The organism is Denitrificimonas halotolerans (genome assembly GCF_034259425.1).
Taxonomy (GTDB): domain Bacteria; phylum Pseudomonadota; class Gammaproteobacteria; order Pseudomonadales; family Pseudomonadaceae; genus Denitrificimonas; species Denitrificimonas halotolerans.
Map to the genome: position 1 here is coordinate 1 of NZ_JAXIVU010000005.1, position 57,671 is coordinate 57,671.

A 57,671-nucleotide genomic window follows, 5' to 3' on the forward strand; every position below is an offset into this window, starting at 1 on the left:
ACACAATGGCTTTGGACGTACAACAACGAACGCCCTCACACTGCTATCGGAGGAGTACCGCCAAGGCAGTTATTACAGGCAGCTTAAATTCTACAAATGAGCACTGTGGAAAATGGGGGGAGTACAGCTGCGGTGATTTGAATATATCATCAGGAGTTGTAATTTTAAGAGTAACCCCCATATCTGATACAGCGCCGGCATCAAGCATGGCTTGTTTTAGAGAATATGGAGTTAACCAAGAATGGCTGTTGAGACACAAAAAGAAACATTAGGTTTCCAGACAGAAGTTAAACAACTACTGCACTTGATGATCCACTCACTCTATTCAAATAAAGAGATTTTTCTACGTGAGTTGATTTCTAACGCATCCGATGCGGCTGACAAAATCCGCTTTGAGGCCTTATCTAATCCTGAGTTGTTAGAAGGTGATGCTGAATTAAAAATTCGCATTAGTTTCGATAAAGATGCCAACACTTTAACCATTGAAGATAATGCTATTGGTATGAGTCGTGATGAAGTGGTTAATCATCTCGGTACCATTGCTAAATCGGGTACGGCTGAATTTTTTAAAAATTTATCTGGTGATGCTAAAAAAGATTCTCAGCTCATTGGACAGTTTGGTGTGGGGTTCTATTCTGCGTTTATTGTTGCAGATCAGGTTGAGGTTTTCACTCGTCGTGCTGGCGCACCAGCTGCTGAAGGAGTGCTCTGGCGCTCAAAGGGGGAAGGTGAGTTTGAAATTTCTACCATTGAAAAGCCCGAGCGTGGTAGTCGAATTGTTCTGCATTTGAAGGAAGGTGAAAGCGAGTTTGCTGACGGCTTTCGTTTGCGTAATATTATTAAAAAATACTCAGACCATGTTGGTTTGCCGATCGAGTTACCTAAAGAAGGGGCTAGTGAGGAGGATGCTGCAGAAATTGAGTGGGAAGTGGTTAACCGAGCTAGCGCTTTGTGGACGCGTCCCCGTACAGAAGTTAAAGATGAGGAGTATCAAGAGTTTTATAAGCATGTTGCCCATGACTTTGAAGACGCTTTGACCTGGAGTCACAATAAAGTTGAAGGCCGCTTAGAGTACACCTCGCTGCTTTATGTCCCGACTCGTGCCCCTTTTGATTTATATCAGCGTGAAGCACCGCGCGGTTTAAAACTGTATGTGCAGCGCGTATTTATTATGGATCAGGCAGATGAGTTTTTGCCACTGTACCTACGTTTTGTAAAAGGTATTGTGGATTCTAATGATCTATCTCTCAACGTTTCCCGTGAGATTTTGCAAAAAGATCCAGTGATCGACAGCATGAAGTCGGCATTGACTAAGCGTGTGTTAGACATGCTAGAGAAAATGGCGAAAAATGAGCCAGAAAAATACCAGACTTTCTGGGAAGCTTTTGGGCAGGTGCTAAAAGAGGGGCCGGCAGAAGACTTCTCTAATAAGGAGAAAGTGGCGGGGCTGTTGCGTTTTGCTTCAACATTAGCCGGTAATGATAAGCAAATAGTAGGCTTAGCTGATTATATTGAGCGTATGAAGGATGGCCAGGACAAGATTTACTATCTGACCGGTGAAAGTTACGATCAGGTTAAGAATAGCCCGCACTTAGAAGTTTTCCGCAAGAAAGGCATTGAGGTGCTATTGTTAACTGATCGTATTGATGAGTGGCTGATGAGCTATTTAACTGAGTTTGATGGTAAAAACTTTGTTGATGTGGCTCGAGGGGATCTAGATTTAGGTGCGCTTGATAGCGAAGAAGATAAAAAGGCGCAAGATGAAGTTGCTAAGAGCAAAGAGGCTTTGGTTGAACGCCTGAAAACCGTATTAGGTGATCAGGTTGCTGATGTTCGTGTTTCGCACCGTTTAACAGATTCGCCTGCTATTTTGGCTATTGGTGAGCAGGATTTAGGTTTGCAAATGCGCCAAATTCTTGAAGCCAGTGGTCAGAAAGTGCCTGAGTCTAAACCTGTTTTTGAGATCAATCCTGAACATAGTTTGGTTGAAAAACTGGATGCGGAAAAGGATGAGCAGCGTTTTAAAGATTTGTCTATGATCTTGTTTGACCAAGCTGCTTTGGCTGCAGGTGATAGTCTGAAAGACCCAGCCGCTTATGTGCAGCGTTTGAATAAGCTATTGGTTGAGCTCAGCAGCTAAGAATAGCTGCAAAGTCTATAAAAGACCATACTTATGAACTAACCCCAAAAAGTTTGACTCACTTTTTGGGGTTTTTTATGTATTGGTTAACTTAAATAAATTAAGGGCAGGCTATTTATCCAGTACAGCCACAACCTTTGTTGAATTGATTAAGTTGTCGGCTACAGGGCAGCGTTTTTCAATTTTCTCTAAGAAGGCTTGTTTGTCGGCGTCATCTAAGTCAGCATCAATTTTTACTTTTAAACGTACTTCTTGGAAGCCTGCGCGTGCGGTGGTTTCGCGACCTAACAGGCAGTCTGGGTCGTAATCGGCTTCTACGTCAAAACTCATACCGCGCAAATCGATTTTTTCTTGAAAAGCGATGATGCGTCCTAAGCTTCCAACACAGCCGGCATAAGCCGCAAGAATCAATTCCGGTGGTGCAGGGCCACGGTCTGCACCGCCTGCATTTTTGGGTTGATCCATATACACCTTGTGCTCACCGCACATTATTTCAATGGTCATACCAGCGCCCATTTCGCCTGTGGCGCGTAAAGTTTTTATAGCCATGATTGTTACTTCCTTAAAAGTCAAATAGAGCAAACTGATAAAAAGAAAGTATACTATATTTATGTATATAAGCGTGGTGAAATGTGCTGACAGAGTGCGTAGTATTTAAGAGGCCTGCCTAGAAAGGCAGGCTGTGTTGTAAAGTGCTAGTTGCTACCCTGAACGGCTTTATTATTAACAGTGCCATTTTCAAGCATGATTTGATATTCTTTTCCATCCTTTTCAACTTGTTGCAAGCGAACTAATAAATAATCCCAGTCCTTGGCAAACCATAAAATAGTGATGCGCTTGCTTTGGGTTGGGTCACGAACACGCTCTACTTTTATGGCATCGACGCTTCCTACCATGGTTTCTACAGTTTCTTCACCTAGGACGCGGAAATCGTAAGTATCAAGTTCGTCACCATCTAGTACCTGATAAGACATGCTAGTTTTGCCGTCAGCTACATCGCGTTGTAAGGCCAGTTGGTATGAGGACTTGTCTTGCACTCCGGCCAATAAAGTAGCTTCAAGAGGCTTGCCGCGATCGTTACCAGTTACACGCTTAGTTTGCCAATCAAAATCTTGTTTGATTTTTTTAGACTTACCCATACCTTTACGTGAGTAACGGTATTTTTGTGGTTGAATGTCATTGTTCACAAGAGTCAGCCAACTAGTTTCATTCAAGCCAGCAACCAACATTGAGGCTGAAAAGTCCAGCTTCCAAGTGCCGTCCTCCTGCTGTTTTAAACTGCGCTCAGCCTTGCCGCTAAAAGGAAGTTGTTTCCAGTCCGCTGTATAGCTGGCGGAGAAAGGTTTTAGCTCAGTAGCCATAAGGCTTGCAGGTAATAGAACTGCAGCTAAAGTCAAAAGTATTGCGCGGCGCATGGTTGCTAAGTCTCCTAAGGTTGGAACTGATAACCACTATTGGCTAAAGGTTGTTGGTCAAGTAGAGCGCCTTGTTCGCTGAGTTGCAAGCGACCATCAGCAAACCAACGTACTGCCAGGGGGTATATTTGATGCTCTAGAGCATGCACGCGTTGTGCGAGTTGCTCTGCTGTATCATTGCTTTGAATGGGTAGCGCTGCTTGTATGACTACTGGGCCACCATCGAGTTCCTCTGTAACAAAGTGCACGCTGCAGCCATGTTGATGGTCACCGGCATCAATAGCACGTTGATGGGTATTGAGCCCTTTGTGTTTAGGAAGCAGTGAAGGGTGGATATTGAGCAGGCGGTGTGCGTAATGGCGGGTGAACTCAGGCGTTAATATACGCATAAACCCTGCAAGTACTACTAGGTCAGGTTGATGTTGGTCGATGACTTGCATTAAGGCTGTGTCGAAGGCTAAGCGATCTGCAAAGTCTTTGTGGTTTAACACATGTCGGGTAATGCCTGCTTTTTCAGCGCGAATTAGGCCGTAAGCATCAGCTCGATTGCTGACTACAGCACAAATATGTGCTTTAGGGTGGCCGGCTAAGTCATCGATAATGGCTTGTAGGTTGCTGCCTGATCCGGAGATCAGGACAACAATATTGCAAGTTTTTGAGTCTGTCATTAATGGTTTTTTAGGTTGTTAAGAATGATGCGTTCAGCACTTTCAGTAGCTGTTTGAATATGGCCGATTACCCAAGGCTGTTCACCGGATGCTTTCAGGTTGTCTAACACTTTATCTTGTTGCTCGGCTGCAACACAGATCACCATACCAACGCCGCAGTTTAGGACGCGGTGCATTTCAATTTCATTTACATTGCCTTGCTCTTGCAGCCAGTCAAACACAGCAGGGCGCGTCCAACTTGCTACATCAATCACTGCTTGTGAGTTGGCAGGCAAAACACGTGGTAGGTTTTCAATTAAGCCACCGCCGGTGATGTGTGACATAGCCTTAACGGCACCGGTTTCTTTAATCAGTTTCAGTAGAGGCTTAACGTAAACACGTGTTGGAGCCATTAGGAGGTCGCTTAGAGGTTTGTCGCCGAGTTGAGTGTTTTGAATGTCGATATCGGCAATTTCAATGATTTTACGAATTAGAGAATAACCATTAGAGTGTGGGCCTGAAGAGGGTAGGGCTATAAGCACATCGCCAGCTGCAACTTTAGAACCATCGATGATGTCGGATTTTTCCACGACCCCTACACAGAAACCTGCTAGGTCGTAATCTTCACCATTGTACATTCCTGGCATTTCGGCAGTTTCACCACCAACTAAAGCACAACCTGCCAGTTCACAACCTTCACCAATACCAGTTACAACCTGTGCAGCGATATCAACATTGAGCTTACCTGTGGCGTAATAATCCAAAAAGAACAGTGGCTCAGCTCCGCTTACGACTAAGTCGTTCACGCACATGGCAACTAAGTCGATACCAATTTTTTCATGCTTATTTAGATCAATCGCCAAGCGTAGTTTTGTGCCGACACCATCGGTGCCTGAAACCAGTACTGGTTGACGGTAACCTTCGGGGATCTCACATAAAGCACCAAAGCCACCAAGGCCGCCTAGCACTTCAGGGCGAGCGGTGCGTTTAGCAACGCCTTTAATGCGTTCAACGAGTGCTTCACCAGCGTCGATATCTACACCAGCGTCCTTGTAGCTTAAAGAGGTTTTGTTGTTGCTCATGAATTGGGCCTTTAGCGAAGTATGCGAAAAATACGTTTAATCTGGTGATTTTAACAGGCTTCACGGCAAGCGGCCATCATCGGATCAGTAAACTCAGCGATTAGCGGAAGAAAAGAGCACTTACTGTATTTGAGATGCAGTAAAGAGTGCTTTGAGAGGGCTATAAGTTGAGGTTAGAGTTCAACACGTGCAGGTTTGTAGCCTTGTTTGCGATAATTGACAAAGTTATGTCGGCTGATGTTCAGTTGCTCAGGATCTTGATTTACAATTTCAATGACTCGATTAAAACAGTCCAAGTGGGAAGAGATTTTGGGGTGTAAATTAATCAGTACACAAGGGGTGTGCTGTGGTCGCTCATCAATAGCCAGTATGACAGGGGCGTGGCAGTGATCGGAGTAGAGAGCGTGTGGAATGAAGCTTGGGCGACGAAAGGTCCAGAGCATTTCATCTAATTGCGCCTGTTGTTTTGTATCAGCACAACGAATAAAGGTAGTAAAACCTGCATGCCATGCTTTATGTGCCAAACGGCAGGCCGCATTTAAGCGGTCTGCCGTTTGGGTCGTAGGGAGAACGTAAAATTCTACTCTCACTGCACTTGGTCCAGTAGATATTGGCTCAATAGCGGAACTGGGCGACCTGTTGCGCCTTTTTCTTTACCACCGCTGATCCAAGCAGTACCTGCGATATCCAAGTGTGCCCAAGGATAAGCTTTAGTAAAGCGTGATAAGAAACAACCAGCAGTAATAGTTCCTGCCTTGGGGCCACCAATGTTTGCAATATCAGCAAAAGGGCTGTCTAGTTGTTCTTGGTAGTCATCAAATAGAGGTAGCTCCCAGGCTGCATCGCTAGCTTGCTTGCCGGCACTTAATAAGCGCTCAATCAATTCTGGGTTGTTACCCATAAGGCCGCTGGTATTGCTACCGAGCGCAACGATGCAGGCGCCGGTTAAAGTGGCTATGTTAATCACCGCTTGAGGGTTAAAGCGTTCTACATAAGTAAGAGCATCGCACAAAACTAAACGACCTTCAGCGTCAGTGTTAAGGATCTCTACTGTTTGTCCGCTCATGGTGGTGACAATGTCGCCTGGTCGTGTAGCTCCGCCGCTCGGCATATTTTCTGCGCAGGTTAAAACACCGATTACATTGATTGGTAGTTCGAGATCAAGTACTGTTTTCAATGTGCCGAGAACACTGGCAGCCCCCCCCATGTCGTATTTCATTTCATCCATACCAGCCCCCGGCTTCAGGCTGATACCACCGGAATCAAAAGTAATACCCTTGCCGACTAAAACATAAGGTTGTTCGTTATCTTGACCACCTTGGTAACTCATCACGATTAAGCGAGGAGGTTGATCGCTACCTTGAGCTACAGCAAGTAGGGCGCCGGCACCGAGTTCTTTAAGCTGCTCTTCCTCAAGTACTTCAACTGTGAGCTTGTTGTTGGCTGCCAGTTCTTTAGCTTGTTCAGCAAGGTAGCGAGGGTTGCAGATATTTGGCGGCATATTGCCTAAGTCGCGAGTAAAAGCCATGCCGGTGGCAATGGCTTTGCCTTCTTTGCAGGCTTTAGTGACGGCAGTTTCCTGGTCTGGGTTGCACATCAAAATGATTTGAGCAAGCTTGGGAGTTGGTGCTTTTTCGCTTTTAAATTGATCAAATACGTAAAGCCCATCGGCAAGGCATTCGGTGACTAAACGAGCACTGGCATAAGCGTCACGGTCTTGAAATTGCAGGTCTGTAAAAGCTAAAGCTGCATCTTTAATAGACAGTGCTTTGAAAATATTTAGAATGGCAGTGACTGTTTTACGCGCGTTGCGGTCAGAGAGTTTATCCTCTTTGCCAATACCGACCAGTAGAACGCGTTGAGCTTTGAGGTTAGCAAGGTTGTGTAACAGTAAAGTTTGACCGAGTTTACCTTGGATATCACCTGCTTTAAGGTGAGCACTGATTAGTCCGCCACATAGTTTATCGATGAGTTGGCCTTGGCTATCAAGTTGTAGTGCTTCGTTAACGGTTAATACTAGTACACTAGTTTCTAGTGTTTCTATAGAACTGGATTTGACTAAAAAGTCCATGCTCAATGATCCTCAAGACAAAAATGAATAGATGCAGGATAATACTGTTGGTTTACATCGGCGTGTAGGTACACTGCCACAATTTGTATGACTAGTGTGAGCCGCGTTGGGCGGTTTTGACAAGCTTGGAGCCTTTACTTGATAGTTTTTCGTTATCTTTCTCGCGAAGTTTTACTGACTTTTAGTGCGGTTAGTGCGGTTCTACTTGTGATTATTATGAGTGGACGCTTCATTAAATATTTAGCCCAAGCTGCGCAAGGTATCCTTGATCCTGGGGTTTTGCTCATGATTATGGGCTACCGTATTCCAGGGTTTTTACAGTTAATTTTACCTTTGGGGTTATTTTTAGGCATTTTGCTAGCATACGGGCGTTTGTACTTGGAAAGTGAAATGACAGTCCTGACGGCGACTGGTATGAGCGAACAACGGTTGTTATCTTACACCTTGGCACCTGCGTTGCTGATTGCAATTGTATGTGCGTGGCTCAGTTTTTTTCTAACCCCACAAGGTGTGCAAAGTGTTGCACAAATTCTTAATGAACAGGATGCCTTAACGGAGTTTGACACCTTGGTGCCGGGGCGTTTTCAGTCTTTACGAGATGGTTCACGGGTAACTTACTCGCAAGAGTTATCCAGTGGGCGTGATGAACTACGTAACGTGTTTATTTCTGAAAAACGTGATGCAGGGCACTCTCAAGTCAATACAAAGGATGAAGGAATCACTGTTTTGGTGGCTAAAACAGGCCGCCAACAAATACAAGAAGATGGCAGTCGTTATTTGATACTGCAAGACGGCTACCGTTACGATGGCACTCCTGGGGAGGCTGATTATCGGGTGGTTCATTATGACACCTACGGTGTTTTGTTACCCAAGCCATCTGTTGAAGTAAAAGTTGGTGACCGTGAAGGGTTGTCCACTGCTGAATTGATAGGACATGCTGATCCGAAAATGCAATCAGAGTTGCAGTGGCGCTTATCTATTCCGATTTTAGTCCTTATTGTTACTTTAATTGCGGTGCCTTTATCGAAAGTGAACCCGCGGCAAGGACGCTTTCTGAAGCTGCTTCCAGCAATTTTACTCTATATGACTTACTTGGCTTTGCTGGTGGCAGCGCGTAGCGCACTAGATAAGGGGCGAATTCCCGCTGGGTTGGGTTTGTGGCCTGTACATGCTGTGTTTTTGCTCATCGGCCTGCTGCTAGTGTATTGGCAGCCGGTACGTTTAAAACTAGCACAACGTCGGGCGAATAAGGAGGCACAACATGCGTAGGCTAGACCGTCATATTGGTAGCACGGTATTTTTAGCTATTGTTGCTGTGCTTGGTGTCATTAGTGCGCTGGCGCTTTTATTTGCATTCATTGATGAACTCAATGATGTCGAGGGTGCTTATACATTATGGGATGCGGCCAGTTATGTCGGCTTTACTGCACCGCAACGCATTTATGAGATGCTGCCTATGGCTGCATTGATTGGTTGCTTGGTGGGGTTAGGTGCTTTGGCCAGCAATAGTGAGCTTACAGTGATGCGCGCCGCGGGTGTTTCTATTCGGCGAATTGTCTGGGCAGTAATGAAACCTATGTTGGTACTGATGGTATTAGGTGTTTTAGTTGGAGAGTATCTAGCGCCTTGGGCATCCAGTGCTGGGGAGGCAAATCGATCACTGGTGCAGTCAGTAGGTAAAGCGCAAAGTTCTAAGCGCGGCTTATGGCATCGCCAAGGGAGTGAGTACATTCACGTTAATACGGTGCAGCCAGGCGGTAAATTGATCGGTGTAACTCGCTATGTGATTGACGATGAGCAGCGCCTACTGCAATCCAGCTTTGCTCGAGAAGGTCTTTATCAGAACGATCATTGGTTATTGGAAGATATTGTTTATACCGATTTACAGGCTCGTAGTAGTTCTGTTCGTCAGGCTCAGAGTGAACGTTGGGATGTGGAGATTACGCCAGATTTGCTCAATACGGTAGTGATGGATCCTGATACTTTGCCGATCAGTGGTTTATGGCAATATGCTAATTATTTAGGTGAGCAGGGGCTCAATGCGAGCCGTTATTGGCTAGCTTTTTGGGTGAAGGTATTGCAGCCGCTGGTTACCGCAGCGCTTGTACTGTTGGCGATTTCTTTTGTGTTTGGGCCGTTGCGTTCAGTCACTTTAGGGCAGCGAGTATTCACTGGTGTATTAGTAGGCTTTATTTTTCGCATTGCCCAAGATTTACTGGGGCCAGCGAGTGTTGTGTTTGGTTTTGCACCAATTCTAGCAGTGGTTTTGCCTGCTTTGATTTGTGCAGGATTAGGGTTTTGGCTATTACGCCGAGCGGGTTAATACTTTAAATATCGCTGAGAAGATTGCCAATTGTAGAGCGCATGGTTAAAGTGTTGCCCCGTTTTATTTGTCGGGTCGACAGTTATTATGACACCTCTTGAACGTTATCAGAAAGATTTACAGCGCCCGGATTTTTTCCGGGATGCCGCACAAGAAAATGCCGTACGCCATTTGCAGCGTCTTTATGATGATCTGACCAAGGAAGCGCCAAGTACAAATAGTAATGGCTTGTTGGGTCGTTTGCTGGGCAAGAAGACGCCGCAAAAGCCTATCAAAGGGTTGTACTTTTGGGGGGGCGTGGGTCGCGGTAAAACCTACTTGGTAGACACGTTTTTTGATGCTTTGCCCTTTGAGCAAAAAATGCGTACCCACTTCCACCGCTTTATGAAGCGAGTGCACGAAGAGCTTCGCAGTCTTGATGGTGAAAAAAATCCTCTTGTGATCGTTGCTGAACGATTTGCAAAAGAAGCACGAGTGATCTGTTTTGATGAGTTTTTTGTCACAGATATCACGGATGCCATGATTTTAGGAGGTCTTTTTGAAGAGCTCTTTAAAAATGGTGTTTGTTTAGTGGCTACCTCCAATATTGTTCCAGATGGTCTGTATAAGGATGGTTTGCAGCGTGCACGCTTCTTGCCGGCCATTGCGTTGCTTAAAGAGCACACAGAAGTAGTGAATGTTGATAGTGGTATTGACTATCGTTTGCGTGCTTTAGAACAAGCAGAACTTTATCATTACCCGCTCAGTACAGAAGTAGAGCAGGCGCTAGATAAAAGCTTCCATAGTCTTTTGTTGGAGAACTGTAAGGTACTCGAAAACGAAGAAATTTCAGTTGAGAACCGCACCATTGTTGCTCGTAAAATTGGTAACGATGTTGCTTGGTTTGATTTTCGTGCACTTTGTGACGGACCGCGCAGCCAAAATGACTACATTGAGTTGGGTAAAATTTACAGTACCGTGATTTTGTCAAATGTTGAGCAAATGGATGTGAGTAAGGAAGATGTTGCACGCCGTTTTGTAAACTTAGTGGATGAGTTTTATGACCGAAACGTTAAGTTGATTATATCTGCAGAGGTCCCGCTTAAAGACTTATATGTAGGTAATCGATTGCAGTTTGAGTTTCAGCGCACGTTAAGTCGCTTATTGGAAATGCAATCGCACGAATTTTTAGCACGACCACATAAGTCTTAATGAGCTGTATTTGCATCTGTTAAGTGATTAAGCAGGCATGAAGCGAGCGCTTCAGTTCGACTAGCTTGCGATAATCAGAAAAATGCTAACAATACGCATCGGTACTTAAGTTTACACAGTCAAATAAGGCGATATTTTACCTTAGTATGAGTGATGACGCGTAAGCTGTTTTGAAAGAGTCGTACAGTGCACCTGTTGAAGAATCGGTTGCTGTAATGACATCGGCTGTTTATGGTAAGCGACTTGCTCAGCTCAAACGTTCAGAGAGAATCAATATGCGATTTTTTACAGGTATTGTTGCCGTTTTAATATCTTGCATTGCGGCTACTGCTTATGCTAGCTCAGATGCGGCCTTGTACCAGGTACGTGAAGAGCTGGAAAGCCAGGAAAGTACAGTGCGTGATGCAGGTCTGCGAGCGTCTTTTACCACTTTGATGCAACGCTTAACAGGTAAGGCAGAAACAGCTCAAGCTGCGCAACTGGCACAATATGCGGCTAATCCCCAGCCGCTGATTACGCATTATGACTATGATGGCAATACTTTAATTGTAAATTACGATCCACCTACGGTGCGCTCGGTATTGCGAGAGACCGCTTTACCAGTATGGGCTACAAGTCGCATTGCTTCGCTAGTCTGGTGGCAGGTGGATGATGTGCAAGGCTTACGCTTGATCAGCGGTGCGCATGATGCAGCACATCAGTTGCAGAGTGCTGCTCAACATCATGGTGTACCTGTACGGTTTCCGCTTGGGGATTTAAATGAACAGCTTTTAATCAGTGCTGATGTATTAACAGATCATGCGGATGTGCGCGCTTTAGCAGAGCGTTACGGTACAGATGCATTGGTGATTGTTATGGCTCAGCAAGCTGGTGATCAGCTGCATGCGCAATGGCAACTGTGGCTGGGTAATAAACAGCAGCAAGGCGAGGTCAGTGCGGCAACGTCAGAGGAGTTGGCGCGTAGTGTATTTGCTCAAGTTAATCAGAATCTGGTGAAGCGTTTTGCCACTAAGCCTGGAGAGGGTGAGGAGTTTAGGGTGCGTGTAACTGGTCTTAATCTTGAGCGCTTTGCTTTAGTTGAACGTTTGCTCGAACCTTTTGCAGCCCAGTTGCAAAAGGTTACGCCTGAGTATACGCAATGGGCCGTGCGTAGCACTGCTGAGCAGTTAAAAATACAGTTGGCATTGGCAGAGTTACAGGAGGTGCAAGCACCACTCAAGAGTCGTCAGCAGGGAGGGGAGTTAGGCGTGGAGCAGACCAGTAGTGATAGTGCACAAATGCTCTATTTTAGTTGGTGATTTTGAGGGATAGCGGCATGCCACAGAACCTTAAAAGTTGGTTGCTCTTAGGTGTGCTAGGATTGACTTTACTCACTTTTTACCAACTTATTCCTATTTTGTCGCCATTTTTAGTCAGTATATTGTTGGCTTACATGGGCGATCCTGTTGTTGACTTATTAGAGCGCTACAAGCTCTCTCGAACCTGGGGTGTTATCTTAGTCTTTTTGTTGATTAGTCTTATTCTTCTGCTTTTGCTTTTAGTCTTGATCCCCATGGTGGGACGTCAATTGGTTAGCTTGTATGCTTTGACGCCGCAGTTGATCGATTGGTTGCAGGTTACGGCCTTGCCTTGGGTGCAGTTACAGCTTGGGGTTGATACGAGTGCAGGTGGTTTGGAAGATCTTAAGCAGATGCTCAGTGAGAATTTAGGTAAAACTACTGGTATCGCGCAGTCTTTACTCAGCAAATTTACTGCTTCGAGTATGGCATTTTTAGGCATGTTGGCTAACTTATTTTTAATCCCTGTAGTGACATTCTATTTGCTGCGTGATTGGGATATTTTAGTTGGCAAGCTGCGCCGCTTATTGCCTAGGAGTAAAGAAGCGCTTACCGTTCACTTGGTTGGTGAGTGCCATGAAGTGCTCGGTGCTTTTATGCGTGGACAGCTTTTGGTCATGTTGGCTTTAGGTATTGTGTATGCTGTTGGTTTGATGCTGTTAGGGTTGGAGCTAGGTTTATTGATTGGTTTGCTAGCAGGTCTTGCGAGCTTGGTGCCTTATATGGGCTTCATTGTAGGTATTGGTGCCGCTTTAATTGCAGGAGTATTTCAGTTTGGTTTGGATCCTTATATTTTAATTGGCATTATTAGTGTCTTTGGAATTGGTCAAGCTTTAGAAAGTATGCTGTTGACTCCATTGTTAGTAGGTGATCGTATCGGGCTGCACCCGGTTGCAGTTATTTTTGCAATTTTAGCTGGCGGGCAGCTTTTTGGTTTTACTGGTGTACTGCTGGCGTTACCTGTAGCTGCCGTTATTATGGTTTTGCTCAGATATCTGCATGGGCAATACAAAGAATCAAATATATATGGGCAGTTCAGTACGGATTGCGCATCTATAAGTCCTAAAGAGGTTAAACAGGCTAACGCCTGTACTGAACCTATAAATGAGTCCACATGAAACCGACCCAATTATCGCTGAGTATGCGTTTGCGTGATGATGCAACCTTTGCCAACTTTTATCCTGGAGCCAATGCGGTCACAGTAGGTTATGTTGAGCATGCTTGTGAAGCTGAAGATCAATGGATGGATAGCGTACTCTATCTTTGGGGGCCTCCGGGAGTGGGGCGAAGTCACTTGTTGCAAGCAGCTTGTTTGCGTGTTGAGGAGCGTGGTGGACGTGCTTTATATTTGCCTTTAGGTGAGCTTTCTCAATATGGGCCGCAATTGTTGGACAACGTTGAATTTTGTGACTTAGTTTGCTTGGATGATATTCAAGCGGTCATGGGGCAAGCCCATTGGGAAGAGGCTCTTTTTCATGCGTTCAACCGCTTACGAGACTCTGGTCGGCAACTGCTAATTGCTGCAGATGCAGCACCGCGTAAATTATCAGTTAAGCTGCCAGATCTTCAATCCCGCTTAAGTTTAGCTTTAGTTTTCCAACTGCACGAGCTGAGTGATGACGATAAATTACGGGCCTTACAATTACGTGCATCTAGGCGTGGATTACGATTATCAGACGACGTGGGGCGTTTTTTATTGGCGCGTTCTGTGCGCAGTATGACGGTGCTTTTTGATACTCTAGAGCAGTTGGATCATGCGTCTTTACAAGCGCAGCGCAAGTTGACGATACCTTTTCTAAAAGAAGCTTTGGGTTGGTAGCCACACATCGGCTGTATAACTGTTAAAAACACACCTCCCATCATTGAGAAACAGTATTCATGAGCAAAGAACAACAGCAGAGCAGTACAACCTCTGGGGTTAAAATATATTTTCGTCTACTAGGTTACATTAAACCTTATATTGGTATGTTTATTATCAGTATTGTCGGTTTTTTAATCTTCGCATCAACCTCCCCAATGCTAGGGTATGTATTAAAGTATTTTGTTGATGGCTTAGCCAATCCTGAGGCAGTTTTATTCCCTAATGTACCTTGGCTTGCAGATGTGCGTTTGTTACAAGCTGTACCCTTACTGATCATCCTAATTGCTTTGTGGCAAGGTATCGGGTCATTTTTAGGTAATTTTTACTTAGCTAAAGTTTCGCTTGGGTTGGTGCATGATTTGCGGGTACAGCTCTTTAATAATTTGCTAACTTTGCCTAACCGTTATTTTGATAGTCATAACTCGGGGCATTTAATTTCCCGTATTACTTATAACGTGACTATGGTCACTGGTGCTGCTACAGATGCAGTAAAGGTGATTGTGCGTGAAGGGATGACCGTTGTATTTTTGTTTGCCACTTTGCTCTGGATGAACTGGAAGCTGACCTTAGTGATGTTAGCTATTTTGCCGATTATCGCTTTGATGGTAAACAGCACAAGCAAAAAATTTCGTAAACAAAGTAAAAAAATTCAAGTGGCTATGGGAGATGTTACACATGTGGCGTCGGAGACTATTCAAAGCTATCGTGTGGTCCGTAGCTTTGGTGGTGAGCCGTATGAGCGTGAACGCTTTTATGAGTCCAGTGATAATAACACTAAACGTCAGTTGCGCATGGTGAAAACAAATGCGGTCTATACGCCATCATTGCAGTTGGTAATTTATTCAGCTATGTCAGTATTGCTGTTTTTAGTTTTGCTTTTGCGGGGAGATTCTTCACCGGGTGATTTAGTAGCTTATATTACTTTAGCTGGTTTATTACCTAAGCCTATTCGCCAGTTGTCTGAAGTCAGTTCCACGATTCAAAAAGGAGTGGCTGGTGCAGAAAGTATTTTTGAACAGTTGGATGAAGCACCTGAAAAAGACACAGGAACTATAGAGTTGGAAAAGGTGGAGGGAAAGCTTGAAGTACGTCACTTGAGCTTCACTTACCCAGGTGCTGATGAGGCCGTTTTAAAGGATATTAGCTTTACTGCAGAAAAAGGTCAGATGATCGCTTTAGTGGGACGTTCTGGAAGTGGTAAGTCTACACTTGCTAACTTGATCCCTCGATTTTATGAGCACCAGCAAGGTGAGATTTTATTAGATGGGATTGAGGTTAAAGAATTTACTTTAACCAACCTGCGCCGTCATATGGCGCTAGTTACTCAGCAGGTATCATTATTTAATGACACTGTAGCGAAAAATATTGCTTATGGTGACTTAGCAGATGCCTCGTTGGAAGAGATTAAAGCAGCGGCAGAGGCAGCCTATGCAGCAGAATTTATTGAACGCATGCCACAAGTCTATGAGACAGAAGTAGGTGAAAATGGTGTGTTGTTATCTGGTGGCCAACGTCAGCGCTTAGCTATAGCTAGAGCATTATTAAAAGATGCACCATTATTGATCTTAGATGAAGCTACATCAGCATTGGATACGGAGTCTGAACGCCATATCCAGGCTGCATTAGATCATGCAGTGCAAGGTCGCACCACCTTAGTGATAGCCCACCGTTTATCCACCATTGAAAAGGCTGACTTGATTTTGGTGATGGATCAGGGGCGTATTGTTGAGCGGGGTACGCATAAAGAGCTGCTCATACAAAATGGCTATTATAGCAACCTACATGCAACTCAGTTTGAAGATGATGCGTCTATAGATGAGGTGGAAGTATGAGCGAATTTGATGCCTATCAACTCCAAGACTTACTCTACCTAATGACGCGTTTACGTGATCCAGAAAGTGGCTGCCCATGGGATTTACAGCAAGATTTCACCAGTATAGTGCCTCACACTTTAGAGGAGACTTATGAGGTGGCTGATGCCATTGAGCGCGAAGATTTTGCTCATTTGCCCAGTGAGCTAGGGGATTTGTTATTTCAAGTAGTGTATTACAGTCAGTTGGGACATGAGCAACAGATGTTTGATTTCTCTACGGTGGTGCATAGCATTACTGAGAAATTAATTCGCCGCCATCCACATGTGTTTCCTGAGGGGACACTCTATGGTGCTCGTGAAACTACTGCTGTTGAAGCTGAGCAAGTTAAAGAACGTTGGGAAGAAATTAAGCAGCGTGAGCGTGCTGCATCAGCAGAACCTGAGCAAACTATCAGTGTGTTAGATGACATTCCGCTACAGCTACCAGCGCTTAGCCGAGCTCTGAAAATCCAAAAGCGGGCTTCTACTGTTGGATTTGATTGGGGTGATTTAGCACCGGTACTTGATAAAATTGATGAAGAGTTATTGGAAGTACGTGAAGCTGTTGCTAGTGGTGATTTCGCAGCAGTGAGTGAAGAGTTAGGAGATCTGCTTTTTGCTACAGTTAATGTGGCTCGCCATTTACATATTGACCCTGAGACAGCATTGCGTGCGGCCAATCAAAAATTTTCCCAACGTTTTAAATATGTTGAGCAGCAGGCCCAAGCACAAGGTCTAGCTATGGATGATTGTAGTGAAGCACAATTAGATGCTTTATGGAGTTTAGCTAAACAGACGTTAAATAAGCCGCGTTAGCCGGCTGTACGAGCTGTATTTTTAAAATCATTAAACATGGGTTTAGGATTACATGAGTTTATCTTTGCGCGATCAGCTTCTAAAAGCAGGACTGGTCAATGAAAAGCAAGTTAAAAAAGCCACTAAAGAGCAGAAAAGACAAAAGCGTCTTGAGAAAAAAGGCGTAGTTGAGGTGGATGAAACTCAACGTCAAGCGGCTTTGCAAGCAATGGCTGAAAAGCAAAAGCGTGATCAGGAGCTGAACCGTCAGCAGCAAGAGAAAATTGAGCGTAAAGCTCAAATTGCGCAAATACGTCAGTTGATTGAGAGTGCACGCTTACCTAAGTTAGACAGCGATGACTACTACAACTTTGTGGACCATAAAAAAGTAAAGCGCATTGCTGTGAATGATATGGTACGCAATAAGCTCAGTAATGGCAGTCTAGCTATTGTTAAGCACGGTGGTGGTTATGAAATCATTCCGCGTGATGTGGCGTTAAAAGTTCAAGAGCGTGATGAGCGTCGTATTGTTTTACTTAATATTGAAAAAGAAGAAGTTAATGAAGAGGATCCCTACGCACAATACCAGATCCCCGATGATTTGATGTGGTAAAACCTTAAGCGATTAGATAAAAAGCGCAGTACTCATGGGAGGCTGCGCTTTTTCTTTTTAAATATTGCCCTAAGAAGTTAGGCTTGCTACCAAAATAGGGGTTGGCTGCATTTGCACTATTTTCAAACATATGGTCTATAGAGTTAGACTTATAACTTGAGGGGATGTTTGACCCTTTTTGTGTAAGGGTTCGTATTTTTAGTGCTAGGATGGGTGTTGCAGGTTACGTAGGTAAGCGCCTCTGTATATGCCTTGAGTTCTTAGCGGTCAGTTTGGTTCCTTTAATCAGAGTGTATATAGCATGATTCCACAGGCTAAAATACCAAACTTCCGACGTGAGACACATATCGAGTTTTGATAAACAGCATGAACGTCTTGCAGCATCTACTACCTAACCTAGCGGATATCAAAAGTGAGTGCATCTCATTGTAAATAATGGAGCTAGATATGTGGCGCAAAAGTTTTTTGGGTTGGTTGTTAGTGCTAGCGCTTACTGCTTGTGACTCAGGTGAGCAGTCAGCCTCAGTCGTTGTATCGACTTCTCCAGAGGTGGCGACCACGTTAACTGTAGCGCCAAGACCTGATCCAGTGCAGTTAGCAGAGCGCTACCGTGGGCAAGATTTAACAGTTTTGGATCTTGCAGAGTTAGAAGAGGACGGGGCGAGTGTTTTAGCTTTGACTTTTTCTATGCCTTTGCTTGCTGAGCAAAATTTTGCGCAAAAAATACAAGTTGTCGATAGTGAAAATGGCCTGTTAGATGGAGCATGGGAACTGAGTGATGACCTAATGATGTTGCGCTTACGTCATATTCCGCCGCAGCGCCATCTAATTATCAGTGTAGACGCGGGGTTGCAAGGAATTAATCAAACACAACTGGCGCAAGATTATCAAGAAAAAATCACTACACGAAACTTACAACCTTCGGTGGGTTTTGCAAGCCGTGGCTCTTTATTGCCCGCAGAGTTTATTCAAGGGCTACCGGTGGTGGCACTCAATGTCAAACAAGTAGATGTTGAGTTTTTCCGAGTTAAAACCAATGCATTGCCAGAGTTTTTAAGCCAATGGGGTAGCAATCAAAGTTTAGATACATGGGAGGCACAAGAGTTGTTGTCCTTGGCGGAACTGGTGCATAGCGCTCGCTTTGAATTGAACCCTCAAGCCAATACCCGCGAAACTATTCAGTTACCCATTAAGCCTATTGCCAGTTTGAACCAGTCCGGTGTGTATTTAGCGGTGATGCGTCAAGCAGGAACTTATAACTATTCTCACCCAGCTACAGTATTCAGCATCAGTGATATTGGTGTTTCTGTACACCGATATAGCCAACAGTTAGATGTATTTACTCAAGCATTATCAGATGGTATCGCCTTAGAAGCCGTTAAGTTACAAGTGCTTGATAAAAAAGGGCGCTCCTTAACCAGTACAAAAACCAATAAGCAAGGTCATGCTCAGTTGCCGTTAACTGATAAAGCAGATGTGTTAGTGGCGCAGCTTGGTCAACAAACCAGTTTCTTACGCCTAAACAGTACCAGTTTAGATTTAGCTGAGTTTGCTATTGATGGACCGAAGGGACAAGCCTTGCAGTTGTTTGTCTTCGGTCCACGTGATTTATATCGCCCTGGTGAAACAGTGTTGCTTAATGCTTTGTTGCGTGATGCTGATGGGCAAAAAGTTGATGCGCAGCCCATTAAAGTGACAGTGCGTCGGCCGGACCAGCAAGTCAGTCGTGAATTTGTTTGGCAAGCTAATAATCAAGGTTTTTATCAATATGAGTTACCAATCAGTGCTAGTGCACCAACTGGTCGTTGGCAGTTGTTGTTTGACTTAGGGGGGGGGATTGAGCAATTTTATGATATTCAGGTCGAGGAGTTTTTACCAGAGCGCTTAGCTCTTGAGTTACAGGCTCATGCTACGCCAATTAAGCCGCAAGCAGATCTTGTGGTGAATATTGAAGGGCGCTATTTGTACGGTGCTCCGGCTGCCGGTAACAATATTACAGGTCAACTGTATGTGCGCGCTTTACGGGATGCGGTGAGCAGTCTGCCAGGGTTTAAATTTGGATCAGTCTTGGATGCTGATAAGCATCAAGATTTGGATTTAGATGAGTTGGTATTGGATCAAGAGGGTCGTGCTCAATTTTATTTAGAAAGTCAGTGGGTTAATGAGCGTTCCCCACTGAGTTTAACTGTACAGGCTAGTGTGTTGGAGTCTGCAGGGCGTCCTGTAGTTCGTCAGGTGACCCAAGCAGTATGGCCCGCTGCACAATTACCTGGTATTCGAGCTGTGTTTAATGGTGACGAAGTGGATGCTGATAGTGAGCCGACCTTCGAAATTGTATTAGCCAATTCACAAGGTGACAAACTCGCAGCGGAAGAGCTTAAGGTGCGTTTAGTGCGTGAACGCCGTGATTACTATTGGAGTTATTCTGAGAGCTCGGGTTGGAGTCATAATTATAATAAAAAGTACCTTACAGTTTCTGAGCAAAAGGTTGCAATTGAGGCAGGTAGTACAACTAATGTGAGCTTTCCAGTGCAGTGGGGACCGTATCGCGTTGAAGTGGAAGATCCTCGTACTCAACTGGTCAGTAGTGTAAGTTTTTGGGCCGGTTATGCTTGGCAGGATAATGCATTAGGAGGAGCTGTGCGACCTGATCAGGTGAGGCTGACTTTAGATAAGCCAGCTTACGCTAATGGTGATGTTGCACGTGTGAGCATTGATGCCCCAGCTGCTGGAAGTGGTTATTTGTTAGTTGAGTCAACAGAAGGCCCTTTATGGTGGCAGCCGCTGAATGTACCAGCTGGAGGCACAACAGTAGAAATACCTATTGCTGAAGATTGGTTGCGCCATGATATGTATATTAATGCCTTGGTGGTGCGTCCGGGCAAGCGGCAGGCACAAGTGACTCCGAAACGGGCAGTGGGCTTATTACATCTACCATTACAACGTCATATGCGTCAGCTGGATGTAGCCTTAAATAGTGTGGAGAAGATGCGCCCTAATCAACCGTTGACAGTGAAGGTGAAAGCCAAATTGGTCAATGGGCAAGTGCCGAGGCAACCCATACAAGTGTTACTATCTGCTGTGGATATCGGAGTATTGAATATAACTGACTTTGCTGCACCAGACCCATTTTCTAGTTTTTTTTCACGAAAAGGTTATCAGGTAGATCAGTTCGATGTATATGGCCAATTGATTGAGTCAAGCAATGGACGCTTAGCCCGCACTTTATTTGGAGGGGATGCTCAAGCATTGCCCCGTGGTGGTCAGCGCCCACCAACCACCGTTAATATTGTTGCTTTACAAAGTGCACCTGTGACATTAAATAAGCAGGGTGAGGGAGAGATCACCGTTGATGTACCTGACTTTAATGGTCGTTTACGAGTGACTGCTCAAGCGTGGACTGATAGCCAGTTTGGTATGGCACAACAGATAGTGGAAGTCGCGGCACCTTTAGTAGCTGAATTATCTGCGCCACGCTTTTTAGCTGGTGGTGATCACAGCCAAGTAGCTTTAGATTTACATAATTTGACTGAGAAAACGCAAAATATAACCGTACAACTGCGTAGTAACGGCTTGTTAAAGCTAGAACCGACAATTGCGCGACAGCAGGTGCAGTTAGCCGCTCAACAGCGAAAGATTTTAAAGATTCCAGTTCAGGCATTGGCCGGCTTTGGTCAGGGAGTATTAGAGCTAGAAGTCGATGGTATGCAGTTGCCCGACGAGAAATTAGTACCATTAAAACGTAGTTGGATGCTTGGCGTACGTCCTGCTTATCCAGCACAAACGCGCAGTATACAAGGGGTTTTTAAGTCTGCTCAGTCTTGGCAGTTGCCACCTGAAGTGCTTGCTGGTTATCAGGCGGGCGGGTTGCAGGCTGTGTTGAGTGTTTCTGCTCGTCCGCCATTAAATATTGGAGAGCATTTACGTGCCTTAGATGCGTATCCATATGGCTGCTCTGAACAGACGGTGAGTGGTTTAATGGCGGCCTTGTATATTGGTCAATTACAGGGCAGTAGTGATGCAATTCACAAGCGTCGGAAGCAGGTGGAGTTAGGTATTGAGCGTCTTTTAGCCATGCAGCGTTATAACGGCAGCTTTGCAATGTGGAGTGCAGGAGGGCGTGAAGCGCATTGGGCTACTGTGTATGTTACAGATTTTTTACTGCGTGCTCGTGAGCAGGGTTATGCAGTGCCACTAGCAGCATTAAAATCTGCTCAAGAGCGTTTGCTGCGTTATATGCAGGAAGGCTATTTAATTGATACTGATTACAGTGAGGCGCCAGAGAGCACACGCTTTGCGGTACAAGCGTATGCAGGCTTTGTTTTAGCGCGTGATCACCGTGCACCTTTAGGTGCATTACGCAGTTTATTTGAGCGGCGTCAGCATGCTCGATCGGGGTTGCCTTTGGTGCATCTGGCCTTAGCTTTACAGTGGATGGGGGATGCACCTAAAGCAGAGCAAGCTTTGCATGCTGGGCTAGGCGTGCAGCGCAGTGATCAGTTGTATATGGCAGATTATGGTAGTGAGCTACGTGATCAGGCACAAATTTTAGCGTTATTGCAAGAGTATAATTTAGCACCGAGCGTACAAGCCGCACGTACCTTTGAATTGGCCGATGAATTGCATATGCGTCGCGGGTTATCCACTCAAGAGCGCAATGCCCTATTTATGGCAGCCCGTGGACAACTTCTGTTAGGTGACAAAAACTGGCAAGCGTTGCTACATACAGCAGGGAGGGATGTGATTTTATCCCCCGAAAATTCGCAAGTGTATTTAGCTGCTGAGCAGCTGCAAAAAGGTGTAATGCTGAGCACTAGCAGTGAAGAGGATTTGTATCAGCGTATGGAAGTGACCGGCTATCCAGCACGAGCGCCACAGGCAGGGGGAAATGTCTTGAGTATTGAGCGACAATATTTCAATCCTCAAGGTGAACCTTTACAGCTGCATGAGTTGCGTAGCGGTGATCTAGTATTGGTGCACTTGGCAGTCCGAGCCAGTCGTGAAGTGCCGGATGCTTTGATTGTTGATCTGTTACCGGCTGGGTTGGAATTAGAAAATCAAAATTTAGCACGTAGTTCTGCAGGTTTGTCTCTGGTAAGCGGTGCGTTGCAAAACTGGCATGAAGCTATGCAGGGTGCAGATATCGTGCATCAAGAATACCGTGATGATCGTTATGTGGCTGCGTTGGCGATACCTGCTCAACAGCCTCAGCATTTGTTGTATTTAGCTCGAGCAGTTACTCCAGGACAGTACCTTGTGCCGCCAGCGCAAGTAGAATCAATGTATCGTCCTGAGTGGCAGGCATTGAGTAGCAGTGTTGGTCAGATGCACATTGCACCACGTTAATGGATTAACACTGTTTGGGTTGGCAAACTGCTATGTTTGTCAACCCTTTTATTAGTGAGAAATTATAAAAAAAAGACCTTTTGCTCTTGATCTTTGGTGTTGTTTTGATGTCTGAAATAGAAGTTGTGCACATTTATACAGTTGATCCGATTGTGCAGGGAGTAGGGTTAGTTATAAGGTAAAAATCAGCTATTGACTTTATAAGTGATTGATTTGTAAGGGAATATAAATTTGATGAAAAAAACATCATTTTGTAGCAAAGCCGCATTATATGGCCTTTAAGAGAATGTATTATCATCTTACTCACAGAGTTATCCACAGGTTTTGTGGATTGTTTACGCAAAGCCACACAGTCCCTAGCTTTGCGCTACATTGATCAGGTTGTAATATTTTACTTTTCAAGAACAAGCAAAATAAATTAATATTTTTTGCTTGTTTTAGGTTGGTTTTTCTTGCTAGGCCCCTAGTTTTTTTCACCGAGATTAAAGTTTATTTTTCGACTACTGGGTCACTTTAATTCTTTGCGTTGATATAAATGTAGTTACGAGAAATCCTATGCAAGCGTATGCCCAATAAAAGAGCAGCGCAGCTTAGCCCAACGATTAAGCCTTGCCATAATCCGGCAGGGCCTTGTGCGAATCCTAGGTAATCGGTTAGGCCCAAGGTATATCCGATCGGCAGACCAACCCCCCAATAGGAAAATAGCGTCATGAACATTGTCATACGCGTATCTTGGTAGCCACGTAAAGCTCCTGCTGCTGTAACCTGAATAACATCAGAAAATTGGAAAATAGCACAATACACAATGAGAGAAGTAGCCACGGTGAGTACAGCTGTATCGGATGTGTAAATTTGTGCAATCTGTTCACGAAATATAAACATAGCGCTGGCCGAGATGCAGGCACACAGTAGTCCTGTTCCCATAGCTACACCTGCTGAGAAGCGGGCATCGCGTGAGCGTTGAGCGCCTAAAGCCTGACCCACGCGTACAGTCGTGGCCATGGCTAATGAGTAAGGCACCATGAATACCAGAGAACTGAAGTTGAGCGCAATTTGATGGCCAGCGACTACGTTAGCGCCGAGCCCGCCAATTAGCAGAGCAATGACAGAGAATAAGCTAGCTTCAGCAAAGATAGAAATACCAATTGGGAGTCCTAAGGCTAATAAGCTTTTTTGTGCTGACCATTGTGGCCATTGCCAGTCTGAAAAGATTTGACTGGACTTATAATAGGGGGCCCAGTAAATCCAGAATAACATCGAGCCTGCCATAAATATCATAACGATGGCTGTTGCCCAACCACAACCAACACCTCCCATAGCTGGTAGCCCAAAGAGCCCATTAATAAAGATGTAGTTCATCGGAATGTTAACTAACAATCCTAAAATTCCAATGACCATGCTCGGTCGAGTTAAGCTGAGAGCATCGCTATAACAGCGGAAGACTAAATACAGAGCAACACATGGGAAGCCACAGGCCACCGCGCGCAAGTAGCCCATAGCGGGGTCAATTAAAATAGGATCAACCCCCATCAATTGCATTATTGGTTGTGCATTCCAGAGTAAAATAGCCAATCCACAACCTACTGTAAGCCCTAACCACAGAGCTTGACGAACGAGGTATCCCATCTCCAATTTAGCACCGCGGCCAAAGGCGTGAGAGACTTTAGCGGTAGTGGCTAATAAGATACCGCTCATTAATAAAAAGAGTGGTACCCAAATAGAGTTACCTAAAGCCACCGCAGCCAAGTCGTTAGGACTGACTCGTCCTGCCATCACTGTATCGACAAAGCCCATAGCAGTATTGGCCAGTTGAGCAATAATAATTGGGGTGGCAAGTTTGAGTAGAGCGTGCCATTCGTTCGTAATACGTTGGAAACGGGTAGCGGTGGACATTAATACAGCCTATAAATAAAGCCTATGCAGTAAAAAATTGCACAGTGCAAGGTAGTGGGGACAGTAGTTCGGGCGGTAGCTGTTAAATACATTGACAGCGCAGATAGTTTACTATGTTGCGTTCAGGCAAGGGTAGCGCAAAAGACTCATCCAGCTGCCGTCTATAAGGTATACAACGATAAAGAGGATTCATAGATGCAGATACTGGCTGATGAAAATATTCCGATGCTGGAGGTTTTTGAGCGTCATGGTCAACTGCACCGTGTGGCCGGCCGCAGTTTAAATCCAGAGATGCTCAAGGATGTTGAAGTGCTCTTAGTACGCTCAGTTACCCAAGTGGATAAGACTTTACTGGCAAACTCTAAAGTAAAATTTGTTGGCACTTGTACCATTGGTACTGATCATTTGGATTTGGAATACTTGGCTGAGCGTAAGGTTGGTTGGTTCAGTGCTCCAGGTTGCAACGCCCGAGGTGTAGTGGATTATGTGATCAGTGGTTTGCTGACCTTGGCTGAGCGTACAGGTGCGGATTTGACTCAGCGTTGTTATGGGGTTGTTGGGGCTGGTCAAGTGGGGGATCGGTTGGTGCAAGTACTGCGAGGTTTAGGTTGGCAGGTATTGGTATGTGATCCTCCTCGTGAACAACGCGAAGGAGGGGATTATGTGGACTTGAAAAGTATCATTGAAAATTGTGATGTGATCAGTCTGCATACTCCTTTAACTACTGTAGGCGAGCATTCGACACGACATTTAATTGGAGAGGAGCAATTAGCAGCCTTAAGGCCTGGAAGTTGGTTGATCAATGCTAGCCGTGGCGCTGTGGTAGATAATCAAGCACTGAAAACCGCCTTGAAAGAGCGTTCAGATTTGCGAGCAATATTGGATGTTTGGGAGGGAGAGCCTCAGGTAGATGTGGAATTAGCCCAACTGTGTGATATTGCTACGGCGCACATCGCTGGTTATAGCTTAGATGGTAAGATCCGTGGTACAGAACAAATCTATCAAGCTTTTTGTCAATACTTTGGATTAAAGCCTGAAGCAGGCATTGAGTTTCCGCCACAAAGGTTATTATCTTTGCAGCTAGCTGAGCATATTCCTCTTATGGAAGCATTACGTGTGGTATGTCGTGCTGTTTATGATTCACGGGGTGATGATGCGCGCTTTCGGTTGAGTTTAAGTGGAGACGCTGTAGAGCGGCGTGCGGCCTTTGATTTGGTGCGCAAAAACTATCCTGTGCGCCGCGAAATTCCAGATTTGAAGGTGACCGTGGAGGGGAGTGAATTGCAGCAGATGTTAGGTGCCTTAGGGATTAAAGCATAACTGAACAATCGAGCCTCACGGTAAAACTCAGCGGTGAGGCATCGATAATATTTATTTATTTGCGATAGTATGTCCGACGTGTAATAGTTTCATGGTATTGGTTCCGCCAACTAAATGGTAGCTGTCACCTTTAGTGAGAATCACCCAGTCATCTTCAGTGACGGCACCCCGCTTAACTAGCTCTTCCACTGCTGCTTGACTGACAGATGTGGTAAAGGAGCCGCTTGGATCAAATGGAACGGTATAGACGCCTCTAAATAACGCTACACGGGCTTGGGTTTGGCGCGATGGAGCAAATGCGTAAATGGGCATTGATGAGCGAATACGCGACATCACTAGTGGAGTATAGCCGCTTTCTGTTAAGGCAATAATTGCCTTAATCCCTGGGAAATGGTTGGCTGTATACATTGTGGCTAAAGCAATGCTTTCATCCCAACGTTCAAATGTTTGTCCAATGCGGTGTGCAGATTGGCGCATGATTGGGTTCTTTTCTGCACCTAGACAAACACGAGCCATTGCTGCAACGGCTTGTACGGGGTACTCACCAGCGGCAGTTTCTGCTGAAAGCATTACGGCATCGGTATAGTCCAAAGCCGCGTTGGCCACATCAGAAACCTCTGCACGGGTTGGCATAGGGCTGTGGATCATGGATTCCATCATTTGGGTCGCAGTAATAACGGCCTTATTTTGCTTACGGGCAGCAGCAATAATTTTTTTCTGAATTCCAACCAGTTCTGCGTCACCAATTTCTACGCCAAGGTCACCACGAGCCACCATCACTGCATCGCTGGCGCTGATCAATCCATTGAGAGCATCGTCATTCATAACGGCTTCAGCGCGCTCAATTTTTGCTACTAACCATGCTTTGCAATGCGCCTCTTCACAGAGGCGGCGTGCGAGGTTCATATCGGCGGCATCGCGGGGGAAAGAAACCGCTAGATAATCCAAATCTAATTCTGCTGCGAGGCGGATATCTTGTTTATCTTTTTCGGTTAAAGCAGGGGCTGTTAAACCACCACCACGGCGGTTGATGCCTTTATTGTCGGATAAAGATCCACCAACTAAAACACGACAATTTAAGGCGTCAGCTGAGACGCGTTCGACTTCCATGACCACGCGGCCATCATCCAATAAGAGTTGGTCGCCAACGCCGCAATCGGTGACGAGGTCGGGGTAGTCGATGCCAACGATTTCTTGAGTGCCTGCGTCACGGGGGTGAGTGATCGAGAAACAGAATGAGTCGCCATTTTGTAATTCAATTTTTTTATCAGCAAAACGGGCAATGCGAATTTTTGGACCTTGTAAGTCACCAAGAATAGCTACATGGCGATTAAGCTTAGCGGCTATCTGGCGGATGTTTTGAGTCCGTTCGCGGTGTTCATCTGGGGTGCCATGGGAGAAGTTTAAACGGGCAACATCCATGCCTGCTAGGATCAGTTGTTCGAGAGTTTCGGTTGAGCTGCTTGCAGGCCCAATAGTGGCCACGATTTTTGTGCGACGTAATGTCGACATTAGAAGGCTCCTGATTTAAAAATAAAAGAGCGCCCACCATCATGAAGATCGGTAATGGCGGGCCTTTTTGGGGTTACTCTTTGGTATCTGTGGGTTTAATAACCAGTAGATCTGTTTGTACAGCTTCTAAAATGCGTTCAGCCGTGTTGCCAATCAGTGCATTTTCAAGGTTGCCACGGGAAATGGCACCCATAACGAGAAGGTCAGTTTGATGCTCTTCAACAAAAGCAGGAATGACTTCTTCTGGAAAACCTTCTAGCAGGTGCTGTTTTTCTTTTGCAATAGGGTAGTCAGCCATTAAATTGGCAAAAGCCTCTTGGTGTTGTTTGGCGCTGCGCTCGACGTATTGCTCATACGCGGCGACCAACTCAGAGTCAAAGATCATAGTGCGTGGGAGAGGGGCATAGCTGTGTAGGTAATCAGCTTGCATCTGTAGGTTGTCTGAAATCCAACGGGTTGCTTTAACCAAACGATGATCTAATGTGGCTGTTTTATCTGAGCTGTGTACAGGGTCGACCGCTGCGCATACACGTTCGCCGCGCCATTCAACATCGCGTACTAACCAGAGAGGAACGGGGCAGTAACGAATGAGTTGCCAAGATGTGTTATTGAAGAATAGACGTTGTAATAAACTGTGAGAATGCGCTTCGCGTAATACGAGGTCTGGTTTTATTTCCTCAATACGCTGCAAAATCATTGTATGTAATGGCTTACCCCAGCGTGCTTCTGTGGTCACTGTAACGCCTGCGTCGCGTAGGGGTTGAGCAAGTTTTTCGAGCCATTTAACTCGGTTAGAAAGTAATGATTCGCGAGCTTTTTTTTGTGCAGGGCCATCAAAAAAATAACCTCCATCAAGTGCGGAATTGTACTCGCAGAGTAATAACTCGATAGATGAGTTCGAGCGCTGAGCTACCCAAGTTGCTCGCTCAAGTGAAGGTTGTGAATCACCGGAAGTCGGGTCAATAACCACTAAAATTTGATGCGGTTGCATAATAAAATTCCTTACTAGGTAGAGAGAAAACTGTGTTCAGTGGGCTTCATACAACTTTCTATAGTGACTTAAGATTAGCCTAACCTAGGTTTCATATAAACACTTCTTTGCAAGTATTGCTATTTTATAAGTGATGAGTGTTGCAGTGCAGGATTATTTTTTGGATTACTGTAATACATTCACTCAGTGGAGAGAGTTATGCATGCGTTGTGAGGCTCAGAATTTTACTGGTAGTGTATTTGGTAATATGAAGATAGCTGTAGTTTTAAAATGTCTTTTGCAAGACTGAGCGAATATAGCTTGTTTTATGAGGGGTCAAATATTAAGTGTGGTTTTATGAATTACTAATGTTGCGTGATGTAACCTGTGTCAAAGCATGTCTTTAATAATATGGGCAGCTTACATTTATTGTGTGTATTTACAGAGCGGGTGGTAGAGGAGCTAGCAGAGTGACTGCAAGTATTTTTTGGTATGACTTTGAAACGACCGGTGTTCAGGCGCATAGTGATCGGCCTATCCAAGTGGCAGGTATTCGTACGAACGAGCAGCTTGAAGAAATTGATGAGCCATTAAATATGTATTGTCAGCTATCAGACGATATTTTGCCTCATCCAATGTCCAGTTTGGTGACCGGCATTGGGCCAGATGTTTTGCAGCAGCAAGGACTTTTAGAGGTTGATTTTATTGAACGACTGCATCAAGAGTTGATTCGTCCTAATACCTGCACAGCGGGTTTTAATAGCATACGCTTTGATGATGAAATGACACGTGCAACCTTATATCGTAATTTTTATGATCCGTATGCACGAGAGTGGCAAGGTGGTAATAGTCGTTGGGATTTGATTGATGTCTTGCGTTGTACTTGGGCATTACGTCCTGAAGGCATTGAATGGCCAGAGCAAGACGGTGTTATGAGCTTTCGTTTAGAAAAATTTACTGCAGTAAATGGTATTGAGCATGGGCAGGCGCATGATGCTTTGGCGGATGTCAGGGCCACGATTGCAGTGGCGCGCTTGTTACGAGAGAGACAGCCTAAATTATTTAATTACTTATATGATTTGCGCCGAAAAGATGCTGTTATGGAGCGTATTCGCTTGCTGCAACCGATGCTGCATGTATCTGGTATGTTTTCAGTGGCGCGTCACTGTTTGTCACCTGTTTTACCTTTGGCTTGGCATCCGACAAATCGTAACGCATTAATTGTTTGTGATTTACATGCTGATGTGACTCCTTTGTTGGAGTTGGATGCACAAGCTTTAAAAGAACGTTTGTACACACCTCGTGTAGAGTTAGCTGAAGGTGAATCACCTGTACCGCTGAAATTGATTCATATTAATAAAAGTCCAGTGGTAGCACCTTTAGGAGTGCTGCGAGAAGAAGACAATATGCGTTTGAATTTTGATCATCAGCGTTGGCAAGATAATTACCATGTCTTAAAGGATCAGTGTGAACAATGGCGAGATAAATTGAGTTTTGTGTATGAAGAGAGTTGGGCGGGGGGGGAGCAAGATGTTGAGCAGCAGTTATATAGTGGTTTTTTAGCTCCTCGTGATCGCAAACTGTGCGAAGCCCTAAGGAATACTGCGCCAGAGAAACTGTTGCCAGAGTTTTGGCCGTTTGATGACGAGCGTTTAGCAGAACTGTTGTTTCGCTATCGTGGGCGTAATTACCCTCACACATTAAGTGAGAACGAGTTGCATCAGTGGGCGTTGTTCTGTCGTGCCCGTTTAACCGGTGAGCATAGTGGTGCTCCGCTTAATATCGCTGATTATTTAAATGCTTATGCTGCATTAACTCCTGAGCAGCAACTTGATCCTATTGTTCAGGCTTGGCGTCACCATGTGCATGAGATAGAACAACGCTATCAGTTATAGAGGCTTATCGTGTTCAATAAAAAACGCCCTATTAATTGTAGGGCGTTTTTGTTAGGAGGTAAGCGAGACTAGGTTTAGTCTATGATCGTGACCCAAGACTCAACTACATCGCTACCCCATTTGGCTTTCCATTCTTTCAGGACTTTATGGTTACCGCCTTTGGTTCGAATCACTTCACCTGTATGTGGGTTGTCATACTGTTTAGTTTTTCGAGGGCTGCGAGTGCGGGCTGCTGGGCGTGGGGTATTTGTGCGAGCAGCTTGAGGGTCAATAATGACTATGATATCACGCAAGGATTTATTGTACTCAGCCATTAAAGCACGAAGTTTCTCTTCAAATTCAAGTTCTTTTTGTAATTGGCTGTCTTGAGATAAGTTAGCAAGGCGGTTTTCAAGCTCTTTAATACGTTCTTTTGTTTCACGAAATTCATTAATCAATGACATGTGGAAATCCTATGGTGAGAGTGGTTTGTTAATTAAGGATTTTTAGGTATGTCCATAGTTACTAACGGGTGGGGAATTTTAAAATCTTAAACCCGTAATTATCTTGTAATCTATTACTGATATCCTTTAATTTTCATTATGATAAGCCTATAGAGTCATCAAGTAAAGAATTACAGTTGTTACTATATGTTTGTTTTTAATATTAGGTGAGGTATAGAGTTTTTACATTATAGTTTATAAATAATTTATTTATAAATATGCTGTGTGAAATTTTAAACTGAATAATCAGCTTGAGTTGGCAAGCAAAAAACAGGCTGTCGGAGTTAACAAGACAGTTTGTGTATCATAATAAGAAAGCATTCCTTGCTTAGGTTTTGTGTGCATTGTAGATATTAGCTCAGCTGAGCTGACTCGAGGCGCTGGTGGCTGTAGAATAGAGATTAATATTTGTCTTAATAAAAAATCCTATTTTTTGGAGTTTTTCATGCGCACGTTTCGTCTTATTATTGCTTGCCCAGACCGTGTGGGTATTGTTGCGAAAGTCAGTAACTTTTTAGCAACCTACAATGGTTGGATTCATCAGGCAAGCCATCACTCGGATGAACAGAGTGGGTGGTTTTTTATGCGTCACGAAATACGCGCAGATTCTTTGCCGTTTGATCTAGAAGGGTTTAGACAGGCCTTCACTCCTATTGCTAATGAGTTCTCTATGACTTGGCAAGTGAGTGATTCTGCAGTTAAAAAGCGTGTAGTGTTAATGGCAAGTCGAGACTCACATTGTTTAGCGGACTTGCTGCATCGTTGGCATCGTAATGAACTCGATTGTGAGATTCCCTGTGTAATTGCTAATCATGATGATTTACGCAGTATGGTCGAGTGGCATGGTATTCCTTTTTATCATGTGCCTGTAGATCCAAAAGACAAGCAGCCAGCCTTTGCTGAAGTCAGTCGTTTGATTGATGAACATGAAGCTGACTGTGTTGTGTTGGCGCGTTATATGCAAATTTTGCCGCCTGATTTATGTCAAAAATATCAAGGACGAGTGATCAATATCCACCATAGTTTCCTACCTTCATTTGTAGGTGCTAAACCATATCACCAAGCAGCATTGCGAGGGGTTAAGTTAATTGGCGCAACTTGCCACTATGTTACTGAAGATCTAGATGCAGGGCCGATTATTGAGCAGGATGTGGTGCGTGTGAGCCACCGTGATACAGTCGCGGATATGGTGCGTAATGGTAAAGATGTCGAAAAAATGGCGTTGGCTCGTGGTTTGCGTTATCACTTAGAAGATCGCGTGATGATCCATGACAACAAAACTGTAGTGTTTGACTGATTTAATTATAAATAATGTACGCAGTGCATGCGCACCAAGACTTGGGTGCTGTGTAGCTTTAAGCAATTAGCCCCCCTCACCGCACTGACGAGAGGGTGAGGGTGTTAATTTAGCATCTTTTTAATATCTTGCTCTTCTTTGATCAGCTCTTGTTGGCGTGCATCGATGCGTGCTGCGCGAGGGAAGTTGTTACTCGCGCGTTGGCGAGCGAAATCTAATTGCTGAATGGCTTGGGTGTAATCTCCGACACGAGAAAAGTATTCAGCTCGGGCTTCGTGTAACCCAATAATGTTATTTGATAAACCGCGAATTTCTGCGACTTCAAACCAGATATCTGGATCATTAGGGCGTTGTTTTAAAAGTTGATTGATACTTTGCTCGGCGCCAGCAATATCTTTTTGTTTGAGTTGTATTTCATATTTGGCTTTACGTAAAGGGAAGTTGTTCGGGTGTTTTTTAAGTAATTCATCGACGCGTTTTTGTGCTTGACTAAATTGTCCGCGGCTCAGTTCTAAGTCGATGGCTGCTAAATGGTAAATAATTGAGTTAGGTGACCGCAATAGTAGAGTGTCAATATTGCGTTGCGCTTCATTGAGTTGGTTGGCGCGAATTAAGGCAAGTGCTAAGCCGTAACGCGCTGGTTCTGAATGTGGTGTTTCAGCCAACTGACTGCGAAAACGTTTCAGTGCTATGCCAGGTGTTTCTTCAAAAGTCAGTTGTACACGTGTACGGATCAGTTGGTAATAGAGGCTGTCGATTTTGTCAGTGTTTGCATGGTATTGCTCGGCTCGACTTTGAGTATCAGCTACTCGGTTTTCTGAAAGTGGATGCGTGAGTAAAAATTCAGGTGGCATGCTGTCATAGCGATATTGGCGCATTAAGCGTTCAAATAAGCTAGGCATTGCGCGAGGGTCAAAACCTGCTTTCTTAAGGTTAAGTAAACCAATGCGGTCGGCTTCTTGTTCGTTCTGCCTAGAGAAGCGACGTTGTTCTTGAAAGGCAGCGGCTTGAGTGGAGGCTATAGCGGCCATGCCAATGTCACCTCCGCCGGCAGCTGTCGCAATTATACCGGCAAGCATCGCTGCCATCATTGGAACTTGCATGCGTTTTTGTGCTTCTAAACCGCGGGCAAAGTGTCGTTGTGATAAGTGAGCAAGTTCGTGAGCCATCACTGAAGCGTACTCAGCTTCGGTTTGTGCATGCAGAAGCAAACCACCATTCACTCCGATAATGCCGCCGGGAGCTGCAAAAGCATTGAGTTGTGGGCTGGCAAGTACAATAAATTCGAGGCGACGGTCATCGAGTTGGCTAGTTTCGGCTAAACGATAAACGCTAGTTTCGATATAGTCTTTGAGCAGTGGGTCCTCAAGTTGGCGCACTTGTCCACGTAAAACACTGAGCCAGGCTCGCCCAAGCTTGTGTTCTTGTTGGGGAGAAATAATTGCTGAGCTCGAGTCACCAAGAGACGGTAAGGGATTTGCAGTTACAGGTTGAGCTAGCATGCAGGCCAGCACTAATAGAGCGGGGTAGAAGAACGTCATAGCACTCTCTTTGCAAGATAAGTAACAGTATAGGCTACAATTCGTGCCATAGCAGTGAATAGAGGTGTTAAGTTATATCACTCTATACTGACTAAGTGTATGGCTAAATGTTCGTTAAATAAGGTGGTTTTTTTAAATGAGTGAAGTATTGCCGCAATATGATGAAGAACTGGATGCGCGTAACTTAGCCTGTCCGTTACCTTTGTTAAAAGCAAAGTTGGCGCTCAATGGTTTACCTATAGGAGCGGTATTGAAAGTGCTAGCAACTGATGCAGGGTCGCAACGTGACTTTCGTTCGTTTGCTAAACTGGCGGGGCACAGCCTGCTGCATGAAACTGATGAGCAGGCTGTATTTGCTTACTGGCTGCGTAAAGAACATTAAAACTCGTGCTTAGTTTTTGTTATTCAGCTCTTGCGCTGCAATAAGTACCTCTGCGGCATGGCCTGCCACTTTAACCTTACGCCACTCACCACGTAGAACACCGTCTTTATCGATTAAAAAAGTGCTGCGTTCAATGCCAAAATGTTTTTTACCAAAGGTGTTTTTTTCTTTGATGACATCAAATTGCTGGCACAGTGTTTCTTCTGGATCGCTGATGAGTTCAAAAGGAAAGTCGTGTTTGGTTTTAAAGTTTTCATGGGTGCGCATGCTGTCACGAGAAACACCAAAAATAACAGTATTGGCTGCAGCAAAGTCATCGTGCATGTCTCTAAAATCTTGGCTTTCGGTGGTGCAGCCAGGGGTGTTGTCTTTGGGGTAAAAGTACAAAACAACTTGCTGACCTGCGAGGTCAGATAATTGTACAGTCGTTTCATTGGTTGCAGCTGCGGTGAAGTTTTCAACAGGCTTGTTAAGCATAATGACTCCTTTGTACTTTAAGGTATTTGCGGGCGCCAAGGTTCAATCAGGGCATCTAGATTGAGTGCGTCAGCAAAGTCTAAAAATTGATCGCGTAACCAATTGATTTGTGTATTGGCTAATAAGGTTACAGTAATTGTTGCATTAAGCATCGTGGTATTGGTTTGTGGGGCTTGGTAGGTATCGTAACTGATATTTTCCAAACCAATGTCATGGTCAGTAAAGAACTGGCATAGCTCAGCCAAAATATCAGGGCGATAGAGTGCGCTTACATAAACAATATAAGGGAGGGCAGGGATAGGTTTTTCCTGACCTTCTTCGCTGCGCGTAAAAGAAAGTTGTAAACCATGTCGCTTGGCTAAAATTGGAAGCGAACTTTCTAATCGGGCTAAAGCGTCCCAGGTGCCTCCGGCCTGTAAAATTAGAGCGCTGTATTGGCCGTGACGCGTGAGACGACTGCTGACAACTGAGCAACGGTTTTCTAAGCAGGAGCGACAGAGTAGGTTGGTGAGTTCTAGTGGATCGCTCCCCATTGCACTGATTAGAAGGTATTGTTCACGTAAGAGGGGTACTGACATTCAACATTCCATAAATAGGTTGCAGCGTAATTTACGCTGGATAAGTGCACTAGGGTAACGAAAAGATCATACAAATGGAAAGTGCAATGAGGTGAGCAGCGCTTGTGCTACTAGGGCGGCATCAGTAATATTACCTGTCTGTTATATTTTACTTATTTTTAAGTGGGAGCGGTTGCATGATTTCGGGCAGTATGGTCGCAATAGTCACGCCCATGGATGCGCAAGGCGCACTTGATTGGCAAGCGCTGACTAGGCTTGTTGAGTTTCATCTGCAAGAAGGCACAGACGCTTTAGTTGTAGTAGGGACAACGGGTGAGTCTGCTACTTTGGATGTTGATGAGCACGTTGAGGTGATTCGTCGCGTTGTTGAGCAGGTTAACGGGCGTATTCCAGTGATTGCTGGTACGGGGGCGAACTGTACTCGTGAGGCGGTAGCGCTGACGCGTAATGCAAAGAAAGTGGGGGCAGATGCATGTTTGTTGGTCACCCCATATTACAACAAACCCACTCAGGAAGGCTTGTATCAGCATTTTAAACATATTGCTGAGGCAGTGGATATTCCACAAATCTTATACAATGTACCCGGTCGCACAGTGTGTGATATGCAGGCGGATACAGTTGTGCGCTTATCTGCTATCAGCAACATTGTGGGTATTAAAGAAGCGACGGGTGACATTGAGCGTGCAAAAGACATTATTGCTCGTGTGCCGAGTAGTTTTTATGTGTATTCCGGAGATGATGCTACAGCTTACGAGCTGATGCTAGCAGGTGGTAAAGGTAATATTTCAGTCACTGCTAATATTGCTCCGCGCGCAATGAAAGAGTTGTGCTCTGTTGCTATTTCTGGTGATGCAGCCGCCGCTAAAGCTATGAATGATCAGCTGATGCCATTGCATAAAAACTTGTTTTTGGAAGCCAATCCAATCCCAGTAAAATGGGCTTTATATGAGATGGGCTTAATTCAAGAAGGCATCCGTTTGCCGTTGACTCCGTTCAGCGAAAAGTACCATGAAACTTTACGTCAGGCGATGCGTCAGACAGGCATTTTGAATTAAACCGAGGTTTTAAAACGCATGAAGCGATTTGCTGGAATTTGCTTGTTAGCAGTCTCTGCTGGCAGCTTAACAGGCTGTGGTTGGGTATGGGGTGAGGATGGTTATTTCCGTGATCGCGGTAGTGATTATCAAGAAGCACGCATGACACCTAAAATGCAGTTGACTGATGATGTTCAAATGATCCGACGCATGGATCCTTTATTGCCAATTCCACACCATGTCGCTTCATTAGAATCGACCGATGGTTATGAAGTGCCGCGCCCGCTGGCTTTGCCAAGTGATGAGCAAGCGGGGGAGTTTAGCCTGCAAGAAAGTGGCGCTTTAAGTTGGATTGTTGCACAACGTATCCCCGCGCAGATCTGGCCAACTGCACAGCAGTTTTTTGAGCGCAATGGCTTTAAAATTGCCAGTGAACGCCCGCATTTGGGGGAGTTTATAACGCAATGGCAAAGCGTTGATGAGTTGGATCTAGGTTTGATTCGCCAAGTATGGGGCGAAGCAACGCCAACTTTGGAGGTGCGTTTTCGTGTGCGCATTGAGCCAGGTGTGCAACGTAATAGCAGTGATGTCTTTATTGATCAGGCGCAACGCAACGCAGGTAGTCTAATTGATAGTGAGTGGACTGCTAATACGGTGACTCAAGCAGAGTCTGCAGCTTTACTACGTGAATTGAATAAGTATCTGGCATTAAGTCATGAGGGTGGTGAGTCTTACTCATTGCTTGCCAGTAAAGCTTATGATGCACCGAAGCGAGTCGCATTGGTTGATGGCGGCAATGGTGTAAAAGCTTTGCGCCTAGATGCTAACTTTGATCGTGCGTGGTCTGGTGTTGGTAGAGCATTAAATGCTGCTCAAGTTGCCGTCTATGATCTCAATCGTAGTGCAGGGTTGTATTATATTGACTTGGCTGAGAAAGCCCAGCAAGAGGAGCCAGGTTTCTTCAAGCGTTTATTTAGCTCTAAGAAGCAGACGCCTGAGCCCGTAAGTGCTGAGCGTTACATTGTGCGTTTAACTGCTATTAATCAACAGGTTTTTGTTAACGTCGAGCGCGATAGCGATACTTTGGCCCCCGTCGATGTTGCTAAGCGTGTGCTTGAACAAATACAGACCCATTTAGAATAAATTCTTCTAGCCCTTCTTCATTACCAGCAGGCGAAATTTCGATTTCGCCTGCTGTGTTTACAAGCATAGGATTTTTGCCATGAGCCAGCAGCCTCAATTGAGCCTGAAAAAAATATATTCCGGTAAAGTGCGCGATCTTTATGAAATTGATGCGCAGCGTATGCTAATGGTCGCTAGTGACCGGCTTTCTGCTTTCGATGTGATTTTAGAGCAGCCAATTCCTGATAAAGGAAAAATTTTGACTGAGATTTCTAATTTTTGGTTTAAAAAATTAGAGCATATTGTCCCCAATCACTTCACTGGCGATAAGGTTAGTGATGTGGTTCGCGTTGAAGAGCTGCCTTTGGTTGAAGGGCGTGCAGTTGTTGCGAAACGCTTACAGCCGGTTGCAGTAGAGGCCATTGTGCGTGGTTATTTAGTTGGGTCTGGTTGGAAAGAGTATCAGCAAAGTGGCACTGTTTGTGGGATTAAGTTACCAGCGGGTTTGCAAGAGGCACAAAAATTACCCGAGCCAATCTTTACTCCGTCCACTAAAGCAGAGGTGGGCGATCATGATGAGAATATTAGTTTTGCTCAGTGCGCAGAAATTATTGGGCAAGAGCTAGCAGAGCAAGTGCGTGATGTATCCATTGCTTTGTACCAAGCGGCTGTTGAGTATGCAGCCACTCGCGGCATTATTATTGCTGATACCAAGTTTGAATTTGGTTTGGATGCTGAGGGTACCTTGACGCTGATGGACGAAGTGCTCACACCTGATTCCAGTCGTTTTTGGCCGGCAGATAGTTATCAAGTGGGTAGTAACCCACCAAGTTTTGATAAGCAGTTTGTGCGAGACTGGTTAGAAGCAAGTGGTTGGGATAAAGAACCACCTGCACCGGCAGTTCCTGCTGATGTGGCGCAAAAAACAGCAGATAAATATCGTGAAGCTTTACTGCGCTTAACCGAGTAACTGTTCAGGTCTCGAGTCGGTCGAGCGTCACTCTTTATTGGTTTGAAAAAGGTTACTGAATGTCTGCATCATTTGTTCATTTACGTGTGCATAGCGAATTTTCATTGGTTGACGGTATTGTTCGTATTAAGCCATTGATTAAAGCGGTAAGTGATGCAGGTATGCCAGCGGTTGCCATAACTGATCAGAGCAATATGAGTTCTTTGGTTAAGTTTTATACCGGTGCACAAAGAGAAGGCGTTAAGCCTATTTCAGGTGCAGATATTTGGTTGGCAAGCGCTGAAGAGGATGGCCCATTAACGCGCATGACTTTGTTAGTCATGAACCCAAAAGGTTATCGTAATTTAACGGAGCTGATTTCTTTAGGCTTTACTCAAGGGCAGCGGCATGGCTTAGCTGTTGTAGAGCGTGCTTGGGTTAAAGCAGCTGCAGAAGGACTCATTGCCTTATGCGGTGCGAAAGATGGCGAAATTGGTCATGCTTTATTGGCGGGTGATCATCAATATGCGGAAAAGTTGCTGGCTGAGTGGCGTGCATGCTTTAAAGATCGCTTTTATTTAGAGTTACATCGCACCGACCGGCCGAATGATGAAGAACATGTGCATGCAGCTGTAGCCTTGGCTGCACGTACAGGTGTGCCGGTAGTGGCTACCAATGATGTACGGTTTTTGTTGCAAGAAGATTTTGAGGCTCACGAAACACGCGTTTGTATTGGTGAGGGGCGGGTTTTGGATGATCCGCGTCGAGCGCGTGAGTATTCCGATCAGCAATATTTGAAAACGCCAGAAGAAATGGCGCAATTATTTGCAGATATCCCAGAGGCTATTAGTAACAGTGTAGCAATTGCTAAGCGTTGTAATATCGAAATACAGCTTGGTACACACTTTTTACCGGATTTCCCTGTGCCTGAGGGTATGACCATTGGTGAGTATCTCAGACATGTATCTTTTGAGGGATTAGAAGAGCGTTTATCGGTAACTTTGCCTAAAGACACCCCAGATTATGTGGAAAAACGTAAGGTTTATGATGATCGATTGAACTTTGAGTTGGATATCATCAACCAGATGGGGTTCCCCGGCTACTTCTTAATTGTTATGGACTTTATTCGCTGGGCGAAAAATAACGGTGTGCCGGTAGGGCCTGGACGAGGTTCCGGAGCAGGTAGTTTAGTGGCTTACGTGTTACACATTACCAACCTTGATCCTCTGCAATATGACTTACTGTTTGAACGTTTTTTGAATCCTGAGCGGGTCTCCATGCCTGACTTTGATGTCGATTTCTGTATGGATGGTCGTGACCGGGTCATTGATTATGTAGCAGAACTTTATGGTCGTGAGGCGGTCAGCCAGATCATTACCTTCGGCACTATGGCGGCAAAGGCAGTGGTGCGTGATGTGGCACGGGTGCAAGGTAAAGCTTACGGTTTGGCAGACCGTTTATCGAAAATGATTCCCTTTGAAGTGGGGATGACGTTAAGTAAGGCTTTTGAAGCAGAAGAGGCGTTGCGTGATTTTCTTGCTAATGATGAAGAAGCAGCTGAAATTTGGGAGATGGCGCTTAAGCTAGAAGGTATCACACGTGGTACGGGTAAGCATGCTGGTGGTGTCGTGATTGCACCGACTAAGCTGACAGACTTTTCGCCAGTATCCTGTGATGAGGATGGCACCGGTCTGGTTACTCAATTTGATAAAGATGATGTCGAAGCGGCTGGGCTAGTGAAGTTCGACTTCCTTGGTTTGCGAACTTTGACCATCATTAAGTGGGCGCTAGAGAACGTTAACCGTGACCGTGCCAAATTGGGTGAGGCACCGTTAGATATTGATTTTATACCACTTGATGATAAGCCCACTTATCAAATGCTGCAGCGTGCAGAAACAACGGCAGTGTTCCAACTTGAATCGCGAGGAATGAAAGAGCTGATTAAAAAGCTCAAGCCAGACTGCCTCGAAGATTTGATTGCACTGGTTGCTTTGTTCCGGCCAGGACCGTTGCAGTCAGGCATGGTTGATGACTTTATTAATCGGAAGCATGGGCGTGCTGAGTTGGCTTATCCGCACCCTGATTATCAGTACGATAAGCTTATTCCTGTGTTGCAGCCTACGTACGGTATTATTTTGTATCAAGAGCAGGTGATGCAGATTGCTCAGGTTATGGCCGGCTACTCATTAGGGCAGGCGGATATGCTGCGTCGTGCGATGGGTAAAAAAAAGCCGGAAGAAATGGCGAAGCAGCGCTCAGGGTTTATTGAAGGCTGCAAAAATAATGACATTGATGAACACTTGGCTGGAAATATTTTTGACCTGGTAGAGAAGTTCGCAGGTTATGGGTTTAATAAGTCACACTCAGCCGCATATGGTTTGGTTTCGTATCAAACTGCTTGGCTTAAGCAGCATTACCCGCCTCAGTTTATGGCTGCAGTATTGTCGGCAGATATGGATAACACCGATAAAGTTGTTATTTTGATTGAAGAGTGTCGCAATATGAAATTGCGCATTGTTGCGCCCGACGTGAACCAATCTGAATATAAGTTTACGGTGAATGATGATGGACATGTGGTCTATGGGCTTGGTGCAATTAAAGGTGTAGGAGAGGGGCCGGTTGAAGCTATTGTAAGTGCGCGTGGTGGTGAGCCCTTTAAAGATCTGTTTGATTTCTGTGCGCGCATGGATTTAAAACGAGTAAATAAAAGAACTTTAGACGCATTGGTGCGTAGTGGTGCTTTAGATCGTATGGGGCCTTACTTTTCAGAGCAGGTCGATGAATACTTAGCTGGCATCGATCGTAATCGTGCAGTGTTGTTATCTGCTTTGGAGGAAGCCATTAAAACAGCTGACCAAGCAGCACGAAACCGTGCGAGTGGACACATGGACTTATTTGGCGATGTGTTTTCCGATACAGAAGTTGATGTGTATGAAAAGTATCATAATGCCCGTGAATTGACGCTAAAAGAGCGATTAAAAGGTGAAAAGGATACGTTGGGTTTATACTTAACAGGACACCCTATTGATGAATACGAGGGTGAAGTGCGTCGTTTTGCTCGTCAACGTATTATTGATTTAAGACCTTCACGTGATACGCAAACTGTAGCAGGCTTAATAGTTGCTTTACGTGTAATGCGTAATAAGAAAGGTGATCGCATGGGGTTTATTACGCTTGATGATCGCTCGGCGCGTATTGAAGCTTCTTTATTTTCTGAAGCATTTACTCAAGCACAAGCTTTGCTGCAAACAGATACATTGGTTGTTGTTGAGGGGGAAGTGAGTCACGATGACTTCTCCGGTGGCTTGCGGTTAAGAGCTAAACGAGTGATGAGTTTGGAAGAGGCGCGCACAGGGTTAGCGCAAAGTTTACGCCTTTGCGTGACTGTGACAGACTTAAGCCATGACAACCTCGCACGGTTAAAGGCATTATTATTAAGGTATAAAGGCGAATGTCCGCTGACCGTAGATTACAGTGGGCAGACTGCTAAAGCTTTATTAGCATTTTCGTCAGATTGGAATATAGAACCAACTGATGACCTTATTTTGGCATTACGTGACCTATTTGGTCGTGATAACGTCTTTTTGCATTACCGCTAGTATCAGTACGCTGGTTTGGCGTCGAGTTTATTTTGGACTCTACTAGCTTAAAAAATTGGTGGCTTGTGCGTAATGAGCGTACGAGCTTTAAACATTGCAGTGCGGCCTAACCGCCGTAACAGAAAAATGGATGCCCCTGATGAACCCTAGTTTTTTGGATTTTGAACAGCCCATTGCCGATCTTCAGGCAAAAATTGAAGAGTTACGTTTGGTTGGCAATGACAATGATTTAAATATCAGTGATGAAATTGCACGTTTGCAAGAAAAAAGTAACTCATTGACTAAAAGTATTTTTAGCAATCTGACCAGCTGGCAAATTGCACGTATGGCGCGTCATCCTCAGCGTCCTTACACTTTGGATTATTTAGAGCACCTGTTTACAGAATTTGAAGAATTGCACGGTGATCGTCATTTTTCTGATGATGCAGCGATTGTCGGTGGTGTGGCGCGTTTTAATGGTAAGCCAGTGATGGTCATTGGGCATCAGAAAGGCCGTGAGGTTCGTGAAAAGGTGCGTCGTAACTTTGGTATGCCGCGCCCAGAAGGTTATCGTAAAGCTTGCCGCCTTATGGAAATGGCTGAGCGTTTTAAAATGCCAATTTTCACTTTTATTGATACGCCGGGTGCTTATCCAGGTATTGATGCCGAAGAGCGTGGGCAAAGTGAAGCTATTGCTTGGAACTTGCGTGTGATGTCGCGTTTAAAAACGCCGATTATCTCCACGGTTATTGGTGAGGGTGGCTCTGGTGGCGCCTTAGCTATCGGTGTGTGTGACCGCCTCAACATGCTGCAGTACTCTACTTATGCGGTTATTTCTCCAGAGGGATGTGCGTCCATTTTGTGGAAAACATCAGATAAAGCTCCTGATGCAGCTGAAGCTATGGGTATTACTGCTGAGCGCTTGCAAGGGTTGAAGATTGTTGATCATGTGATTCCTGAGCCATTAGGGGGGGCGCATCGTGATGTGCCGACAGTGGTAGAGTCCATTCGTAAAACCTTGGCTGCTCAGTTGGATGAGTTGCAGGCTCTAGATACTGATGAGCTGCTTGAGCGCCGTTATGAAAAGCTGATGGGGTTTGGCATCGCTTAATGCGGCTGATACTTGCGCACCCTAAATCTACGCTTAGGGTGCGTATTGCAGCCTCAAATAAGGCTGTTTTATGTTAGATATTGAACAACACCTCTTTGATACGCTACGTCCGTGGCGTGATAGTCCTTCATTATGCGTCGCATTTTCCGGAGGGATGGACTCTTCGGTATTGTTGTACGCGTTAGCGCAATTGGCAAAGCGGTATGCGCTGCCGCAGATTCGCGCAGTGTATATTCATCATGGGCTGCAAGACACGGCAGAGTCTTGGCCTGCTCATTGCCAGCGTTTTTGTGATGAACTTCAGATTCCGTTAACAGTGTTGGCAGTGCATGTGGCATCGACTGCTAGTGTTGAGCAGGCCGCACGGGAAGCACGTTACGCAGCATTTTCACAGCATTTACTGGATGGTGAAGTACTATTGATGGCGCAGCATCAGGATGATCAGGCGGAAACTTTTTTGTTTCGTTTATTGCGGGGAGCAGGTGTTGCTGGTTTACGTGGCATTCCAGATGTACGGTCTTTATCACCTGGAGTTGTTGTGCGCCCCTTGTTGAATGTAAGTCGTCAGGCGTTATTATCTTATGCTCAGCGTGCCCAGCTGAGCTGGATTGAAGATCCGAGTAATGATACCGATGCGTTTGATCGGAATTACTTGCGACGCCAAGTGATACCTGTACTTAAAAAGCGTTGGCCTGCTATGTTGGGTAATTTGCAGCGTACGGTTGGGCATATGCATGAGGCGCAAGATTTGCTTAATGAGCTGGCTATGGAGGATTTGCAGCATGTTTCTAGCGAGCCAGTCTTAAGTTGGCTCACTGTGCCTTGTTTGGATTTGGATAAGGTGCGGCAGTTAAGTTTTGCGCGACAAAAAAATGTGTTGCGCTACTGGTTGGCGCCTTTTACTTTGCTACCTGATAGTGCGCATTGGGCTGGTTGGGAAAATTTGCGGGATGCACGCGAAGATGCGCAGCCAATTTGGCGGCTGCATAACGGGGTGCTGCAATGCAGTCAAAATCGTTTATATTATTTGTCGCGGGAGTGGTTGCAAGCACCGCCTGAACTTGAGTTGATAATTTCTTGTGCAGGGCGTTATAGCTTGCCGGGGAATGGTTATATAGAAGTAAAAGGGGGGCTTACTCAGCCTCTAAGAGTGGGGTATCGTCAAGGGACTGAGCGCTTTCAATTGCTAGGGCGTGGCAGTCGAGACTTAAAGCGCTTATTGCAAGAGTATCGAGTGCCGCATTTTGTACGCTCACGCTTGCCTATATTCTACGCAGGTCAGCAGCCCGTGGCTTTGGCCAATGAGCCCAAGTTAAACCATCATGATCTAGTGGGTGTTACGCTAACTTGGTGTTTTTCTGCAACCTAGCTTTTGTTGTAGGTAGGGATGCTACTGTCACTCGATAAGAAAGAAGCGTTTTATTGCGATCTTGGTTTGAGTCACAAACAGCTTTAGCGTAGACTATTCTCCCGTCTATTAGTTGATTAATACAGGTGCTTGGTTGCTCCTGTAGCGCTTGATTATGAATTGCATTTATCAAGCATAGTTTTCAATGCTTATCTTCGGCGGCTTGCCGCTTAAACGCAGAATCCAGGGTTATTTATGACGCGCTACATCTTCGTCACAGGCGGTGTTGTTTCTTCATTGGGGAAAGGTATTGCCTCAGCTTCATTAGCGGCTATTCTTGAGGCGCGTGGCTTAAAAGTCACCCTGCTAAAGCTTGACCCATATATTAACGTTGATCCAGGTACCATGAGTCCGTTTCAACACGGGGAGGTTTTTGTAACTCAAGATGGCGCAGAGACTGACCTCGACTTAGGCCACTACGAGCGCTTTGTGCGCACAACCATGACGCAAAATAACAACTTCACTACAGGGCGTGTGTATGAAGAGGTTTTACGTCGTGAGCGTCGTGGTGATTACTTAGGTGCAACTATCCAAGTGATTCCACATATCACTGATGAAATTAAGCGCCGTATTATTAAAGGCGCAGCTGATGCTGATGTGGCTATGGTGGAAATTGGTGGCACTGTTGGTGATATTGAATCTCAGCCTTTCCTTGAGGCTATACGCCAATTACGGGTAGAGGTGGGTGCCAAGCGGGCTATGCTTATGCACTTAACGCTAGTACCTTATATTGCGACTGCAGGTGAAACAAAAACCAAACCAACTCAGCACTCCGTTAAAGAATTGCGTTCGATTGGTTTGCAGCCTGATGTTTTGGTGTGCCGTTCAGACCGTCCTGTTGATACTGCTTCACGTCGTAAAATAGCCTCTTTTACTAACGTGGAAGAGCGTGCAGTTGTCAGCTTGCATGACGTTGATACTATTTACAAAATTCCAGGAATTTTACACAGTCAAGGTCTAGATGATTTTGTCATGGAACGCTTTGGTCTTGAGTGTGATGGTGCTGATTTATCCGAGTGGGATCGTGTGATTGATGCCAAGCTGCATCCTAAACAAGAAGTGACAGTGGCCATGGTTGGTAAATACATGGAGTTATTGGATGCTTATAAATCACTGATCGAAGCCATGAGTCATGCTGGAATCGAAACTGAAACTAAAGTCAATATGCGCTATATCGACTCTGAAGATCTTGAGAGTCAAGGAGTGCAATTACTCGAAGGCGTTGATGCTATTTTAGTACCTGGTGGTTTTGGCCTGCGTGGCGTGGAAGGAAAAATCAAGGCTGTACAGTACGCGCGTGAGAACAAAATTCCATATTTAGGTATTTGTCTTGGTATGCAAGTTGCTGTCATTGAGTTTGCACGTAATGTGTTAGGTTGGACTGATGCAAACTCGACAGAGTTTGATAAAAACAGTACGCACCCAGTCGTAGGTTTGATTTCTGAGTGGCAGGATGCTGATGGTAGTATTGAACAGCGTACTGAAGATGGCGATGTTGGCGGAACTATGCGTCTAGGTGCGCAGGAGTGCCAGTTGATTCCAGATACTTTGGTGTACGCTAGCTATGGTTCTGATCGCATTGTAGAGCGTCATCGTCATCGTTACGAAGTTAACAATCAGTTGCTGCCTCAGCTCGAAGAAGCAGGTTTGAAAGTTTCTGGTCGCTCTGAAGATGGTGCATTGGTGGAAGTTGTTGAGGTGCCTGACCATCCGTGGTTTGTAGCCAGTCAGTTCCACCCTGAGTTCACTTCGACGCCGCGTGATGGACATCCATTATTTAAAGATTTTGTTGAGGCGGCCCTCACTTATAAAGCAGGTAAAGCATGAGTCAGAAGATCATTCGTGTCGCTAATATAGAAATTGCCAATGATAAGCCATTTGTATTATTTGGCGGCATTAATGTGATTGAATCCCGTGATTTAGCCATGCGTGCGTGCGAAGAGTACGTGCGTGTGACTGAAAAGTTGGGTATTCCTTATGTATTTAAAGCAAGCTTTGATAAGGCAAATCGTTCATCGATTCATTCTTTCCGAGGCCCGGGATTAGATGAAGGATTGAAGGTTTTTGAGGAAGTTAAAAGCACCTTTAATGTGCCAGTCTTGACAGATGTGCATGAGCCTTATCAAGCTCAGCCTGTTGCTGAAGTGTGCGATATTATTCAATTGCCAGCATTTTTATCACGCCAAACTGACTTGGTTATGGCAATGGCAAAAACCAACGCGGTGATTAATATCAAAAAAGCCCAGTTCTTAGCGCCTCATGAGATGCGTCATATTCTGACTAAATGTGAAGAGGCGGGTAATGAAAAGCTGATTCTTTGCGAGCGTGGTTCGTCCTTTGGCTACAATAATCTTGTTGTCGATATGCTCGGTTTTGGCATCATGAAAGCATTTGACTATCCGGTGTTTTTTGATGTCACTCATTCACTGCAAACACCGGGCGGGCGGGCGGATTCCGCTGGTGGACGTCGTGCGCAGGTGACCGAGTTGGCTAAAGCAGGGATGAGTCAGGGTTTAGCAGGCTTGTTCTTAGAGGCTCATCCTGATCCGGATAACGCTAAGTGTGACGGTCCATGTGCGTTACGCTTAGATAAGTTAGAGCCTTTTTTAACACAGCTTAAGCAACTGGATGATTTGATTAAAAGTTTTCCTGAAATTGAAACTGCTTAAGGTGATAGCGTCCCTTTAAGCGTGACTGATTATTGTATGGAGCGTACAAAACGATGGCAAAAATTATCGACATCAAAGGTCGTGAAGTCTTAGATTCACGTGGTAACCCTACGGTTGAAGCTGATGTTATTTTAGACAACGGAATCATCGGCAGTGCCTGTGCACCATCAGGCGCTTCAACGGGCTCGCGTGAAGCGCTGGAATTGCGTGATGGCGATAAAAGCCGCTATATGGGCAAAGGGGTGCTTAAAGCTGTAGCTAACGTGAATGGTGCTATCCGTGAACTGTTAGTTGGCCGGGATGCCGCTGATCAGGCTGCACTTGATCGTGCGATGATAGAGTTGGATGGTACTGATAATAAGGCTACTTTAGGTGCAAACGCAATTTTGGCGGTATCTTTGGCTGCTGCTAAAGCAGCCGCTCAGGCTAAAGGTATGCCTTTGTATGCGCATATTGCTGAGCTCAACGGTACGCCAGGTGTGTATTCAATGCCGGTGCCTATGATGAACATCATTAACGGTGGCGAGCATGCGGACAATAACGTAGATATCCAAGAGTTTATGATTCAACCGGTTGGTGCGAAAACTTTTGCAGATGCGTTGCGCATGGGAACGGAGGTTTTCCATCATTTGAAAGCTGTTCTGCAAAAACGTGGTCTTAGCACCTCAGTAGGTGATGAGGGTGGTTTTGCTCCTAACCTTGCATCTAACGAAGATGCGCTTGGTGCTATTGCTGAAGCTGTAGCGAATGCCGGTTACACGCTAGGTGATGATGTGACCTTGGCACTCGACTGTGCAGCCAGCGAGTTTTATAAAGAAGGTCAATACGATCTTGCTGGCGAAGGTAAAAAGTTTGATGCCCAAGGCTTCGCAGATTACCTTGCAGGCCTAACTGAGCGCTTCCCAATTATTTCTATTGAAGATGGGATGGATGAGTCAGATTGGGCAGGTTGGAAATTGTTGACTGATAAAATCGGTGAAAAGATCCAGTTGGTTGGTGATGATTTATTTGTTACCAATACTAAAATTCTGCAGCAAGGTATTGATACCAGTACGGCCAATTCCATTCTAATTAAGTTCAACCAGATTGGAACTTTGACAGAAACCTTAGAAGCAATTCAGATGGCTAAAAAAGCAGGCTTTACTGCTGTCATTTCACATCGTAGTGGTGAAACTGAAGATTCAACCATTGCTGATTTGGCAGTAGGTACTGCAGCGGGTCAAATTAAGACGGGCTCATTGTGCCGCTCAGACCGTGTTGCTAAGTACAACCAGCTGTTGCGTATTGAAGAACAGCTCGAAGGGCAAGCTCCTTATCGCGGACGTGCAGAATTCCGCGGCTAAGTTGGTGTGAGTTAAAATGCAAAGCACCATCTTAATGAGTGATGTATAAAGTGTAAGGGCAGCTTATTTCGCTGCCCTTTTTAATGGAATGCCACGATGAAAAAAGAGCCCTATTGGTTACTTATCTTACTGCTCGTAATGTTGGTTGGACTCCAGTACCGTCTATGGGTTGGCGATGGTGGCATTGCTCAAGGTATCCAACTGAAAATGCAGATAGCTGAACAGAAAGCCGAAAATGAACGGCTTTTTGAGCGAAATCGAGTGATGGATGCTGAAGTAATGGAATTGAAAAAAGGCTTAGAGACAGTCGAAGAGCGTGCACGTTATGAATTGGGGATGGTCAAGGAAGGGGAAACTCTTTACTTGTTAACCGAATGATTTTGCCTACGTTTTGGTTAGTGGTACCGGCTGCTGGGATTGGTAGTCGTATGCAGGCCCATTGTCCTAAACAATATCTGCAGGTTGGTAGAAAAACCATTCTTGAGTTGACTTTAGAACGATTTTTAACACATCCAAATGTAAAGGGAGTTATGGTGGCCGTGGCTGAGCATGATCAGTGGTGGTCCCATTTAAGTGTGGCCCAACACCCTTTAGTGCAAGCTGTGCAGGGTGGTGCAGAGCGTGCTGATTCAGTTCTTAATGCTCTGCTAGCGTTGCAGCAAAAGGGAGCGCAACCAGAGGACTGGGTTCTGGTGCATGATGCAGCACGCCCTTTGCTTGAGCGTGATGATTTAGATTGTTTGCTTCATACTTTGGCTACTGATCCGGTCGGTGGATTGTTAGCTGTTCCAGCGCGGGATACTTTAAAGCAAATGGATGCTAATGGTCGTGTTGTGCAAACCATTGATCGTAGTGTGATTTGGCATGCTTTAACGCCACAAATGTTTCACTTGGGGCAGTTACAACAAGCTTTGGCTGATGCGCTTATAGCGGGCGTAGCAATCACTGATGAGTCATCTGCTATGGAATGGGCTGGCTATGCGCCGCAGCTTGTAGAGGGGCGAGCAACGAATATTAAAATCACGCGCCCAGAAGACCTACAAACCTTGCAGAGTGCGCTTAATATTCCTTATGTGACAACCTAGGTTTCACCGTAGCGATTGACATAGCTCTTATTTTGTTGTGTCTGCCTTCTTGCTGTAAGGGATAAAAGGTTGTCCGCTCAGACCTTGTGGAATTTCCTCAATGACCCCTCCTGCGCCTAGAAATTGCGCGATCTGCGCTTGTAAATCATCACTGCTTTTTTGAGCCATTTGTACAGTACGTCTTTGGTTTGAGCCTTTAATACGAGTGTTGGGCATGATCTTGCTCAGCTGAAAAATTGAAGGGCGCACAGAATACACGGAAAAATTGTTACTCGTTGTTTTATCTGACTTCGCTAGAGCACAAGCGGTGTTGCTCTCTGTTATGCTTGATTTCTAAATGACGAAAGGAGAGTGTAATGATTAAGTCGCGTGCTGCAGTTGCTTTTGGTCCAGGCGAGCCATTACAGATTTTAGAAGTGGATGTGGAACCACCTAAAGCTGGTGAGGTGTTAGTGCGTATTGTTGCCAGTGGTGTATGTCATACAGATGCGTTTACTCTATCTGGCGATGATCCTGAAGGTGTTTTTCCTGCTATTTTAGGCCATGAAGGTGGTGGTATTGTTGAAGCTGTGGGCGAGGGAGTCACTTCTTTGCAAGTGGGTGATCACGTGATTCCGTTGTATACCGCAGAGTGCCGTACTTGTAAATTCTGTACTTCAGGTAAAACAAATTTGTGCCAGTCCGTGCGTGAGACTCAAGGTAAAGGTTTAATGCCGGATGGTACGACGCGTTTTTCCTATAAAGGTGAGCCTATTTATCACTATATGGGTACTTCTACTTTTTCTGAGTATACAGTTGTGGCTGAGGTTTCTTTGGCTAAAGTACCTAAGGAAGCGCCTCTGGAAAAAATCTGTTTATTAGGTTGTGGGGTTACTACTGGAATTGGTGCGGTACTCAATACAGCGAAAGTAGAAGCAGGTGCGACTGTTGCTATCTTTGGTTTAGGTGGAATTGGTTTAGCAGCTATTATTGGGGCGAAAATGGCGCAAGCGAGTCGTATTATCGTGATTGATATTAATCCGGATAAGTTTGCTATTGCTAAAGACCTAGGTGCTACTGATTTTGTTAATCCTAAAGAGCATGATAAACCTATTCAAGAGGTCATTATTGAAATGACTGACGGCGGTGTGGACTACTCTTTCGAGTGCGTGGGTAATGTTGATTTAATGCGTTCAGCGCTTGAATGTTGCCATAAAGGTTGGGGTGAGTCGGTGATTATTGGCGTGGCTGGTGCTGGACAAGAAATTAGCACACGTCCATTCCAGTTGGTCACTGGTCGTGTTTGGCGCGGTAGTGCTTTTGGTGGTGTTAAGGGGCGCACTGAACTGCCAGGTTATGTTGCTAAAGCACAAAGTGGAGAGATTCCACTGGACACTTTTATTACTCATACAATGGGTTTAGAAGAAATTAACACAGCATTTGAGTTGATGCACCAAGGTAAAAGTATTCGTAGCGTTATCCATTTTTAAGCATGAGTCTTATCTGTTGATTCAGGAGGTTTGTAGGGTCGCCTGAATTAACAATTGTCTTTGGAGTGAATGATGTCGTTACAGAAGTTGTCATTAAATAAAGTTTTTGGCGGGGAGCATGTGCGTTATGAGCATCAGTCTGAGGTGCTCAGCTGCACTATGCAGTTTGCAATTTACTTGCCACCGCAAACTAAGAAAGGCCAGTCCTTACCAGTAGTGTATTGGTTATCTGGTTTGACCTGTACTGATGAGAATTTCATGCAAAAGGCTGGAGCATTAAAAGCAGCTGCTGAATTGGGTCTTGTCATTGTCGCACCAGACACCAGCCCCCGGGGTAAAGGTGTTCCGGACGACCCAGAAGGTGCATGGGATTTTGGGCTTGGGGCTGGTTTTTATGTGAATGCCACTCAAGAACCATGGGCTAAGCATTACCGTATGTACGACTATGTAGTGAGTGAGCTGCCTGCTTTGATTGAGAAAAATTTCCTTGTTACTGATAAACGTAGCATCAGCGGGCACTCGATGGGTGGGCATGGTGCACTCATTGCTGCCTTGCGTGAGCCTGAGCGTTATCAGTCGGTATCGGCTTTTTCTCCAATCTGTCAGCCTACTCAATGTCCTTGGGGGGAGAAAGCTTTCTCTAACTATTTAGGTAGTCAGCGTGAAATTTGGCTGGATTGGGATGCCAGTGTTCTCATAGCAAAGGCAAGTGCGCATGTACCGATGCTAGTTGACCAAGGGAGTGCAGATCATTTTTTAGCTGAACAGTTAAAGCCAACGGCACTGCAGGATGCAGCTAGTCGTGCAGGTTACCCACTAACATTACGCATGCAGCCTGGTTATGATCACAGTTATTACTTTATAACTAGCTTTATTGATGAGCATTTGCGTTTCCACGCCCAAGCTTTATTAAAATCGCGTTAAAACCACGATGGCCAAGTCAGTGCTAGACGCTGACTGGGGTCAATTAAAAGCAATGTTGGACTATAAATGCGCTCACGCAGGCATTGTTTTTAAGGAAGTTGACGCATACATCAGCCAAACCTGTTTGAGTTGTGGCAGCTTGCTCGAATCGAGGTCGAAAGGCATCGCAGGACTTGGAATAAGAGAATGGACGTGCAGTGGGTGTGATGTCACCCACGATCGCGATGTTAATGCGGCACGGAACATTCTCGCAGCCGGGCATGGCCGTCTAGCAGTAGGAATCCCCGTTCTTTAGGTGGGGAGGATGTCAACCGTATAAGTCGTTAAAGAGGTAGGTTAGGCTATCTGGGTGCAGATCTATAAATACGTGTAGAATATGCCAATTTCACAGGTTAGGTAAGAATATGCGTATAGGTCATGGCTATGATGTCCATCGATTCCAAACAGGCGAGTTTATTACTTTAGGTGGTGTGCAAATTGCTCATAACAAAGCGTTTGTTGCACATTCAGATGGGGATGTGCTTTTGCATGCGTTGACTGATGCACTGTTGGGAGCTGCAGCGTTAGGGGATATTGGTCAGCACTTTCCAGATACTGACCCTGCTTACAAAGGTGCTGATAGTCGTGATTTGTTACGTAATGTGGTGCGCTTACTGCAGGAAAAAGGCTGGCAAGTTGGTAATGTTGATATGACTATTTTAGCTCAAGCTCCGAAAATGGCTGCTCATATTGGAGCGATGCGTGAAAATATTTCGGCAGATTTACAGGTTGCTTTGGATCAGGTCAATGTCAAAGCCACGACCACAGAAAAGTTAGGTTTTATTGGTTGTGAAGAAGGCATTGCGGCACATGCAGTCGCTTTGTTGGTTAAATCATGAGAGAAGTAGACCTGTTAGGTCCGCGAGCTTTTGGTGAGACCTGTGGTAGCGCAAAACTTAAAGCTAGTGCTGAAGACTTTCAGGTTGATGAGGTCTTGGATATTCCCTTGTCTGGTGATGGTGAGCACTTATGGTTGTGGGTGGAAAAGCGTTTACTCAACACTGAGGAGGCCGCGAGACGTATTGCTAAAGCCGCTGGTGTATCCTTGCGTCAAGTCAGCTATGCAGGATTAAAAGATCGGCAAGCCTTAACTCGGCAGTGGTTCAGTATCCATTTGCCGGGTAAGGCTGATCCAAACCTATCGGTCGTTCATAGTGATGAGTTGCGCATCCTAGATATGCAGCGCCATAGTCGTAAACTGCAGCGTGGTGCTCACTCAGCAAATGGTTTTACTATTCGTTTAACCGATCTGAAAGCTAATCGTGGTGAGCTTGAACAGCGCTTGCAACAGATTGTCAGTCAGGGTGTACCTAATTACTTTGGTTTGCAGCGTTTTGGAGAGCAGGGTAATAACCTGCTAGGGGCTTTGGAGTATGCTCAGCGTCAAGAGTTACCGGTGCAAAGAAGCTTACGCTCACGGTTACTTTCTACTGGGCGTAGCGCGCTCTTTAATCGGGTATTGGCACAGCGTGTCCATAGCCATACTTGGAATGTTGCTCAAGTTGGTGATGTTTTAGCTTTTACTGGCAGTCGTAGTTTTTTTGTGGCGGGTAAAGAGGAGTGCCAAGATCCGCGATTACTCCAGTTAGATATGCACCCAACAGGGCCGTTATGGGGCGATGGTGAGTTAGCTAGCCAAGGTTTGATTCAGCAGCAAGAGTTGCAAGCTGCTCGAGAAAATTCTGAACTCAGTGCTTGGCTTGAGCGCGCTAAATTAAAGCAGGAGCGCCGTATTTTACGCTTACCTGTGCGGGGGCTTGTTTGGGAGTTTCTTGCTGAGGATTGCTTGCAGGTGCAATTTATTTTGCCTCCGGGTTGTTTTGCTACGGTTGTTTTACGAGAAATGGTAGAGCTGTTATCGGTAACTGAGGCGGTACGTGCGTGCGAATTTTAATTGCGAATGATGATGGTGTGAATGCTCCGGGGTTATCAGCTTTGCATGCAGCATTAAAAGACTATGCCAGCTGCACTGTAATTGCTCCCGAACAAGATAGTAGTGGTGCGAGCAGCTCATTGACGCTCGATCGTCCCTTGCACCCACAAACTTTGAGCAATGGCTTTATTAGCGTTAATGGTACGCCGACAGACTGTGTTCATCTTGGGCTGCATGGGTTGCTGCCTGATACTATGGATATGGTTGTTTCTGGAATCAATATGGGGGCTAACCTAGGTGATGATGTACTTTATTCAGGCACTATTGCTGCGGCTATAGAAGGACGGTTTTTGCAACGACCTTCTTTTGCTTTTTCATTATTGTCTCGGCACGTAGAGCACTTACCTACAGCTGCTTGGTTTGCTAGGCGTTTAATTGAAGGTCATGAAAAACTTTCAGTAGCGCCACGTACGGTATTCAATGTCAATATTCCAGACTTACCTCTTGCTGATATTAAAGGTATCAAACTGACGCGTTTAGGTCATCGCGCACGGGCTGCAGCGCCAGTGCGGAATGTGAATCCACGTGGGAAAGAAGGTTATTGGATTGCCGCCGTGGGTGGTGTGGAAGACGGTGCTGAAGGCACGGATTTTCATGCAGTATCTCAAGGTTATGTATCAATAACACCGCTGCAGTTGGATCGCACTTTTCACCCTGAGTTGGAGCGTGTACAACAATGGCTAGAGAATGTCCTGTGAGATCTTATAATTTGCAGCGCGGCGGTATTGGTATGACATCGCAGCGTACCAGAGAACGGCTTGTGCAGCGTTTGCGTGATGAAGGTTTAAAAAACCTTGACGTGTTGGATGTGATGCTCCGTACGCCTCGGCATTTATTTGTGGATGAGGCTTTAGCGCACCGTGCCTATGAAGACACTGCACTCCCTATCGGTAACAATCAAACCATTTCGCAACCTTATATGGTTGGACGAATGACTGAGCTGTTATTGTCTGCGGGGCCTCTTGATAAAGTATTGGAGGTTGGTACTGGGTGTGGTTATCAAACAGCAGTTTTAGCTCAGTTAGTTGAGCGCGTATTTACTATAGAGCGAATTCAGTCGTTGCAAGAGCGAGCTAAAGAGCAGCTAGCTGAACTTAATATACGCAATGTTGTGTATCGTTGGGGAGATGGTTGGGAAGGCTGGAATGCCATGGCACCATACGATGGCATCCTTGTTACAGCGGGCGCAAAAGAAATCCCACAGGCGTTATTGGGCCAACTAGCTATAGGAGGTCGATTGGTAATTCCTGTTGGAGAGATAGATAAGCAACAGTTGTTATTGATCGTGCGTGAGCTTGATGGGTTTGTTTATCAACGTTTAGAGGGGGTGCGTTTTGTCCCTTTACTACCAGGAACATTGCCGTGAAAGATAAAGTGTTGCTGTTCTTGAAAGGTATGGCGATGGGTGCCGCTGATGTTGTGCCAGGCGTATCTGGGGGTACTATTGCTTTTATTACCGGTATTTATGATCAGTTGCTGGCTGCTTTGTCACGTATCCCAGAAGCAGCTTGGTTAATATTACGAGGCCAAGTGAGACAGGCTTGGCAGTTCGCTCATATGAATTTTTTGCTGATTTTGTTTTCTGGGGTTTTATTAAGCATAGTGAGTTTGGCACGTGTAATTACTTGGTTGCTAGAAACTCAACCTATTGCGATTTGGTCATTCTTTTTTGGTTTAATTATCGTTTCTTGCTATTTGGTTGCGCGCGACGTGCAGCGTTGGTGTTTGAATCGTTGGTTGGCCTTGGTGGCGGGTGCTGTTTTTGCTTGGTGGATTACTGTAGCTTCACCGGTGAGTTGGGGACATGACCCCTTAAGTTTATTTGCTGCTGGCGCTGTTGCTATATGTGCAATGATTTTGCCAGGTATCTCAGGTAGTTTTATTTTATTGTTGTTGGGGTTATATCCAACAGTTTTAACTGCAATTAAACAGTTAGAGTTGGGTGTTTTAAGTGTTTTTGCAGCGGGTTGTTTATTCGGATTACTGGCTTTTGCGCGAGTGTTACGTGTGGCACTAGAGCGTTTCAGAGATGTTACTTTGGCCTTGCTCATAGGGATTATGCTTGGCTCATTGAATAAGGTTTGGCCGTGGAAAAATACACTGACTTGGCGTACTGATCGGCATGGTGTTGAAGTACCAATGTTACAAGAAAATGTATCGCCTTGGCAGTTTTCTGAGTTGTTTCAAGTTGATGCGCAATTGATTCCTGCATTATTGCTCTCTATATTCGGCATTGTCATTGTGGTTGGCATTGAACGTTATGCGGGTAAATGATGCGCAGTCCTACACTGTTAAAACCGTCAAGGAGTTCGGCGTGAAGCCAGTTCAAATTATCTCATCGGTAAAACAAAATTTTAATTTCAAGTTACTGTGCTTGCTAGTGGTGAGCAGTGTATTGGTTGCTTGTGCGGGTAATTCAGGAAAGGCGCCGGTGCTGGATAGGTCGCATGCAGCTCGGACTCCAGTCACCAGTGGTTATTATATTGTTAAGCGTGGCGACACTTTATATTCTATTGCTTTTCGTTACGGTTGGGATTGGCGTGCACTCGCGGCACGTAATGGTATTCGAGCGCCTTATACTATTGTTCCGGGACAAAGAATCAACTTTTCTGCAGGAACAGCTGTGCAGTCTACTCGAGCTGTGGCACATAAAGCTCCGGCGGTAAGGTTAAGTCAGCCGGCACCTGCGGCTAAAGCTGCACCTAAACCAATAGCTTCAGCCCCAAAGTCTAAAGTAAAGCCCGCCTCAGTTGCTGCAGGGCAGCAAGGAAAATGGCTATGGCCAACTGAGGGTAAGCTTATAAGTGTGTTTTCTTCAAACACTAGTTTGAATAAAGGGGTTGATATTGCAGGCAAGCTTGGACAATCTATAGTTGCAACAGCGGATGGTAGCGTTGTATATGCCGGAAGCGGGTTAAGAGGTTATGGCGAGCTGGTGATCATTAAACATAATGACACCTTTATTAGTGCATATGGCCATAACCGCCGTCTGCTGGTTAAAGAGGGACAAACAGTTAAAGCAGGGCAGACGATAGCGGAAATGGGGTCAACAGGGACGGATCAAGTGAAGCTGCACTTTGAAATCCGCCGTCAAGGTAAGCCCGTTGATCCTATGCAATATCTACCTCAGCGATAACTTTCCTCCACCAGCAGAGGGTTATAGTTGCAGTCCAGATATGGATGGTGCTGCGATGCTCTAGGTGAGGAGAGGTTGACAAAATGAGGTATCAAGAACATGAGTTAGGCTTAACTGAAGTTAAGGACCTACGAAGTACGTATGATTCACACTCACATGACAAGGGAGATGGGTGTTCGAGTGGCATACAGCCTAAAAAACATAAAACTCATAAGCGAAAGGTCGACTCTTCGAGTCCTGATCTGACGCAACTGTACCTTGAAAGCATTGGCTTAACACCGCTTTTAAGTCCTGAGCAAGAAGTGCTTTATGCGCGTAGGGTGCAACGAGGCGACAGCTCAGCGCGGAAGCAAATGATTGAGTCAAACTTGCGGTTGGTAGTAAGCATTGCTAAGTATTACCAAAACCGAGGATTACCCCTGTTGGATTTAATCGAAGAAGGCAACTTAGGTCTAATCCGAGCAGTAGAGAAGTTTGATCCAGAGCGTGGCTTCCGCTTTTCTACTTATGCAACTTGGTGGATTCGACAAGCAGTGGAACGGGGGCTGATGAACACTACACGTACTGTGCGGTTGCCAGTGCACATCAGTAAAGAACTTAATGCGTACTTGCGTGCAGTGCAAAAACTAACTGGCCAAGATGGGCGTATCCCGAGTCTAGAGCAAATAGCAAATTATTTAGAGAGATCAGTGAGCTATGTTCAGCAAATGCATGAATATAGTGAGCATGCACTCTCATTAGATGCAACTAATGTCCATGACTCCGAGATGAGACTTTTGGATATATTGGTCGATGAAAACACAATCGATCCTAGCGACGCCATACAAAATAATGACCTGGCAGTATGTATT

The 57,671-nt window shown here is 45.2% G+C and carries 51 protein-coding genes (1 of these 51 running past the window's edge); 37 read left to right on the forward strand and 14 right to left on the reverse strand.

Annotated features, from left to right (window positions below; all coding sequences use genetic code 11):
• Together TOI97_RS05225 and htpG are read left to right on the forward strand one after the other, a co-directional pair.
• A partial coding sequence (locus TOI97_RS05225; protein WP_286594322.1) for an integrase core domain-containing protein occupies positions 1–87 on the forward strand: 87 nt, incomplete at its 5' end.
• A 154-nt stretch (positions 88–241) separates the two neighbouring features.
• The gene (gene htpG / locus TOI97_RS05230; protein WP_321553072.1) at positions 242–2,140 is read left to right on the forward strand and encodes a molecular chaperone HtpG; all 1,899 of its coding nucleotides are present in this window, start codon (positions 242–244) and stop codon (positions 2,138–2,140) included.
• Between the two features lie 111 nt (positions 2,141–2,251).
• On the opposite strand, the gene TOI97_RS05235 is transcribed toward htpG, so the two are convergent.
• From TOI97_RS05235 to TOI97_RS05260, 6 genes are all read right to left on the reverse strand, one after another.
• Positions 2,252–2,689, reverse strand: a complete 438-nt coding sequence (locus tag TOI97_RS05235; protein WP_321553073.1) for an OsmC family protein — start codon at positions 2,687–2,689, stop codon at positions 2,252–2,254.
• Positions 2,690–2,835: 146 nt separating this feature from the next.
• Positions 2,836–3,555 (reverse strand): DUF3108 domain-containing protein, encoded by a 720-nt coding sequence (locus tag TOI97_RS05240; protein WP_321553074.1) that lies wholly within the window; start codon positions 3,553–3,555, stop codon positions 2,836–2,838.
• A gap of 14 nt (positions 3,556–3,569) precedes the next feature.
• Positions 3,570–4,223 (reverse strand): phosphoribosylglycinamide formyltransferase, encoded by a 654-nt coding sequence (purN, locus tag TOI97_RS05245; protein WP_321553075.1) that lies wholly within the window; start codon positions 4,221–4,223, stop codon positions 3,570–3,572.
• Positions 4,223–5,284 carry a phosphoribosylformylglycinamidine cyclo-ligase gene (purM, locus tag TOI97_RS05250; protein ID WP_321553076.1) on the reverse strand — a complete coding sequence of 354 codons (1,062 nt, stop codon included), beginning with the start codon at positions 5,282–5,284 and terminating at the stop codon, positions 4,223–4,225. The genes purN and purM overlap by 1 nt, the downstream gene beginning before the upstream one ends.
• Positions 5,285–5,457: 173 nt before the next feature.
• Positions 5,458–5,874 carry a DNA polymerase III subunit chi gene (locus TOI97_RS05255; protein ID WP_321553077.1) on the reverse strand — a complete coding sequence of 139 codons (417 nt, stop codon included), beginning with the start codon at positions 5,872–5,874 and terminating at the stop codon, positions 5,458–5,460.
• Positions 5,871–7,355 carry a leucyl aminopeptidase gene (locus TOI97_RS05260; RefSeq protein WP_321553078.1) on the reverse strand — a complete coding sequence of 495 codons (1,485 nt, stop codon included), beginning with the start codon at positions 7,353–7,355 and terminating at the stop codon, positions 5,871–5,873. The genes TOI97_RS05255 and TOI97_RS05260 overlap by 4 nt, the downstream gene beginning before the upstream one ends.
• Positions 7,356–7,493: 138 nt before the next feature.
• Between TOI97_RS05260 and lptF the strand changes: the two genes are divergently transcribed.
• The 10 genes from lptF to TOI97_RS05310 all read left to right on the forward strand — a co-directional run bounded on the left by lptF (position 7,494) and on the right by TOI97_RS05310 (position 22,673).
• The gene (gene lptF, locus TOI97_RS05265) at positions 7,494–8,624 is read left to right on the forward strand and encodes an LPS export ABC transporter permease LptF (protein WP_321553079.1); all 1,131 of its coding nucleotides are present in this window, start codon (positions 7,494–7,496) and stop codon (positions 8,622–8,624) included.
• A complete protein-coding gene (lptG, locus tag TOI97_RS05270; protein WP_321553080.1) occupies positions 8,617–9,678 on the forward strand; it encodes an LPS export ABC transporter permease LptG in 1,062 nt (353 codons plus the stop codon). The genes lptF and lptG overlap by 8 nt, the downstream gene beginning before the upstream one ends.
• Before the next feature lie 87 nt (positions 9,679–9,765).
• The gene (zapE, locus tag TOI97_RS05275; protein WP_321553081.1) at positions 9,766–10,869 is read left to right on the forward strand and encodes a cell division protein ZapE; all 1,104 of its coding nucleotides are present in this window, start codon (positions 9,766–9,768) and stop codon (positions 10,867–10,869) included.
• A gap of 170 nt (positions 10,870–11,039) precedes the next feature.
• A complete protein-coding gene (locus tag TOI97_RS05280) occupies positions 11,040–12,167 on the forward strand; it encodes a DUF2066 domain-containing protein (RefSeq protein ID WP_321553082.1) in 1,128 nt (375 codons plus the stop codon).
• A 17-nt stretch (positions 12,168–12,184) separates the two neighbouring features.
• Positions 12,185–13,324, forward strand: a complete 1,140-nt coding sequence (locus TOI97_RS05285; protein WP_321553083.1) for an AI-2E family transporter — start codon at positions 12,185–12,187, stop codon at positions 13,322–13,324.
• Complete coding sequence (gene hda / locus TOI97_RS05290) at positions 13,321–14,025, forward strand: DnaA regulatory inactivator Hda (RefSeq protein WP_321553084.1); 705 nt, start codon at positions 13,321–13,323, stop codon at positions 14,023–14,025. The genes TOI97_RS05285 and hda overlap by 4 nt, the downstream gene beginning before the upstream one ends.
• Before the next feature lie 59 nt (positions 14,026–14,084).
• Positions 14,085–15,899 (forward strand): lipid A export permease/ATP-binding protein MsbA, encoded by a 1,815-nt coding sequence (gene msbA / locus TOI97_RS05295; protein ID WP_321553085.1) that lies wholly within the window; start codon positions 14,085–14,087, stop codon positions 15,897–15,899.
• The gene (gene mazG, locus TOI97_RS05300; RefSeq protein WP_321553086.1) at positions 15,896–16,735 is read left to right on the forward strand and encodes a nucleoside triphosphate pyrophosphohydrolase; all 840 of its coding nucleotides are present in this window, start codon (positions 15,896–15,898) and stop codon (positions 16,733–16,735) included. The genes msbA and mazG overlap by 4 nt, the downstream gene beginning before the upstream one ends.
• Before the next feature lie 52 nt (positions 16,736–16,787).
• Positions 16,788–17,327, forward strand: a complete 540-nt coding sequence (locus tag TOI97_RS05305; RefSeq protein ID WP_321553087.1) for a DUF2058 domain-containing protein — start codon at positions 16,788–16,790, stop codon at positions 17,325–17,327.
• Positions 17,328–17,774: 447 nt separating this feature from the next.
• Positions 17,775–22,673 (forward strand): alpha-2-macroglobulin family protein, encoded by a 4,899-nt coding sequence (locus tag TOI97_RS05310; protein ID WP_321553088.1) that lies wholly within the window; start codon positions 17,775–17,777, stop codon positions 22,671–22,673.
• Between the two features lie 513 nt (positions 22,674–23,186).
• Here TOI97_RS05310 and TOI97_RS05315 read toward each other — a convergent pair.
• Positions 23,187–24,566 carry an MATE family efflux transporter gene (locus tag TOI97_RS05315; RefSeq protein ID WP_321553089.1) on the reverse strand — a complete coding sequence of 460 codons (1,380 nt, stop codon included), beginning with the start codon at positions 24,564–24,566 and terminating at the stop codon, positions 23,187–23,189.
• Between the two features lie 195 nt (positions 24,567–24,761).
• Between TOI97_RS05315 and pdxB the strand changes: the two genes are divergently transcribed.
• Positions 24,762–25,886 carry a 4-phosphoerythronate dehydrogenase PdxB gene (gene pdxB, locus TOI97_RS05320; RefSeq protein ID WP_321553090.1) on the forward strand — a complete coding sequence of 375 codons (1,125 nt, stop codon included), beginning with the start codon at positions 24,762–24,764 and terminating at the stop codon, positions 25,884–25,886.
• Between the two features lie 51 nt (positions 25,887–25,937).
• On the opposite strand, the gene pyk is transcribed toward pdxB, so the two are convergent.
• Both pyk and TOI97_RS05330 read right to left on the reverse strand, forming a co-directional pair.
• The gene (gene pyk, locus TOI97_RS05325; protein WP_321553091.1) at positions 25,938–27,398 is read right to left on the reverse strand and encodes a pyruvate kinase; all 1,461 of its coding nucleotides are present in this window, start codon (positions 27,396–27,398) and stop codon (positions 25,938–25,940) included.
• Positions 27,399–27,471: 73 nt separating this feature from the next.
• Entirely contained in the window at positions 27,472–28,389 is a 918-nt protein-coding gene (locus TOI97_RS05330; protein ID WP_321553092.1) for a universal stress protein, read from the reverse strand.
• 449 nt (positions 28,390–28,838) lie between these two features.
• Here TOI97_RS05330 and sbcB point away from each other — a divergent pair, with 449 nt between their 5' ends.
• Positions 28,839–30,263 (forward strand): exodeoxyribonuclease I, encoded by a 1,425-nt coding sequence (gene sbcB, locus TOI97_RS05335; protein ID WP_321553093.1) that lies wholly within the window; start codon positions 28,839–28,841, stop codon positions 30,261–30,263.
• A gap of 74 nt (positions 30,264–30,337) precedes the next feature.
• Here sbcB and mvaT read toward each other — a convergent pair whose 3' ends face one another.
• Positions 30,338–30,706, reverse strand: coding sequence for a histone-like nucleoid-structuring protein MvaT (mvaT, locus tag TOI97_RS05340; RefSeq protein ID WP_321553094.1), 369 nt, complete (start codon positions 30,704–30,706; stop codon positions 30,338–30,340).
• 484 nt (positions 30,707–31,190) lie between these two features.
• On the opposite strand from mvaT, the gene purU reads away from it, so the two are divergent.
• On the forward strand, positions 31,191–32,042 hold the full coding sequence (gene purU, locus TOI97_RS05345; RefSeq protein WP_321553095.1) for a formyltetrahydrofolate deformylase: 852 nt from the start codon (positions 31,191–31,193) through the stop codon (positions 32,040–32,042).
• A 104-nt stretch (positions 32,043–32,146) separates the two neighbouring features.
• Here the strand turns inward: purU and TOI97_RS05350 are convergent, their stop codons facing one another.
• A complete protein-coding gene (locus TOI97_RS05350; RefSeq protein WP_321553096.1) occupies positions 32,147–33,583 on the reverse strand; it encodes a M48 family metalloprotease in 1,437 nt (478 codons plus the stop codon).
• Positions 33,584–33,719: 136 nt separating this feature from the next.
• On the opposite strand from TOI97_RS05350, the gene TOI97_RS05355 reads away from it, so the two are divergent.
• On the forward strand, positions 33,720–33,965 hold the full coding sequence (locus TOI97_RS05355) for a sulfurtransferase TusA family protein (RefSeq protein WP_321553097.1): 246 nt from the start codon (positions 33,720–33,722) through the stop codon (positions 33,963–33,965).
• A 9-nt stretch (positions 33,966–33,974) separates the two neighbouring features.
• Here the strand turns inward: TOI97_RS05355 and TOI97_RS05360 are convergent, their stop codons facing one another.
• Both TOI97_RS05360 and TOI97_RS05365 read right to left on the reverse strand, forming a co-directional pair.
• On the reverse strand, positions 33,975–34,442 hold the full coding sequence (locus tag TOI97_RS05360; protein WP_321553098.1) for a peroxiredoxin: 468 nt from the start codon (positions 34,440–34,442) through the stop codon (positions 33,975–33,977).
• A 17-nt stretch (positions 34,443–34,459) separates the two neighbouring features.
• Positions 34,460–35,020: a glycine cleavage system protein R gene (locus TOI97_RS05365; RefSeq protein WP_321553099.1), complete on the reverse strand. Its 561-nt coding sequence runs from the start codon at positions 35,018–35,020 to the stop codon at positions 34,460–34,462.
• Between the two features lie 176 nt (positions 35,021–35,196).
• Between TOI97_RS05365 and dapA the strand changes: the two genes are divergently transcribed.
• From dapA to ispD, 11 genes are all read left to right on the forward strand, one after another.
• Positions 35,197–36,075, forward strand: a complete 879-nt coding sequence (dapA, locus tag TOI97_RS05370; RefSeq protein WP_321553100.1) for a 4-hydroxy-tetrahydrodipicolinate synthase — start codon at positions 35,197–35,199, stop codon at positions 36,073–36,075.
• Between the two features lie 18 nt (positions 36,076–36,093).
• A complete protein-coding gene (bamC, locus tag TOI97_RS05375) occupies positions 36,094–37,197 on the forward strand; it encodes an outer membrane protein assembly factor BamC (RefSeq protein ID WP_321553101.1) in 1,104 nt (367 codons plus the stop codon).
• A 79-nt stretch (positions 37,198–37,276) separates the two neighbouring features.
• The gene (locus TOI97_RS05380; RefSeq protein ID WP_321553102.1) at positions 37,277–38,146 is read left to right on the forward strand and encodes a phosphoribosylaminoimidazolesuccinocarboxamide synthase; all 870 of its coding nucleotides are present in this window, start codon (positions 37,277–37,279) and stop codon (positions 38,144–38,146) included.
• A 59-nt stretch (positions 38,147–38,205) separates the two neighbouring features.
• On the forward strand, positions 38,206–41,724 hold the full coding sequence (gene dnaE, locus TOI97_RS05385; protein ID WP_321553103.1) for a DNA polymerase III subunit alpha: 3,519 nt from the start codon (positions 38,206–38,208) through the stop codon (positions 41,722–41,724).
• Positions 41,725–41,863: 139 nt separating this feature from the next.
• A complete protein-coding gene (gene accA / locus TOI97_RS05390) occupies positions 41,864–42,814 on the forward strand; it encodes an acetyl-CoA carboxylase carboxyl transferase subunit alpha (protein ID WP_321553104.1) in 951 nt (316 codons plus the stop codon).
• A 70-nt stretch (positions 42,815–42,884) separates the two neighbouring features.
• Positions 42,885–44,183, forward strand: coding sequence for a tRNA lysidine(34) synthetase TilS (gene tilS / locus TOI97_RS05395; protein WP_321553105.1), 1,299 nt, complete (start codon positions 42,885–42,887; stop codon positions 44,181–44,183).
• 234 nt (positions 44,184–44,417) lie between these two features.
• The gene (locus tag TOI97_RS05400; protein ID WP_321553106.1) at positions 44,418–46,049 is read left to right on the forward strand and encodes a CTP synthase; all 1,632 of its coding nucleotides are present in this window, start codon (positions 44,418–44,420) and stop codon (positions 46,047–46,049) included.
• On the forward strand, positions 46,046–46,891 hold the full coding sequence (gene kdsA, locus TOI97_RS05405; protein ID WP_321553107.1) for a 3-deoxy-8-phosphooctulonate synthase: 846 nt from the start codon (positions 46,046–46,048) through the stop codon (positions 46,889–46,891). Before TOI97_RS05400 ends, kdsA begins: the two co-directional genes overlap by 4 nt.
• A 53-nt stretch (positions 46,892–46,944) precedes the next feature.
• Positions 46,945–48,234, forward strand: a complete 1,290-nt coding sequence (gene eno, locus TOI97_RS05410) for a phosphopyruvate hydratase (protein WP_321553108.1) — start codon at positions 46,945–46,947, stop codon at positions 48,232–48,234.
• A 96-nt stretch (positions 48,235–48,330) separates the two neighbouring features.
• Entirely contained in the window at positions 48,331–48,612 is a 282-nt protein-coding gene (ftsB, locus tag TOI97_RS05415) for a cell division protein FtsB (protein WP_321553109.1), read from the forward strand.
• The gene (ispD, locus tag TOI97_RS05420; protein WP_321553110.1) at positions 48,609–49,319 is read left to right on the forward strand and encodes a 2-C-methyl-D-erythritol 4-phosphate cytidylyltransferase; all 711 of its coding nucleotides are present in this window, start codon (positions 48,609–48,611) and stop codon (positions 49,317–49,319) included. Before ftsB ends, ispD begins: the two co-directional genes overlap by 4 nt.
• Positions 49,320–49,346: 27 nt before the next feature.
• On the opposite strand, the gene TOI97_RS05425 is transcribed toward ispD, so the two are convergent.
• Positions 49,347–49,535, reverse strand: a complete 189-nt coding sequence (locus TOI97_RS05425) for a hypothetical protein (RefSeq protein WP_321553111.1) — start codon at positions 49,533–49,535, stop codon at positions 49,347–49,349.
• Between the two features lie 140 nt (positions 49,536–49,675).
• Between TOI97_RS05425 and TOI97_RS05430 the strand changes: the two genes are divergently transcribed.
• From TOI97_RS05430 to rpoS, 10 genes are all read left to right on the forward strand, one after another.
• Positions 49,676–50,788 (forward strand): S-(hydroxymethyl)glutathione dehydrogenase/class III alcohol dehydrogenase, encoded by a 1,113-nt coding sequence (locus TOI97_RS05430; protein WP_321553112.1) that lies wholly within the window; start codon positions 49,676–49,678, stop codon positions 50,786–50,788.
• Between the two features lie 72 nt (positions 50,789–50,860).
• Positions 50,861–51,712 (forward strand): S-formylglutathione hydrolase, encoded by an 852-nt coding sequence (gene fghA / locus TOI97_RS05435; RefSeq protein WP_321553113.1) that lies wholly within the window; start codon positions 50,861–50,863, stop codon positions 51,710–51,712.
• Positions 51,713–51,719: 7 nt separating this feature from the next.
• The gene (locus TOI97_RS05440; protein WP_321553114.1) at positions 51,720–52,007 is read left to right on the forward strand and encodes a transposase; all 288 of its coding nucleotides are present in this window, start codon (positions 51,720–51,722) and stop codon (positions 52,005–52,007) included.
• 109 nt (positions 52,008–52,116) lie between these two features.
• Positions 52,117–52,590, forward strand: a complete 474-nt coding sequence (gene ispF / locus TOI97_RS05445) for a 2-C-methyl-D-erythritol 2,4-cyclodiphosphate synthase (protein WP_321553115.1) — start codon at positions 52,117–52,119, stop codon at positions 52,588–52,590.
• On the forward strand, positions 52,587–53,645 hold the full coding sequence (truD, locus tag TOI97_RS05450; RefSeq protein WP_321553116.1) for a tRNA pseudouridine(13) synthase TruD: 1,059 nt from the start codon (positions 52,587–52,589) through the stop codon (positions 53,643–53,645). Before ispF ends, truD begins: the two co-directional genes overlap by 4 nt.
• Positions 53,633–54,382: a 5'/3'-nucleotidase SurE gene (surE, locus tag TOI97_RS05455; RefSeq protein ID WP_321553117.1), complete on the forward strand. Its 750-nt coding sequence runs from the start codon at positions 53,633–53,635 to the stop codon at positions 54,380–54,382. Before truD ends, surE begins: the two co-directional genes overlap by 13 nt.
• 32 nt (positions 54,383–54,414) lie before the next feature.
• A complete protein-coding gene (locus TOI97_RS05460; RefSeq protein WP_321553201.1) occupies positions 54,415–55,050 on the forward strand; it encodes a protein-L-isoaspartate(D-aspartate) O-methyltransferase in 636 nt (211 codons plus the stop codon).
• Positions 55,047–55,958, forward strand: coding sequence for a DUF368 domain-containing protein (locus TOI97_RS05465; RefSeq protein ID WP_321553118.1), 912 nt, complete (start codon positions 55,047–55,049; stop codon positions 55,956–55,958). Before TOI97_RS05460 ends, TOI97_RS05465 begins: the two co-directional genes overlap by 4 nt.
• Before the next feature lie 40 nt (positions 55,959–55,998).
• Positions 55,999–56,820 carry a peptidoglycan DD-metalloendopeptidase family protein gene (locus tag TOI97_RS05470; protein WP_407651321.1) on the forward strand — a complete coding sequence of 274 codons (822 nt, stop codon included), beginning with the start codon at positions 55,999–56,001 and terminating at the stop codon, positions 56,818–56,820.
• 83 nt (positions 56,821–56,903) lie between these two features.
• Positions 56,904–57,671: the 5' portion of an RNA polymerase sigma factor RpoS gene (gene rpoS / locus TOI97_RS05475; protein ID WP_321553119.1), read on the forward strand. 216 nt of this gene lie beyond the right edge of the window; only the first 768 of its 984 coding nucleotides appear in the window; its start codon is at positions 56,904–56,906; its stop codon lies off the right edge, out of view.

Excerpts from the sequence above, each read along its gene's own strand:
- TOI97_RS05425 (WP_321553111.1), bottom strand. The coding sequence starts at position 49,535 with ATGCCCAACACTCGTATTAAAGGCTCAAACCAAAGACGTACTGTACAA.
- bamC (WP_321553101.1), top strand. The coding sequence starts at position 36,094 with ATGAAGCGATTTGCTGGAATTTGCTTGTTAGCAGTCTCTGCTGGCAGC.
- TOI97_RS05305 (WP_321553087.1), top strand. The coding sequence starts at position 16,788 with ATGAGTTTATCTTTGCGCGATCAGCTTCTAAAAGCAGGACTGGTCAAT.
- hda (WP_321553084.1), top strand. The coding sequence starts at position 13,321 with ATGAAACCGACCCAATTATCGCTGAGTATGCGTTTGCGTGATGATGCA.
- TOI97_RS05285 (WP_321553083.1), top strand. The coding sequence starts at position 12,185 with ATGCCACAGAACCTTAAAAGTTGGTTGCTCTTAGGTGTGCTAGGATTG.
- ftsB (WP_321553109.1), top strand. The coding sequence starts at position 48,331 with ATGAAAAAAGAGCCCTATTGGTTACTTATCTTACTGCTCGTAATGTTG.
- TOI97_RS05360 (WP_321553098.1), bottom strand. The coding sequence starts at position 34,442 with ATGCTTAACAAGCCTGTTGAAAACTTCACCGCAGCTGCAACCAATGAA.
- purM (WP_321553076.1), bottom strand. The coding sequence starts at position 5,284 with ATGAGCAACAACAAAACCTCTTTAAGCTACAAGGACGCTGGTGTAGAT.
- lptG (WP_321553080.1), top strand. The coding sequence starts at position 8,617 with ATGCGTAGGCTAGACCGTCATATTGGTAGCACGGTATTTTTAGCTATT.
- purU (WP_321553095.1), top strand. The coding sequence starts at position 31,191 with ATGCGCACGTTTCGTCTTATTATTGCTTGCCCAGACCGTGTGGGTATT.
- truD (WP_321553116.1), top strand. The coding sequence starts at position 52,587 with ATGAGAGAAGTAGACCTGTTAGGTCCGCGAGCTTTTGGTGAGACCTGT.
- TOI97_RS05380 (WP_321553102.1), top strand. The coding sequence starts at position 37,277 with ATGAGCCAGCAGCCTCAATTGAGCCTGAAAAAAATATATTCCGGTAAA.
- purN (WP_321553075.1), bottom strand. The coding sequence starts at position 4,223 with ATGACAGACTCAAAAACTTGCAATATTGTTGTCCTGATCTCCGGATCA.
- ispD (WP_321553110.1), top strand. The coding sequence starts at position 48,609 with ATGATTTTGCCTACGTTTTGGTTAGTGGTACCGGCTGCTGGGATTGGT.
- TOI97_RS05430 (WP_321553112.1), top strand. The coding sequence starts at position 49,676 with ATGATTAAGTCGCGTGCTGCAGTTGCTTTTGGTCCAGGCGAGCCATTA.
- TOI97_RS05260 (WP_321553078.1), bottom strand. The coding sequence starts at position 7,355 with ATGGACTTTTTAGTCAAATCCAGTTCTATAGAAACACTAGAAACTAGT.
- TOI97_RS05400 (WP_321553106.1), top strand. The coding sequence starts at position 44,418 with ATGACGCGCTACATCTTCGTCACAGGCGGTGTTGTTTCTTCATTGGGG.
- TOI97_RS05350 (WP_321553096.1), bottom strand. The coding sequence starts at position 33,583 with ATGACGTTCTTCTACCCCGCTCTATTAGTGCTGGCCTGCATGCTAGCT.
- ispF (WP_321553115.1), top strand. The coding sequence starts at position 52,117 with ATGCGTATAGGTCATGGCTATGATGTCCATCGATTCCAAACAGGCGAG.
- accA (WP_321553104.1), top strand. The coding sequence starts at position 41,864 with ATGAACCCTAGTTTTTTGGATTTTGAACAGCCCATTGCCGATCTTCAG.
- TOI97_RS05440 (WP_321553114.1), top strand. The coding sequence starts at position 51,720 with ATGGCCAAGTCAGTGCTAGACGCTGACTGGGGTCAATTAAAAGCAATG.
- pdxB (WP_321553090.1), top strand. The coding sequence starts at position 24,762 with ATGCAGATACTGGCTGATGAAAATATTCCGATGCTGGAGGTTTTTGAG.
- dapA (WP_321553100.1), top strand. The coding sequence starts at position 35,197 with ATGATTTCGGGCAGTATGGTCGCAATAGTCACGCCCATGGATGCGCAA.
- TOI97_RS05460 (WP_321553201.1), top strand. The coding sequence starts at position 54,415 with ATGACATCGCAGCGTACCAGAGAACGGCTTGTGCAGCGTTTGCGTGAT.
- msbA (WP_321553085.1), top strand. The coding sequence starts at position 14,085 with ATGAGCAAAGAACAACAGCAGAGCAGTACAACCTCTGGGGTTAAAATA.
- TOI97_RS05365 (WP_321553099.1), bottom strand. The coding sequence starts at position 35,020 with ATGTCAGTACCCCTCTTACGTGAACAATACCTTCTAATCAGTGCAATG.
- tilS (WP_321553105.1), top strand. The coding sequence starts at position 42,885 with ATGTTAGATATTGAACAACACCTCTTTGATACGCTACGTCCGTGGCGT.
- mazG (WP_321553086.1), top strand. The coding sequence starts at position 15,896 with ATGAGCGAATTTGATGCCTATCAACTCCAAGACTTACTCTACCTAATG.
- zapE (WP_321553081.1), top strand. The coding sequence starts at position 9,766 with ATGACACCTCTTGAACGTTATCAGAAAGATTTACAGCGCCCGGATTTT.
- eno (WP_321553108.1), top strand. The coding sequence starts at position 46,945 with ATGGCAAAAATTATCGACATCAAAGGTCGTGAAGTCTTAGATTCACGT.
- htpG (WP_321553072.1), top strand. The coding sequence starts at position 242 with ATGGCTGTTGAGACACAAAAAGAAACATTAGGTTTCCAGACAGAAGTT.
- TOI97_RS05310 (WP_321553088.1), top strand. The coding sequence starts at position 17,775 with ATGTGGCGCAAAAGTTTTTTGGGTTGGTTGTTAGTGCTAGCGCTTACT.
- TOI97_RS05355 (WP_321553097.1), top strand. The coding sequence starts at position 33,720 with ATGAGTGAAGTATTGCCGCAATATGATGAAGAACTGGATGCGCGTAAC.
- pyk (WP_321553091.1), bottom strand. The coding sequence starts at position 27,398 with ATGTCGACATTACGTCGCACAAAAATCGTGGCCACTATTGGGCCTGCA.
- TOI97_RS05240 (WP_321553074.1), bottom strand. The coding sequence starts at position 3,555 with ATGCGCCGCGCAATACTTTTGACTTTAGCTGCAGTTCTATTACCTGCA.
- TOI97_RS05315 (WP_321553089.1), bottom strand. The coding sequence starts at position 24,566 with ATGTCCACCGCTACCCGTTTCCAACGTATTACGAACGAATGGCACGCT.
- dnaE (WP_321553103.1), top strand. The coding sequence starts at position 38,206 with ATGTCTGCATCATTTGTTCATTTACGTGTGCATAGCGAATTTTCATTG.
- fghA (WP_321553113.1), top strand. The coding sequence starts at position 50,861 with ATGTCGTTACAGAAGTTGTCATTAAATAAAGTTTTTGGCGGGGAGCAT.
- TOI97_RS05330 (WP_321553092.1), bottom strand. The coding sequence starts at position 28,389 with ATGCAACCGCATCAAATTTTAGTGGTTATTGACCCGACTTCCGGTGAT.
- mvaT (WP_321553094.1), bottom strand. The coding sequence starts at position 30,706 with ATGTCATTGATTAATGAATTTCGTGAAACAAAAGAACGTATTAAAGAG.
- kdsA (WP_321553107.1), top strand. The coding sequence starts at position 46,046 with ATGAGTCAGAAGATCATTCGTGTCGCTAATATAGAAATTGCCAATGAT.
- TOI97_RS05235 (WP_321553073.1), bottom strand. The coding sequence starts at position 2,689 with ATGGCTATAAAAACTTTACGCGCCACAGGCGAAATGGGCGCTGGTATG.